This window comes from Streptomyces sp. NPDC033136 (assembly GCF_055578235.1).
In genome coordinates this window covers 55,828-111,919 of the sequence record NZ_JBVIPD010000003.1, presented here as the reverse complement: position 1 = coordinate 111,919, position 56,092 = coordinate 55,828, and the positions used below count along the sequence as shown (strand labels likewise).

Genomic DNA, 56,092 nt, shown 5'->3' with positions numbered 1-56,092 from the left:
CTGCTCGAGTCGGGTCTGTCCGTCTCCCAGCTGGTGTCCACCGCGTGGGCCTCGGCGTCCACCTTCCGCGGCAGCGACAAGCGCGGCGGGGCCAACGGCGCCCGCATCCGCCTGGAGCCGCAGCGCGGCTGGGAGGTCAACGAGCCCGACGAGCTGGCCCAGGTCCTGCGCGTCCTGGAAGGCATCCAGCAGGAGTTCAACTCCGGCGCCGGTGCCAAGAAGGTCTCGCTGGCCGACCTGATCGTCCTCGGTGGCTCCGCCGCCGTCGAGAAGGCCGCCAAGGAAGCCGGCTTCCAGGTGGAGGTTCCCTTCGCCGCGGGCCGTGTGGACGCCACGCAGGAGCAGACCGACGCCGAGTCGTTCGAGGCGCTCGAGCCGACCGCCGACGGCTTCCGCAACTACCTCGGCAAGGGCAACCGCCTGCCGGCCGAGTACCTGCTGCTCGACAAGGCGAACCTGCTCACCCTGAGCGCCCCCGAGATGACCGTCCTGGTCGGCGGCCTGCGGGTGCTGGGCGCCAACCACCAGCAGACCCAGCTCGGTGCCCTCACCACGACGCCCGGCTCGCTGACGAACGACTTCTTCGTCAACCTGCTCGACCTGGGCATCACGTGGAAGTCGACGTCCGAGGACCAGACCGCGTTCGAGGGCCGCGACGCCGCCACGGGCGAGGTCAAGTGGGCCGGTTCTCGTGCCGACCTGGTCTTCGGCTCGAACTCCGAGCTGCGCGCGCTCGCCGAGGTCTACGCGAGCGACGACGCGAAGGAGAAGTTCGTGAACGACTTCGTCGCGGCGTGGGTCAAGGTCATGAACCTTGACCGGTTCGACCTGGTCTGATCACCTCCGCACGACGGGACGCCCCGGGCCGGCCGGCCCGGGGCGTCCCGCGTCGTTCCTGAGGGATCGTCAAGGACCGTTCAAGGTAAGAACATCACTTGCCCAACTCTCACCATGAAACGGCAAGGACCGCGGCAAGGCCGGAATCCGGGCGTACGTTCGCACCGTGAACACAGATTCCGCTGCCCACAGAGGCGCCGGCCGTGCACCGCACCCCTTCGCCGGTCCACGGCCGACCACCGGCGGTACCGTCCGCCGCACACTCCTGCGCACCGCGCTGACCGGGGCCGCGGCCCTCGGCGCCGGCCTCGGCGCCGCCCGGCCGGCCACCGCCGCTGCCCCCACGCGCGGCACACCCCCTCGGCCCGGCACCCCGGCGGAGGCTCTCAGGGAACTGGCCGCGGGAAACCGCCGCTGGCGTGCCTTCCGAGAGCGACACCCGCACGAGAACGCCGAGATCCGGCGGACGCTGACCACCGCCCAGCACCCCTTCGCGGTCGTGCTCGGCTGCATCGACTCGCGCGTGCCCCCGGAGCTGGTCTTCGACCAGGGCCTGGGCGACCTGATGACGGTCCGCACCGCCGGTGAGGTCCTCGACGAGGCAGTCCTCGGCAGCGTCGCCTTCGGCGTCCTGGAACTCGGCATACCGCTGGTCGTGGTCCTCGGACACCAGTCGTGCGGCGCGGTCAGTGCCGCCGTCGAGGCGGAGAAGTCCGGCACCCGGCTGCCCGCCCACATGCAGTACCTGGTCGACCAGATCAGCCCGGTCATCGACCACGGCAAGGAGGGCGACGCGCGGATCGACGCGACCGTGGACGCCAACGTCCGGCTCGTACGCTCCCGGCTGGCCGCGGAGCCCGACCTCGCCGCCAAGGCCCGCGCCGGCCGGCTGGCGATCGTCGGCGCCCGCTACGAACTGACCAGCCAGGCGGTCCACCGCATCGCCTGACCACCCGCCCGGTCCGCTGGACACGCCAGCGGACCGGGCCGCACGGTCACACCCGCAGCGGGTTGTACCGCAGCGCCGCCATCAGGTACCAGGCTGTCGCCCCCGTGTGCCGATACGGGTAGTAGCCGAAGCTGAATCCCGTGTCCAGCGGGCTGCTCGCGGACACCACCCCGCAGCCCTCGAGCAGCGCCTTACCGCCGGCGGTCCGACCGCCGCCCAGCCGAGCCTGGGCCTTCTCCGTCGACGCGATCAGACGCCGCGCACGCGCCTCGTCACCGTGCAGGGGCAGGACGGCGAACGGCGCGTGGATCACTCCTCCGGCGGTGAGCCGCACACGATCTCGTCACGCGGCGTGTAGTGCGTGCGGTACGGCTCCCGTTTCACTTCCCGGCCGTCGTCGTAGAAGACCCGCTCCACGGTGACGTCGAACCCTTCGAGCGGTGTCTGCGGCACGCACTCCTTGTCGTCGCTCACCGTCTTCTTCGGCTTCTTCACCTCGGTGCGCGGCCCCGTGACCGACTTGATCTCGTCGTACCCGCGGGTGCCGAGGAACGAGACGGTCACGGACGTGTCGGTGGACTCGGCCTGGATGTAGAGGGCCTTGCCGGAGTCGTTGGCGAATCGCAGGTCCAGGCTGCCCCAGGCGACCGTCGCCTCGCGGCCCTCCGGGTAGCGCTCGATGTAGAAGGAGTGCGCGCCGTGTTCCACGGGCTTGACCCCGGCGAAGAACAGCGCGTTGTACACGGTCGTCGCGACGGCCGACACCCCGCCGCCGGAGGCCTTCGTGAACTTGTCGTCGAGGATGATGATCCCCTCGACGAATCCGTTGGCCTCGGTGCGCTCGCCGACGGTCCGGTTGAAGCTCCACGTCTCGCCCGGCCGGACGAGGGAGCCGTTGATGAGCTCCACGGCCCGGCCGATGTTCCTCGTGCGGTACTCGGCCGGTTCGAACTGGACGGTGAAGGAGGACATCTTCTCCGTCAGCCCCAGCTCCGCGGCGTTCTCACGGGTCACCTCGGGCTGAATCCTGCGCACCTGGACCTCGCCTTCGCGGGCGCTGCCCGACCGGGTCAGCAGCGGCAGCACCGCCTTGCCGAGCGCCTTGGCGGTGACCTCCTGGCCGACCGTGGCGTCCCGGGCCACCACGGCCCTGTCGCCCTCCGGACGCAGCTCGGCGTTCTCGGCGGTCGTGGTGACAGCGTCCAGGGGATCGGCCACGGCGGGGTCGGCGCGCAGCTTCTCCGCGTCGAGCTCCGGTTTCAGTCTGCCGCTGCCGTCCGGCCGCATGGCCAGGTGCTCGCCCAGCACCTTCTGGCCGACCGTGAACCGCTTGCCGCCCGCGGTGAGGGTGACGGGCGCCGACATGGCCGGCTCAGCGAAGGCGCGCACCGCCCGCCGTACCTCCTCGGACGTGACCTCGGGCCGGGTCTCACGGGTGGGCAGGGGAGTGACCGCGTCGGCGTCGCCGCGCAGGAAGGAGGCGCGCAGGGACTCGATCGCACGGTTGACGTCCAGCGCGTAGCCGGTGCGGGCCGAGACCTCCTTCACCCGCCCGTCGTCGAAGGCGACGGAACCGTCACGGACCTTCTGGTCGAGGCCTTTCGCCAACTGCCCCAGAGCGGCCCGGGCCTTGCCCTCGTCGAGGCGTACGACCGGCTCGATGGCACCTCCCGAGCGGAAGAGCCCCTCGAACACGCTGAACGGATCGCTGCCGGTCCGTGCCGCCCGGTCGACGGTCTCCCGGACGTCGTAGGAGAGCCCGGCCCGCTGCGGATCGACCGTGCCCGTGCGGTCACCGACCTTCACGGACAGGTCCCGCGCGCCGGCCGCGCCCAGGTGCCGCTCCAGCTTCCGCACCGCCTCCGCGCGGCTCAGTCCCCCGATCTCCACACCGCGCACGCTCGTGCCGGAGTCGATCTCGCCGCCCGTGAGCAGCAGCCCGCCGAGGTAGAGACCACCGACACCCACGGCCAGCGCGCCGCCCGCCAGGGCGAGGGGCGGGAGGGAGGTGATGCGCGGGGAGGAGGCTATTCGGGGGCGCATGGGTCTCCAGAAGATCGGCACGAGGGGGCACCCGATGACGCGACGCTGCTGCGGGCAAGCACCCCAACCTATCCACACATGGGCGGAAAAACGGTAGGGCCCAGGCCACTTATGTCCGATATCACGCCGGAATCGTCGGGCTCGGACCTGCCTGCCGGGCCTGGCCACAGAGCGGTAACAGCGAACAACCGTCCGATGGCCGACTCGGTCTAGGCCACTATGAAGATCTCTTTCCTCATCCACAACGCCTACGGGATCGGAGGCACGATCACCACCACGTTCAACCTGGCCGCGGCCCTCTCCGAACGGCACGATGTCGAGATCGTCTCCGCGTTACGCCACCGGGAACACCCCAACCTCACCCCACACCCCCGGGTGCGGCTGCGCGCACTGGTCGACCAGCGCACGGAAGCGGACCATCCGCTGCACCGGAGACCGGCGAAGGTCTTCCCGGCCGCCGAGTACCGCCACCGCCAGTACAGCGAGCTGACCGACCAGCGCATCGGCGAGTACCTCGAGGCGCTCGACGCGGACGTCGTCATCGGCACCCGCCCCGGCCTCAACGTGCACATCGCCCGCCAGGCCCCGCAGCGCGTCCTGCGCGTCGGCCAGGAGCACCTCACCCTCGACAACCACTCGCCACAGTTGCGCAGCGCCCTGCGCCGCGCCTACCGCCGCCTCGACGTGATCACCACCGTCACGGAAGCGGACGCCGCCGCCTACCGGCGCAAGATGTGGCTGCCCGGCGTCCAGGTGGAGGCCCTCCCGAACAGCGTCCCCGACCTCGCCCTGCCGCCCGCGGACAGCACCGCCAAGATCGTGATCGCCGCCGGCCGGCTGGTCCCGGTGAAACGCTACGACCTCCTCATCGAGGCGTTCGCCCAGGTCGCCGCCGCGCACCCGGACTGGCAGCTGCGCATCTACGGCAAGGGCGAGGAGCAGCCCCGGCTGCGGGAGCTCATCGAGCGGCTGGGCCTGTGGAACAACGTCTTTCTGATGGGCGCGGCCACCCCCATGGAGGCGGAGTGGACCAAGGCCTCGATCGGGGCGGCCGCCTCGAACTTCGAGCCGTTCGGCATGACGATCGTCGAGGCGATGCGCAGCGGACTGCCCGTCGTCAGCACCGACTGCCCCTACGGCCCCGGCGAGATCATCCGGGACGGGACCGACGGCCGGCTCGTACCGGTCGGGGACCGTGACGCCTTGGCCGCGGCCCTGCTGGAACTCGTCGGCGACGACGAACGCCGCCGCCGCATGAGCGGCGCCGCCCTGGAGAACGCGCGCCGTTTCGCGCCGGGCCCTGTCGTCGCCCAGGCCGAACGCCTCCTGGAGACCGCCGCCGCGGCCAGAAACACGGGTACGCGGACCGCTCCGCGGGACCACCGGACTCACAGCGCCCTGGCCGTCCGGGGACACGCGGCCCGCGACGCGGCCCACGCCGCTGGCGCCGCCGTACTGCGCTTGCTGCGGAAGGGACGCCGATGAGCACGCAGGATGGCGGCACGACAGGTTCCACCACGAGCACACCGGAAGGCACGATGACCGGCACCCCGGCAAGCAGCAGGACGGGCACGCCGGAAGGCGCGGCGACGGGCGTGCGGCGCGACACCCACCCCCGCGCCGACTGCGCGAGCGACACGGACGGCCGGCTCACCTTCCGCCTCCCGCCGAGCGCGGCCACGCGCCCCCGGCTGCTCCTGCGGCTGCGCCCCAAGAAGGGCCGGCCCGAGACGACCCGCCGCCTCCTCGACCTGGAGCCCGACGGGTTCGGCGGGCACCTGCGGGCCGTACTGGAACCGGATCCGGCCCTCGCCGAGGGCCGCTGGGACGTGTACCTGCTGCCCGAACCCGAAGCCGAACGACAGCGGCTGCGCCCCGGCCTGCGAGACCTGCGCACCCTCGTCGACGGCCACCTGCGCGACCGCCCCTCGCCGGTCGCCGTCAGGATCCCGTACGTCACGAAGGACGGCTTCCTCGCGGTCAGGGCCTGGCTGCGCACGGCCCACGCGGAGGTCCGCACCGTCGGCATCACGGACCGGGTGATGACCGTCACGGCCCGCCTGCACGGCGCAGGTCTCCACGACGACGCCACCGTGCGGCTGCGTCTGCGCGGCACCGACACCGTACGGAGCCTGCGCCCCGGTATCGGCGACGACGGCAGGGGCTTCTCCTTCACGGCAGGCCCCGAGGAGCTGACGGACGACGGCGGGGGAGCGGACCGCATCTGGGACGTCTTCGTCCGGCCCACCGCCGGCGCACCGCCGGTGAGGGTCGGCCGGCTGTTCGACGACGTGGCCGACCGCAAGCACGTATACGTCTATCCGGCGATGACCGCGGACGGATGTGCTCTGCGCCCCTACTACACCGTCGACAACGACCTCTCGATCGAGGTGACGTCGAGCTGATTCGCCGATATGCCCGAAATGAAAAACCACGGAGTTCCGGAGGGTTATCTCGGTAGCGCGCGAGGGCGGCGATGTGTGGATTCTGTGGAAAGCGGCGGTAAAAGAGGTGAGGCGCTCGGCTCTCAACAGCCGCAAAACGGAAGGGGACTTGCGGCAATATCCAAACTGAAGTACCTAGGTGAATCATGAACCTGTTCAACCGCGTCGTGTCGTCCCGCCGCCAGGCGCCGACCGTCCCCCCACAGCGCCCCGGCGGCGCGGCATCCACTGCCGTGCTGCCGGACCCCCACCTGGCGAATCTCACCGGTGAATGGGTCGTCGACCCCGCGCACAGCAGGATCGGCTTCTCCGTCCGGCATGCCATGGTCACCACCGTGCGCGGCTGCTTCCTCCAGTACGAAAGCCGCCTCTACTTCGACGCGCACGACCCCACCCGGTCGCGGGCCGACATCACCCTGTTCACCTCCAGCGTCGACACCGGGGTGGAACAACGCGACGCCCACCTGGTCGGCCGGGACTTCCTCGACGCCGCGGCCTATCCGCGGATGCGCTTCACCAGCACAGCGGTGGAACAGGCGGGCAGCGACCTCTTCCGCATGTCGGGCGAACTGGCCATCAAAGGCATTTCCCGGCCCGTCGTACTGGACATGACCTATATCGGGAATGTCACCGACCCCTTCGGCTACGACCGGGTCGGCTTCGACGGCACCACCACCATCAACCGCTCGGACTGGGGCCTGACCTACAACAGCCGGCTGGCCGAGGGAGGCGCGATGGTGAGCGAGAAGGTGCGCCTGCAGCTCGACATCGCGGCCATCCGCACGGCGCCGTCGGCCGGCTGACCGCCCCGGGGAGCCTACGAAGCAGTGCCGGCCCCGGTCACGACCTGGAACGTGGCCGGGCCGACCGTGAGGACCCCGTCGCTCAGCGGCATACACCGCACACCGCCCCGTCCGCGCAGGGCGCGCTGGGTGCCGGGGCCGATGGTCACGTCCATCCAGGCACAGGGCCGGGCGTGGCGCTTCACGGCGAACACCACCGGCCCGGTGCCGCAGTCGAGGGAGATCGTCGCACCGACACAGGAGTCGATGTCGACGCCTCGGAGCAGGACGTTCCGCCGGGTGTGCCGGAGGTCGGCGTCCGCCGGGAGGTTTTCCGCGGCCATGAGGGTCACCGCCGCGTTCCGGTGGGCGGGCCGGGCGTAGTAGCGGTCGCCGACCAGTCCCAGCTCACGGCGTACCTCCACCCGGGTGACGCGCTCGTCCGAGGAGCCGGGGGAGGGCCCGTCCGACGGCCGTCCGGCCAGCCGGTGGGAGGGCGAAACCAGCAGCTGCACCACCTCTGCCTCGGTCATGCCGCCCAGCCTATGCCCCGGCATCCGACCTGCCTTGGGACGCGGGGAACCCGCCGTCCTCCACTGGTGTCCGGCCGTCCGCCGACTCGCCCGCCGTGAGGTGCTCCAGGACCTCCACCAGCTCCTGGCACGCGCGCTCCACGGAACGCCGGGTATGGATCTGCTCGCTGATCACGGCCGACAAAATCAGGGCTGTCAGCGCCATCGCCCCGTTGAAGGCCTGCAGCTTGATCATCACCTCCACCCGGGTCAGCCGTTCGAACGGCCCGGCCCGGTCGGTCGCCGCCACGGTGGCCATGACCGAGGCGAAGAGGGCGCACATCATGCTGCCCGCCAGCTGGAACCGCAGAGCCGCCCAGATCAGCAGGGGATAGACGAGGAACATCAGGCTGACCGGGCTGTGCGCGGCCAGCGGCACGAGGCACAAGGCGACGACCGCCAGCCCCGTGGCCTCCTTCCAGCGCGACAGGGACAGCGGCAGACGCAGGCGGGCCAGCAGGAGCAGCACCGGCGTGACGATCAGCACACCCATCGCGTCACCCACCCACCAGGCCAGCCACACCGCCCAGAAGCCCGGCCATTCGAGCCTGCCCGTGGCGATCAGAAGGCCGGCGCCGGTGGTCGAGCTGATCAGCATGGCGGTGAACGCGCCCAGGGACACCAGGGCGAGACCGTCCCGCAGCCGCGCGAGATCGGTGCGGAAGCCTGCCCGCCGCAGCAGCAGGTACCCGGCGACGGGCGCGGCCGTGTTGCCCGCCAGGACGCCGAGAGCCGACGGTGTCAGGGAGGTGAGGGACAGGATGACGAAAAGGGCCCCCAGGGCGATCCCCGGCCAGCAGCGCAGCCCGAAGAGCAGCAGGCAGGCGACCGAGACGCCGGTGGGAGGCCAGATGGGAGTGACGACCGAGCCCTCGACGACCAGTTCGCGCAGCAGCCCCAGCTGCCCCGACGCGTAGTAGCAGGCGGCGACGGCCAGCGTCTGCAGAGCGATGACGACCGGCGTGCGCAGATCATGGCTACCCAACACAGCAGCCATGAGACACCGAGGCCGCCGCGGCAGCGAGGTGGGAGGGAGCGCCGTGCCGCCCTATGGCTGAGCGTCCGGCCCGTCGAGCCCGACCACCAGTACGGCGGCGTCGTCGTCGTGCCCCACCCGCTCGGCACCCTTGATCACCGCGGCCGCGAGCGCGTCCACGTCCGTGCCCGCCACCGCCGCGATGCCGGCGAGCCGCGTCACCTGGTCGAGGCCCTCCTCCAGCGGCATCGACGGCCCCTCCACGACCCCGTCCGTCAGCAGCACGAAGACACCGCCCGTGGTGAGCTCGTGCCGGGTCACCGGATACGGCATCCCCGCCTGGACCCCGAGCGGCGGCCCGCCCTCGTCCTCGGCGAGACCGGCCTTCCCGTCCGCCGTGGCCCAGACGTACGGCAGATGCCCCGCCCGCGCGCTCTCCAGCACGCCGGCGCTTGGATCGATCCGCATGAAGGTGCAGGTGGCGAACAGGTCGGAGCCCAGCGACAGCAGCAGGTCGTTGGTCCGGGCCAGCAGTTCACCCGGCTCGCTGGTGACGGACGCCAGGGCCCGCAGCCCGGCCCGCACCTGCCCCATGAAGGCGGCCGCCTCGATGTTGTGGCCCTGGACGTCACCGATGGACAGCCCGACACGGCCGTCGCCCAGTGTGAACGCGTCGTACCAGTCGCCTCCCACGTTGAGGCCCTGGCATGCGGGGGTGTACCGCACCGCCAGATGCAGCCGCCGGGCGGCGGGCAGGTCCCGCGGCAGCATGCCCCGCTGCAGCGCGATCGCGAGCTCGACGCGGGAACGCTGCATCTCTGCCTGGGCGCGCGCCTGGGCCGTCAGGGCCCCGAGCCGGGTCAGCAGCTCGTCGCCGTCGTCCGTCGTGCCGGTGCGGGACATTGATCACTCCGGCGAGGATGGCCACGGTCGGTGACACTGTCGAGGACAATTCAGCCGATTTACGTCCATAGGATGATACTCAGTACCGGGCCCCCCGACGACTCCGCGCTCCTCGCTCTTCGCTCCGCGCGGGCCCTCGCCGCACCGGCCGGTCCCCCTCGGACTCCTGACGCCGCCCCACCGCTGCCAGGGCGTGTCTGTGTCCAGGCGAGCCCGAGCAGCCGGCGAACCGGTGCGGTCAGGGGGCCGGCGATGCTTGCGGGAATCATGGTGCCCTGGAGGACGGCCCGATGCGCCTACCGGTTGCAGCGCACCTCCCCGGCCGGCGCCGGATCGCCCCCGTGGCCCCGCGCGTCCGCCACAGCATGCCGCAACAGCGCGGACAGCCGCTGATCGGCGTCGGACGCCTCGCACAACACCCGAAGGGCATGTTCGAGGTGCCGCCGCCCCGGCCCTCGCCACCACAGCAGATCGGCGACCCGGCCCGGCAGACCGCCGGTACGGGCACGACCCAGCCTCTCGGCCCTCCGGTGACAGGCGCGGCCATGCCGCGTGAGCCTCCTGGAGGCGGGCCGCACCTCCCTGGCCGCTGCCACGGCCATGCCGACGAGCAGGGGCGCGTAGGCCCGGGTGCCGGGACGGGCATCGGCGAGGTCGGCGGCCAGCGGCCAGATGTCGTGCCGGGTGTCGTCACCGACGCTGTCGTTGACCGCACGGGCCAGGGCCGCGAGCGCGGGATGCGTCCCGGGTGGGCTGTCGGTGAAGCGGCCGGAGCCCAGCAGGGCGGCGGCCTCCATCAGGCAGGCACCGTCGTCGGGGTGCAGATGCGCGAAACGTCCGGGCAGCGGAAGACCCCCCGGGGCCCCGGCTGCTCGGGGCGCCGCGGACGGCCGGCGGACAGGGAAGGCGCTCATGGACGGCCTCCGGCTGGGTTCACAGACCGGTGACGGAGTGCAGAAGGAGGTAGAGGGCGGCGGCCGGAACCCCGGCGCCGGGGAACGTGAGGAGCCAGGCGGTACCGATGGAACGGGCCACCTGCCAGCGTACGTCCGAAGCGCGCCGGGTGGCACCGGCTCCCAGGATGGCCGCTGTGATCGTCTGCGTGGTGGAGATCGGTGCCTTCACCAGGAACGCGGTGGTGTAGAGGACGGCCGCGGCGGCGGTCTCGGCGGCGAACCCGCGCGGCGGATCGAGGTGCACGATCCGCCGCCCGAGCGTCGTGATGATGCGACGTCCACCGCTGTACGTACCGGCCGCCATGGCGGCCGCCACGGCGGCGATCACCCACACCGGCACGGAGAAGTCGTTCTGCCAGCCGGCCGTGACCAGGGCCAGCACGATGACCCCCATGGTCTTCTGCGCGTCCTGCAGCCCGTGCCCCAGCCCCATCGCCGCGGCCGAGACGGTCTGCGCCATACGGAACCGCCGAGTGGTGCGCCGGGGCGTCGAACGACGGAACAGCCACAGGATGGCCGCGTGCAGCACGTACCCCAGAGCCACACCGACCAGCGGGGACAGCAGCATCGGCAGGACGACCTTGTCCAGGATGCCGGACCAGTGCACCGTCGCGGACGCGGCGAGCGCGGCACCGACCAGCCCGCCGATCAGGGCGTGCGAGGAGGACGTCGGCAGCCCCCGCCACCAGGTGAACACGTTCCACCCGATGGCCCCGAGGAGCGCGCACATCACCAGCAGCAGACCTGAGACGTCCGCGGGCGCCCCGATGATGCCGCTCCCGACGGTCTGGGCGACCTCGGTGCCGAGGAAGGCGCCGCAGAAGTTCATCACCGCGGCCATGGTCAGCGCCACGCGCGGCGTCAGGGCCCTGGTGGAGATCGACGTGGCGATCGCGTTCGCGGCGTCGTGGAAGCCGTTGGTGAAGTCGAACGTCAGTCCCACGATGATGATCAGCACCACGAGAGTGAGCTCCATGCCCGATCACCTTTCGCTGCCCGGCCACGCGTTCCATCGTGCGCCCCACAGGCGGAGCGGGCCGCACGACTACGCCACGCGGGGCCCACCCGACTCGCGGGAACCCGGCGACCCGATTACCCCGTTCTACGGTGTCTTGATGCGATCTGTGCCTACGTGGGCTCTGCTGTCATCGGGGTGTGCGCCGGTGGTCCTGATCCTGGGCTGGCTGGTGGCGGCGTCGTTGCAGGGCGCGGCCTACGACCCCGCCGCACACACCATCAGCGTCCTGGCGGCCCCCGGAAGGTCGGGCTCCTGGGTCATGACCGCCGCGTTCATCGCACTGGGCATCTGTCACCTGCTGACCGCATGGGGACTGCGCCCCGCCGCGGCCGCCGGCCGGGTCGCACTGGCGGGCGGAGGCGTCGCGGCACTGGTGGTGGCTCTGGTCCCGGCACCGAGCAGTGGCGGCTCCCTGCGCCACGGTACGGTCGTCGCCGTCGGCTTCATCTCCCTGGCGTCCTGGCCCGTCCTGGCGGCAAGGACCGGAGGAGCCACCCCCTGGGCGCTCCGGCCGATGCCCTCCGTCGGGGCGACCGCGGTCATGGCGGCAGGCGCGGCATGGTTCCTCCTGGAGCTGCACCACAAGGGCGTCGCGGGTGCAGCCGAGCGCGCCGTGACGACGCTCCAGTCGGTCTGGCCCCTCATCGTCGTCCTCTCCTGCCTCCGCCCGGCCTCCCGCGTGCCTCCGCCGCGGCGAACTCCGGGCTGAGAGCTCCGGGCTGAGAGCTCCGGGCGGGCGGGGAGGCGGCCGATATGCCTGGACGTCCCTGCGTCCGGGCCGGAATGGTGGACGGAACGCAGCGGGATGACATCTGGGACGCCGACACCGCCCGCTGCTATGACACGCCCGGCACCGGCTTGTTCGTCCCCGAGGCAGTCGAGCCGGCCGTGGACCGCCTCGCCGGACTCGCCGGTGGGGGAGCGGCACTGGAAAGGCGTACGCGTTCGCCTTCGACGACGTGGGCCACCACGAGTCACTCGTACACGACGGCAACCCGGGTCAGGCCCATCTCACCCTCGATCCCTTCAGCTGATCCGGACGTCCCTCCCCCTCCCCATGGCCACCGGCGCCGCGACCGACTCGTGGTGTCGGCCTTCAACTCAACCCGCCAGTAACAGAGTTGGCCCTCCATCTGTTCTGGAATCAAATACAACTTTGCCTCTTCTTGGTGTAGCTGGGCAGTCGAGTACGTGAGCCTCGTTGGCACCACCCAGTGACCGAAGGCCCTGCCGCAACGGGGCCAACCGTGGACACTGTCCCCCCCCCCACGCTCTGGTGAGAGGCACCAACGATGACGATGACCCGCACACTGCGGTACGGCGCACGCGCGATGGCTTCGACCGCGACCGTGACGGCGCTCGGGGTGTTCGCGGCGGCCGGACCGGCCGCGGCCGAGGAACAGCCCACCGCGGAGCGGATCCTGGCCGACTGCGCTTCCGGCGAAGGCAAGTGCACCTTCAACTCCCCGCAGATCGGTGAGACTTACCTCGGCGAACCCCGCCAGGTGTCCGAACTGCTCTTCAACTGCACCGCCTCACCCGCCTCCCAGTCCATGTCATGGGCCGACACGGTGGGCTCTTCCCACTCGGTGGGCGGCTCGGTGACCGTGGGCGGCGGCATCGAGGGCATCATCTCGGCCAGTGTGACCGCGACGTACAACTACACGTGGCAGAGCTCACGCACCGAGACCAGCAACTTCACGGTGACCGTCCAGCCGGGTGAGGTGGGCTGGATCTCCCGCGCTCAGGTGATGCAGCGGATATCCGGCACGTGGCAGACCCACTACGAGGACCGCACGTGGGGTCACTACTACTGGTTCGTCCCTGACGTGGTCACCGGCCCCGCCCCCAACGGCACGGACGGCAAGCACAACGCGGTCGTGGTGAAGTCCCGCAAGATGACGGCGGACGAGAAGAAGCTGTGCGACGACGGTGCCACCGAGAACAAGGTGTTCACCCGCAGCGCCTGACGCCCTGAGCGCCTGATCCGCCCTCCTTCCGCCGTTCCTTGACCGCCCGGGAGACCGGGTCGCCGGGACGTGGTCCTCGCGGCCGGGCGGGCACCGCACAGTCGCCGGCCCGCCGCGGCCCCGAGGCGGCGGGCCTGAACCTTCAACAGTTTGACTTTGCTTCCTCTGTGCGATTACCTGCGCGTCTGACCATCACGATCCGGGGGGATCCGAATGAATCGCACCATCCGGGCTGCCGTATGCGCCGTCGCCGTCGCAGGCCTCGCGCTCGGCGTCAGTTCCTGCTCCGAGGCGGTCGACCAGGTCGACAAGGCAGTGAACGAGACATACGAAGTCACCTACGAGGTCACGGGGAAGAACGTCGACTCGATCGAATTCCACGGCGGGGGTGGCAAGGCCACGGAGCCGAAGATCGAGTCGGTGTCCAAGCCCGAGCTGCCTTGGACGAAGACGGTCACGCTGCGCGGCATCATGCCCGCGGCGGTCATGCCGGTCGCCCTCGACCCGGAGGGCGCCCAGGTCGCCTGCAAGATCACGTACAAGGGCAAGGTCCTCGAGGAACAGAGTTCCAAGGGTCTGGTGACCGCCGGCGGCTGCACCGCGGAGTCCCCGGTCACGGGGTGACCCCCGGGGTGCCCCGGGCAGGGTGCCGGGGCGGCGAACTCTCCAACGCCCCGGCCGGCTTTCCACCCGTCAGAGCATGAGCAGCAGCCGCGTGTGGGGCACGAGCTTCCGGTTCACGCTGGTGCTCTGTACGAAGATGGTGAAGTCGTCGTTGTGGTCAGGCTTGACGCGGACCTCCGTGTCCGGCAGGCCGAGAAGGGCTCGGGCCTCCGGTCCCGTGTACACGCGGTCCGTCTTCTTCTCCAGCACGGCGATCTGCTTCTGCGCCTGGATCTTCTCCGACTTGCTCAGCTGGTAGAAGGCGCCACCGGTACGGTAGGTGTGCCCGCATTCGATGACCCAATCCCGTATCGCCGCGTCACGAGCCACCGGGATCAGCTGGTATGCCGAGGGATCCACCGGGATGAGGCCGGCTGCCTTGATGGTGTCCTTGTTGACCGTCTCCGCGCCGGTGGAGAACACCGCCCGCGACCCCCGGATTCCCTGGGAGCGGCCGACCATGAACTTCTCGGTGGCCTGCTGGATGACCTGTCCGGCCTCCTCCAGACCCTGTGTGCTCGTGGCGTCCCAGATGGCGATGTTGTCCTTGGGGAAGCCGCACTGCATGGCCTCGCGCTTTCCCATCTGGTCCGGCACGAGAACGGCCAGCGTCCAGTTGTCCTCCTGGGTGGCGATCATCTGGGCCACGGCCTTGACCTGGTCACGCGGATTCCTGGTGGGGGCATCCGGGCAGCGGTGACTTGCGTTCTCCTGCCCGTCGGTCAGTACGAACGTCAGGAAGCTGTGGTCTCCGTACAGTTGAGCTGTCTGCGCCAGCTCCCGCTGTGACTTCAGCGCCGCCGCCAGCAGAGCCGTCATTCCACCGACGCGGTACAGCTGCTTCAGCGAGGGCATGCGCAGCACGTCCTTGTCGTAGATGACGCACTCCACCTTGTCGGCGAAGACGTACACCGTGACGCGGGTTTCCTGGTCCAGTTCCCTGGAGCGCCGGGCAAGATAGGCGATCTGCTGGTCGGCGACTTCGACGACCTTGCGGCTCAGGTGCGACATGGACGAACTGGCGTCCAGCACAAGAGCAACGTGATTGATGTAATTCTGGGTTCCGGGCATCGCGGCTCCCCCCTCAAGGCGACTTGATGCTCCTACCTTCTCACCCACCACTGACAATCGATCTTGGCTCCGGAGCCGCCGCGGGCTGACGCGGTCCTCCTCGGCCACTCGGGCGTGCCCGCAACGAACGATCATGCCGGCGGTGGTCTCACGACCGGCACAGAGCAAGCTGAGCAGGTCGTCGTGGCCCCCCGGGGCGGGGGATTCCAGCCGCCGGCCGCCCGGCGCGGACCCGGCCGGGAAGGAAGGCTGACGGAACGGCGCCGGATACCCGTGCATGCCGTGGCGGGTGCCCGGTGGGGCGGCCGGTGGCCGGACCAGCCCCAGGTCGGAGGGCATGCTCCTCACATGGGCCGGACAGGGCGGGGCACCCGTGTACTCGCCCACCAGCGCAGGGAGCTGATCATGGTAGTCGCCGTCGTCATAGCCGTATGTGTGGTCCTGGCCGTCCTGGCCTTCCTCGTCCCCCGTCTCTCCCGCCGTCCCGAACGCGGCACGCAGCGCACGCTCGGTGCCGGGGCACGGGCCGGTGGCAAGGCGCCCGGCGCTCTGGGCCGGCTCTTCAGCAAGCCCTTCCACTCCGGTTCGCGCGCGGTGCGCCGCAGCGGTTCGGCGGGTCGCCGCTCACGCGGACGCATGCCCTTCTGACCGACTGAGCGGACCGAGCAGACCGAGCGGGGAGCCTCGTGATGAACGCCGAAGACGCCGACAAGCTGCTGGACGGGCTGACCGTCGACGCCAGCCGGAGCGAGCAGCCGATCGTGCTGGACGAGGACGGGCGTCCCCTGCAGACATGGCGGGAGAACCATCCGTACGACCGCAAGGTGCGCCGTAAGGAGTACGAGCGGACCAAGCGCATCCTGCAGATCGAGATGCTCAAGCTCCAGCGGTGGGTCAAGGACACCGGCGCACGCGTGGTCGTCGTGTGCGAGGGGCGTGACGCGGCGGGCAAGGGCGGCACGATCCAGCGGTTCACAGAGCGGCTCAACCCGCGCGGCGCCCGGGTGGTCGCCCTGGACAAGCCCACCGAACGTGAGACGGGCCAGTGGTACTTCCAGCGGTACATCGCGCACCTGCCGACGGCCGGTGAGATCGTCTTCTTCGACCGCTCCTGGTACAACCGGGCCGGCGTGGAGCGCGTCATGGGGTACTGCTCCAAGGACGAGTACGAGCTGTTCCTCGACCAGTGCCCGGCCTTCGAGCGGATGCTCGTCGACGACGGGGTCCTGCTGGTGAAGTTCTGGTTCTCCGTTTCCCGCTCCGAGCAGCGCACGCGCTTCGCGATCCGGCAGGTCGATCCGGTGCGCCAGTGGAAGCTCTCCCCCACCGACCTGGCCTCGCTGGACCTCTGGGACGACTACACCGAGGCGAAGGTCGACATGTTCCGCGCCACGGACACCGCACACGCTCCCTGGACCGTCGTCAAGAGCAACGACAAGCGGCGCGCCCGGCTGGAGACCATGCGCAGTCTGCTGTCGCGCGTCGACTATGCCAGCAAGGACCGAGAGGCGGTCGGCACACCCGACCCCCTCATCGTCGGCGCCGCCGACACCCTTCTGGAGCCCGGCGAGGAGGACACGACGCTGTCACCGACTCCGCTGTCTCCCGGCGCCGACGGGCCCGGCAAGCACCCCGAGACCGGCTGACGCAACTCCGGGTCCCTCCCGCCCGTCCGGGCCGGTTTCACCGGATGGGGAGGGAGGTGCTCTGCGTCATCGTCGCGACGCGGAGGCGCGGCCTTCCGTGCGGTGGTCGTAGCAGGCCCACGCGGTCACCGCCACCACTGCGGTGAGCCCGACCGTCAGGACCCGCACGGCACCGCTGGTCAGAAAGGCGACCAGACCGGTGAGCCCCGCTCCGCACAGCATGATCACGCGGCTGACGAAGCGGTACTCGGGCGGTTGGGGGTCCTCCCGGTCCTTGAGGTCGTGCACGGCGTCACGAGCCGGATGCGCGGAACCGCGCCGCGCGCGGGTGCGGTATGTCAGCCCGTAGCTGATCAGCGCGTACAGCGCGAGAGCACCCAGGACCCAGAGCCAGACGTAGGGATCGTCACTCGATCCTCGTGCCAGGTACATGACACCTCTCCTCCGAGGCGGCCTGCATCACCCGTGAGCAGGACTCACCTGTTGGCGCCGTCGCCCCGCTGGTCAATGCCGGCATCGGGATCGGCATCGGCGGGACGGAAGCATGCCATCACCGTCTTGCCGTGCCGCTGGCACCTCATCCCCCACTCGTCGGCGAGCTTCCGCACGATGGCCACGCCGCGGCCGGAGACTGCCCCCGGTTCCGGTTCACGCTGGCTGGGCAGCGTCGGGTCCTCGTCATGGACGCTCACATGAAGGCAGTCGCCGTCCCACGTGAGGACCAGGTGTGCGTCGCTGTGCGCGTGGATGTGCGCATTGGTGATCAGCTCGGACACCGCCAGCACGATGGCGTCCACCGTGTCCGGCTCGGCAGCGGCCCAGGACAGGGACTCGAGACGTTCGCGTGTCCAGTCCCTTCCGGCGCGCACACCCTCGGACATGGGGAACGAGTGCGCCCACCCCATCGCCTTCACCGCCACTGCCCCCGGCCTCCTCCTCATCGCACATACAAGCCCGTGGGGAACCGTGTACCCGGCACCCGCCCCGACAGACATGAGGCTGCGGGGTTCGGGCCGCGGGGCTCCGTCTCCGGCGAGCGTGCGGGCGATCGACGTGCCCCGGCTTCGTGGACCGCGCGACCGCGTCGGCCGGTGCGGCCGGCGGGTCCTGGCGTCGTGGTGCGGGCGCCGGCATCACAGAAAGCGGCGCACGGGCACGACGGCGACCTCGCGCGCCCGCTGCAGCACGGAGCGCCGCTTCCACCGGCCTGTGCGGATCAGCGTGGCGGCCTTCAGATCCTCGTCGAAGTGCCGGTCGAGGGTGGCCGTGAACTCCTGGTCCAGCACGGCGAGCATGATCTCCTCGTCGTGGTCGAGTGAGCGGCGGTTGAAGTTGGTGGAGCCGACCAGGGCGGCGACGCCGTCGACGGTGACGACCTTGGAGTGCATCATCGTCGGCTGGTACTGGTGGATCGTCACGCCGCAGGCGATGAGGGCGGCGTAGTGGTGCTGGCCGGCCAGCTGGCAGACCCGCTTGTCGGTGTGCGGGCCGGGCAGCAGGATCTCCACCTCGACGCCCCGCCGGGCCGTGTCACAGAGCAGTTCGGTGAAGTAGGTGTCCGGGGAGAAGTAGGCGGTGGCAAGCCGGAAGCGGTCCTCGGCGGACTCCAGCATCACGCGCATCAGGGTCTGCATGTCCTGCCAGCCGAAGCCGGCCGACCCGCGCACCACCTGCGCCAGCGCCCCGCCCTGCGGCCGGTGCCCGATGAATCGGTCTCGGTCGTCGAAGAGTTCGTCGTGGCACTCGGCCCAGTTCTGCGCGAACGCGGCAGCGATGCCGTCCACGGCCGGCCCGCGCACCTGGACGTGGGTGTCGCGCCACTCATGCTCGTCGCGCGCGTTGCCGCACCACTCCTCGGCGATGCCGACCCCGCCGGTGAAGGCCGTCTGCTCGTCCACGACGAGGACCTTGCGGTGGCAGCGATGATTCTGCTTGAACGGCGAGAGGAGCAGCGGCTTGCGGAACCAGGCCACTTGAACGCCGGCCCGCCCCATCTCCGCCAGCAGCTCCTTCTCGATGAGCCGGCTACCGAACCCGTCCAGCAGCAGCCGCACCCGTACCCCCGCCCGCGCTCGCTGCGCCAGCGCTCGGGCGAACTCCCGGGCGATGTCCCCCTTCCAGTACACGAACGTCATCATGTCCACGGTGTGTTCGGCGGACCGGATGCTCGCCAGCATCGCCGGGAAGATCTCGTCTCCGTTGCGCAGGGGCGTGAGCGCGTTCCCCTCGGTCGCCGCGATGCCGAGCAGCCGTTCCAGCCGGCGGCGTATGCGCGCGACGCGTTCCTGGACGGGTGCCGGGGGCGATGTGCCGGCACCGGGAGATGCCGGATCGGGCTGGTCCTGCGTACTGGTCATGGGTCACCTGGCCGGCGTCTACGGGAAACGAGAGCCGCGCTGCCCGGTCCGGCGCGGGGCGCAGCGAGCAGAACGTACCCCCGCATCACGGCCTGAGACCCGTCGGCAGCGACACCTGGTCGGAACCCTGTCACATCAGGAGTTCTCGGACCCCTGGCGACAGGGTTCGCCGCCGCGCCCGCCTTCTGAGCCGCATCCTGGCCGAGCGCGCCGCGGCCTCGTGCCCGCGTGACCTCCGCCTGCCTTTCAGGGCCCGCCCGGGTGGTCTCCCGAGCCGCCCGGGAAGACCGCCTCCCCGGCGAGGCCCCGCTCATCGCGGACTTTCCCGACCGTCTTGCCGCGCCCGGACGGGGCTTCGCGGGGTGCGATCAGTGCCGCCGTGGACGGTGTGTCAGGGGGCGAGGAGGGGTGGGGGCGGGGTCCATCGGTGTGTGCGCGGGATGCCGCCGGTGACGCCGTAGTCCTTCTTCAGCTGTTCGGGGATGGCGTAGTGCATGACGCGGCCGCGGGTGAGGGAGGACAGCTCGAGGACGGTGGTGAGGTGGCCGAGGCGGTCCAGGGCCCAGGCGCCCAGCGGGGAGCGGTCCTCGACGGACTCCAGCACGCCGAGCAGGCTGGGCAGGACCTTGACCACGCTGTCCCAGGCGGTGCGGGGGGTTCGGAGCCAGTCGGCGCACGTGTCGCCGATCAGGTAGCGGATCAGGGCGGAGACGACGGGGTCGAAGAAGGTGCCGGGCACGACCTCCTCGTACAGGTCGATCAGCTGCCGCGTCAGGTGTGCGCCTTCCTCGGACGGGCCCATGTGGCGCACCATGTAAAGGTCGAGGAACTGCCGGGCTTCCTCCAGTGTCCCGGGGGCGGCGTCCTGGTCGACGCCGAGCATGGCGCCGACCACGCGCCAGGCGTAGAAGTAGGCCTCCGCGCCTTCGACGCTCATGTGGATGCCGAGCCGGTGCAGGCTGTCCAGGACGAGCAGGGAGAAGAACATCTGCCCGCCGATCATGTCTTCCTGGCAGATCGGCGTCCCCAGCGCCTCGGTGTCCCACCGGCCCTCGCGTTCGAGGTGGTGGCGGATCGAGGCGTGCAGCAGGCGCACCTTCTGCGCGGCGGGGATGAAGCGGCTGCCGGCCTCGAAGGCGTCGGGCCGCATCAGGTGGACGGTGAACTGGCCGGTCTCCGCCATCCGCTTGGACGGATAGTCCAGCCCGTGAGTGGCCGACAGCAGCTTCGCCACGTGCGGCACGACGTAGCAGGCGGGCATGGAGGCGAAGGACAGCGCGGTGGAGATGTGCACGTTGTTGTCGATGAAGAACAGCCGCGCCTTCTCCATCTCGGCCCAGTCCACCCAGGCCGGCGGCACGCTGGTGACCTGAAGGTACTCTCGGGCTACTTCCGGCAGTCCGTCGGGCAGGGGAGTGCCGGCGGTGGAGACATGACGCATCAGGGTGTTGAACATGCCGACCTCTCCGCGCTCGAAGAGGGTGGTCACGACAGCGTCGGCGAGTTCGTCACCGGCCGGCCGCAGGGCGTCCATCGATGCTTCGGTGTAGGTCATGGCAGCAGTCCTCGGGTGCGGATCCGGTACGGCAGCGCCCGCCGCCGCGACGGGCGAGTGGTTCAGTGGCGGCGGTCGGTGGCGGTGCTCGCGAGGTGGCGCAACGCCCGCCGGGCGGGCACGGGCACGTCCAGGGCGTCCAGAACGCGAGTGGCTTCCCGCACCCGCGTGCTGATCATGTCCTCGACCTGTTCCGGCGCTCTGAGCGCCACCATCAGCTCCCGTATGTGGCTCAGGTGCGCGTCGCCCAGGTCTCGGCGCCCCAGAATCTCGGTGAGCTGGGCGCGCTGCGCGGGCTGAGCGGCGCGCCACGCTGTGGCCAGCAGAGCGGTGGGACGGTGGCAGCGGATGTCGTCCAGACTCGCCTTGCCCGTCTGCTCCGGTTCGCCGAACAGGCCCAGCAGATCGTCCCGCAACTGGAAGGCCTCGCCCAGCGGCAGCCCGTAGGCGGACAGACCGGTGCGCAGATGCTGCGGGGCTCCGGCGAGCAGACCCCCGATGAGCAGCGGATGCTCGACGGTGTACTTGGCGGTCTTGTAGCGGATCACCTTCAGGGACGCTTCGGCATCCGGGCGTGCGCCGGTGTGCAGGATCTCCAGGCACGCGCCCGCGATCAGCTCCCGGCCCAGGTCCGCCCACAGCGGCCGCGCACGCGCCAGGTAGGCGGCCGGCAGACCGCTCGTGGCGAACAACTGCCCTGCCAGCGCTATCAGGTGGTCGCCGACCAGCAGGGCCAAGTCTCTCGCGGCGGCGCCTGCCCGTGGCCGTCCCGCCAGGCAGTCCTGGAGGGCGACGTGGGCCGTGGGCCGGTTGCGGCGCAGGGCACTGTCGTCGATGAGATCGTCGTGCACGATCGCCGCGGCGTGCACCAGCTCCATGGAAGCGGCGGCCCGCAGCAGGGCGTCGCTGTCCGGTTGTCCGCCCGCGCGCCAGCCCCAGTAGCAGAACGCCGCCCGCAGCCGCTTGCCGCTTCCGGCCGACCGCTGCAACTGCTCCGCCACCGGCCGCAGGGCGTCGTCGATCGCGACCAACTGCTCGGCCTCCTCCGCCAGGAAGACGCCCAGGATGTCGTCGACCCGCGCTTTGAACGCGGCTGACTCCCAGAGGTCAGGCATCGCCACGAAGGGCCGCCCGCCGGGCGAGCACCTGCTGGGCGAGAAGTTCCAGGTGGGCGGGGGCAGTGGCATACCGGTCCATCGCGAGCCGGCCGCGGGCCATCAGATCCTGCTCCGCACCCCGCGCGATTTCGACACCGTCGGAGCGGCGCAGAAGCCCCTGAAGCGTCCCGGCGGCCGAACCGATGGCGCTCACCGCCAGATCGGCCAAGCCCGCCGCCAGCAGCACGGCTTGCTCGTCCAAGCGCTGACTTCCCTGCGAAGGTGACGTCATGCCGTTGCCCCCCCAAGATCACGTACATAAACAGCTACATCGACTTATGTTCTGTCCCGATCATGGGGGCAAGACGGAGCGGGTAAGGCACGGTTACCGCATCGAGTGATGTGGGCGAACGCATGTCCGGGGGTGGGTGGCGTCCCAGGACGACGTGACGTGACGGCCGAGGGGGAGTCCTGCTGGACGCGCTGGTCATGCGCGCGCTCATCTGCCGCCCGCGCGCGGAACGACCCAGCCCTCGTCCACCGGGCCATGGCCGAGGCCATGGACACCGCCCTCGACCGCATCACCGAGGCCCAGCGCGCCGCCCGCGAGGAAGGCGCGACCGGCCGCCCGCGCTGGCCGGTCATCGTGCTGCGCACCCCGAAGGGCTGGACCGGCCCGGCCGAGGTCGACGGCGTGCCGGTGGAGGGCACCTGGCGGGCGCACCAGGTGCCGCTGTCCGGTGTCCGCGACAACCCCGCCCACCTGCGCGCCCTGGAAACGTGGTTGCGCTCCTACCGGCCCGGAGAACTCTTCGACGAGCGCGGCGGCCCCCGCCCGGAGGTGCTGGCCGGCGTCCCGGACGGGGCCCGCCGTCTCGGCGCCACCCAGCACGCCAACGGCGGCCTGCTGCTGCGCGAGCTGCCCCTGCCGCCCCTGGAGAGGTTCGCCGTCCCCGTAGACAAGCCGGGCGCCACGCTGCACGAGCCGACCCGCGTCCTCGGCGACCTGCTCCGGGACGTCATGGCGGGCACGGCCGACCGGCGTGACTTCCGCCTGGTCGGCCCGGACGAGACCGCCTCCAACCGGCTGCAGGCCGTCTACGCCGCAAGCGGCAAGGCATGGCAGGCGGACACCCTGGACGTCGACGAACACCTCGACCGGCACGGGCGGGTGATGGAGATCCTGTCCGAACACCTCTGCCAGGGCTGGCTGGAGGGCTACCTGCTCACCGGCCGGCACGGGCTGTTCTCCTGCTACGAGGCGTTCGTGCACATCGTCGACTCCATGGTCAACCAGCACATCAAGTGGCTGCGCACCTCGCGCAGGCTGCCCTGGCGCGCCCCCATCGCCTCCCTGAACTACCTGCTGACCTCCCACGTGTGGCGGCAGGACCACAACGGCTTCTCCCACCAGGACCCCGGCTTCGTCGACCACGTCCTCAACAAGAGCCCCGAGGTCGTGCGTGTCTACCTCCCGCCGGACGCCAACACCCTGCTGTCCGTGGCCGATCACGTGCTGCGCAGCCGCGACTACGTCAACGTCATCGTGGCCGGCAAGCAGCCCTGTTTCGACTGGCTGTCGATGGACGAGGCCCGGGTGCACTGCGCCCGCGGTGCCGGCATCTGGGAGTGGGCCGGCACCGGGAACGGCTCGCACGAGCCCGACGTCGTGCTGGCCTGCGCGGGAGACGTCCCCACCCAGGAGGTCCTTGCCGCGGCCCAGTTGCTCCGCCACCACCTGCCCGAACTGACCGTGCGGGTCGTCAACGTGGTCGACATCGCCCGGCTGCTGCCGAGCGAGGAACATCCGCACGGGATGAGCGACTTCGAGTACGACGGCCTCTTCACCGCCGACAAGCCGGTGATCTTCGCCTACCACGGCTATCCGTGGCTCATCCACCGCCTCGCCTACCGCCGCACCGGCCACAAGAACCTGCACGTCCGCGGCTACAAGGAGATCGGCACCACCACCACACCGTTCGACATGGTCGTCCGCAACGACATGGACCGCTACCGCCTGGTCATGGACGTCATCGACCGTGTCCCGAGGCTGGCCGTGCGCGCCGCGGCCGTGCGCCAGGGCATGCAGGACGCGCGGCAGCGCCACGACGTATGGATCCGCGAGCACGGCACGGACCTGCCGGAGGTCGCCGACTGGACCTGGGACGGCTGAATCCACCACGGCAGCGCACGACGGCGTGCGCGCTTGCTCACCGTGTGCGCGCGGCGACACCATCGTGATGGGTGTCGGCAAACCAGGGACCAATGGCCCTGGCCTTTGGTCCCAGGGGCAGGGAAGGATCACCATGGGATTCCGTGGGACTCCACCAGACCCCCCAGAGCACATCACGAGGAGTGACTGATGGCGGACAGCGAGCAGGTCGGCACCGGAAGGCCTGTCCGGGTGTTCCTCCTGGACGACCACGAGGTCGTACGGCGGGGCGTGCACGACCTGCTGGACGACGAGCCGGACATCACGGTGGTCGGCGAGGCCGCCACCGTCGAGCAGGCTCTGGTGCGGGTTCCCGCGCTGCGCCCCGACGTGGCGGTCCTCGACGTCCGCCTGCCCGACGGGGACGGCGTGACTGTCTGCCGTGAACTGCGCTCGCTCATGCCCGGCCTCGCCTGCCTGATGCTGACCTCGTTCGACGACGAGGAGGCCCTGCTGGATTCGATCATGGCGGGTGCGTCCGGGTACGTCCTGAAGCAGATCCAGGGCTCCGATCTGGTCTCGGCCGTGCGCACGGTGGCCCGTGGCCAGTCGCTGCTGGACCCGAGCGCCACCGCCAAGGTGATGGCCAGGCTGCGAGGCGGCCGGCAGCAGGAGGAGGAACCGGACGCCCTGCCGGGGCTGACCGAGCGGGAGCGGGAGATCCTGGCGCTGATCGGTGAGGGCCTGACCAACCGGCAGATCGGCCAGCGGCTGTACCTCGCGGAGAAGACGGTGAAGAACCACATCTCCCGGCTGCTGGCCAAGCTGGGCGTGGAGCGGCGCATCCAGGCCGCGGTCATCGCCACGCAGGCCCAGGACCGGCTGCGGCACGAAGGGCGCTGACACGCGCCCCGGGACGGCAGACCGCGACGATCCCTCTCAGAGCCCTTCTGCCGTCCCGCGGGCCCGGACGGCCCACGGCCCGTTCACCCGCCGCACCGGCCGGCACGACGAAGAAGGGGGTTGCACCAACAGGCTGCCCGGTCTCAGGGCGTACGCCGCCGGGCTGCCGTGTGCCCGAACCGCCCCGGTGCGACTGGCCGTGGCGGCGTGATCCCCGTGCCCTCCTCGGGCGCCGACCGATACCGTGGCACATGAGCCGACGGTGGTCGACTCCAGGCGGGAACGGTAGGAGGATCACGTTGGCAAGCTCCGAGGACACTCGGAAAGCTCGGGTGAAGCTGCCCCAGCTCAGGCTGGACGAGTTGCTGGAGGAGCTGCAGGCCCGGGTGGACGCGGCCCGGGGGACGCGGGACCGTGTGCACAGCCTGCTCGAGGCGGTGCTGTCGGTCGGTCGCGAACTCGACCTGGAGCAGGCGCTCTACAGCATCGTGGAGGCCGCGACCACACTGGTGGACGCGCAGTACGGCGCGCTCGGGGTGATCGGCCCGGACGGCAAGCGGCTGTCGGCCTTCCACACTGTGGGCGTCACCCCGGACCAGATCGACCGCATCGGGAACTACCCGGAGGGCCACGGCATCCTGGGCGAGCTGATCCGCCACCCCGAGCCCCTGCGACTGCCGAAGCTCTCCCAGCATCCGGCCTCCTACGGTTTCCCGCCGCACCACCCCCCGATGAACACGTTCCTGGGCGTCCCCATCCGGGTCCGGGGCCAGGTGTTCGGCAACTTGTACCTGACCGAGAAGCACGGCGGAGCCGACTTCGATGATGAGGACGAGTCGGTCCTGTCCACCCTCGCCGTGGCCGCGGGCGTCGCCATCGACAACGCCCGCCTGTACGAGGAGTCCAGGCTGCGCGAGCGGTGGCTGAGGGCGAACGCCGAGATCACGCACACCCTGATGTCCGGAGGCGACCAGGCGGAGGTCCTGCGGCTGATCGCCGAGCGGGCGCGGGAGATCACCGGCGCCGAGCTCGCCCTGGTCGCCGTGCCGATGCAGGACACCGACGCGCTCAACGTGGAACTGGCCATCGGCAGGCAGGCGGAGCTGCACCAGGGGCTGGTGCTGCCCGTCGAGGGAACACTCATCGGGCGGGCCGTCGCCGGCGGCGCACCGGTGACCAGCCCGGACATCTCGCGCGACGACGAGGTCTCGGCCGACCCGCCCCGCTTCGCCGGCCTGGGGCCGGCCGTGGCCGTGCCCGTGGGCACGGGCGACAGGGTCCGCGGTGTCGTCCTGCTGGTGCGCGAGACGGGCGCCGCAGAGTTCGCCGAGAAGGAGATGGAGCCCCTGCGGGGCTTCGCCGGGCAGGCCGCGGTCGCCATGGAACTGGCGGAGCGCCGCCGGGACGCCGAGCAGATCGCCATCCTGGAAGACCGCGACCGGATCGCCCGCGACCTGCACGACCTCGCCATCCAGCGGCTGTTCGCCACCGGGATGACCCTGCAGAGCGCCGGCCGCCTCATCGACAACGAACAGGCCTCGGAGCGGGTGCTGCGGGCCGTGGACGACCTCGACGAGACCATCAAGATCATCCGATCGACGATCTTCGGCCTGCGCACGCACGGCGACGAGCGGGCCCCCGGTCTGCGAGCCCGGTCGGTACGGGTGATCGGCGAGGCCGCGCCCGTCCTGGGCTACGCGCCCAGCGTGCGCATGGAGGGACTGCTCGACACCCACGTCCCGAAGGAGACCGCCGACCACGTCGTGGCCGTGCTGTCCGAGTCGTTGACGAACATCACCCGCCACGCCCACGCCGACCGCGCCGACGTCGTGCTGGAGACCGACGGCAACGACGTACGCCTCACGGTCACGGACAACGGTGTGGGCCTGCCCGCGGGGGGCCGTCGCAGTGGCCTCGCCAACATGGAGGAGCGGGCGCGCAAGCTCGGCGGGGACATGGAACTCCTCGGCCGGGACGGCGGCGGGACGCGACTCGTGTGGCACGCCCCGGTGCGGCAGGCGCGGGAGCCGTCCGAGCAGTGAGGACGCTGGCACCGGGGGAAGCGTCCCCAGGTGCGCGCGAGGCTGTGCGCCACGCCTGGCCAAGCCTCGCGGTCCGTTGGCGAAGGACCTGGCCGGGCCTGATCCTGGAAGGGCGAGCCCGGAGCGGACCCATCGAGCGAAACGGTGTCGTCATGCAAGCTCACCTGGGCGATCAGCTGATCGTCGAAAGCCCGGCCACCGGCACCGCCCGGCGCGACGGCGAGATCGTCGGTCTCCACCACGACGACGGAACGCCTCCCTACGACGTGCGGTGGTCGGACACCGGCCAGATCACGCTCGTCTTCCCCGGGCCGGACGCACATGTCCAGCACCTTCACCACGAGGGGGCGGCGGCCGGCGGGGCACCGGCACCCACGGACTCCGGGCCCGCCGCGGGCCGGCCGGGAGACGTCGGGCGGCGTGTGGCGGCCGCACGGCGCCGCAGTGGCCTCAGCCGGGAGGAGGCGGCTCGCCGCGCCCAGATGGCGCCGGAGTACCTCGCCTACCTCGAGGAGCAGCCGTCCGACCCCAGCCTCGGCACCCTGATGCGGCTGGCCGACGCGCTAGGGATCCGGCTCGTCGACCTCCAAGGCGGCGACCAGGACCTCCCACCGGGGCAGGGGCAGGCGCTGCTGCACCCCCGCCTCCAGGAACTCAGCCCAAAGGAGTGCCGCACCCTGCTGTCCACGCACGGTGTCGGGCGCGTCTCGCTGACCACCGCCGGCGGCCCGGCCGTGCTCCCGGTCAACTACGACGTCGTCGACGACGCCCTCGTGTTCCGCACCTCGGCCGACGCGGCCCCCGCCGCCGCCGTCGGCACCGAGGTCGCCTTCGAGGTGGACCACATCGACGAGGCCATGAGCCAGGGCTGGAGCGTGCTGGCCGTCGGCCTGGCCCGCGCGGTCACGGACCCCGACGAGGTGCGCCGCCTGGAGGAGCGGGCCCACACCGGCCCCTGGGCCGGCGGCCCACGCACCACGTGGGTGGCGATCCGGCCCGCGAGCGTGACGGGGCGTCGCATCATGCCGGCGGACCGGTGAGTGGATCATCTCGCCTCCGACGAGGGGGGCCGTGACCATCGCGGCGTGGCCGGGCCAGCCTCCGGTGCCCGCCGTGGCGCGGTAGCAGCCGCATCCCACCGCACGCCCCGCGTGCTCAACGGCCCTGCTCTCCAGGGCCGTTGGGTCCCACGACTGTGGACCCTCCGGCATCCGGCGCCGACCGCCGCGAGCCAGGAACGTGAACGGTGTCCGGAACCGGCCGGGCCGTCCGCGAAGGGATCACCGTCATGGCCGTGCACGATCACTCACACCGGAGTGCGGGTCTCCACCTGCCGTCGTTCCGAAGGAACCGGCAGTCCACCGCACCCGGAGCCACCGCGTCCGCACTCGACGCCACGCACACCGCGAGGGCGTACATCGTCGGTTCGGTGCGCATCCTCATGGGCTTCGTCTTCCTGTGGGCCTTCCTGGACAAGACGTTCGGCTTCGGTTACGCGACTCCGTCCGGCAACGGCTGGATCGACGGCGGTTCGCCGACCAAGGGATTCCTCGGCTCGGTGGCCGTCGGACCGCTGGAGTCCACGTTCCACGCGTGGGCCGGTGCGGCCTGGGCGGACTGGCTGTTCATGCTGGGCCTCCTGGGCATCGGCCTGGCGCTGGCCTTGGGCATCGGGCTGCGCCTGGCCGCGGTGGCGGGAACCGTGATGATGGCGCTGATGTGGATGGCGGAGTGGCCGCCTGCCCGGCACCTCTCGGACGGTTCGCCGAGCATGTCGACCAACCCCTTCGCCGACTACCACCTCGTCTACGCCGCCGTGCTGATCGCCCTGGCCGCCTTCTCCGCCGGCGACGCTCTCGGCCTCGGCCGGCTCTGGGCCAGGCTCCCCTTCGTCCGCGAGAACGGCTGGCTGCGCTGACCGGAGGAGAACGCGGTGGGCTCCCTCGCGGGCCCACTGCCCGGCCTGTGCGCCTGTGCGAGGGACGGTCGGGTCCCGGCCCGGGACCAGTGGCCCCTGGGGTTCCCGCCGCCCGCGTACGACCCTCGAACCAGAAGCCCTACCCGGAGGTTGAGAAGTATGTCCCGCACCATCACCGCAGGTCTCGACGGCTCGGCCGAGAGCCGGGCCGCCGCCGAATGGGCCGCCCGGGAGGCGAAGCTGCTGGGTTTGCCGCTCAAGCTCGTCCACGTCCGGCAGCCCGTGCCCGAGCCCGTCGCCCAGGCACCGCTCCCGGGAGCCGAGACCCGCCGGCACTGGACCGACAGGGCTCCCCGCGAGGCCGCCGAGGGGCTGCGGCTGCGGCACCCCGGCGTCGAGGTGGGTACGGAACAGCTCTCCGGCAGCCCCGCCGAGGCACTGTGCTCGGTGGCGAAGGACTCCGAACTGCTGGCCCTGGGCTCGCGCGGTATGAGCGGAATCGGTGGCTTCCTGGTCGGCTCCGTCGGCCTGGCCGTCCTGGCGCACGCCGAGCGGCCGGTGGTCCTGGTCCGGGCGGGAGGACAGGCGGCCGACGAGCACGAGATGGACCCCGTCGGCATCCCGTCGGCCGCGGCCCCATACCGGCCGGTCGTGCTCGGCCTGGACACCGCCAGCCCCGACGCGACGCTGATCGAGTTCGCCTTCGAGGCGGCGCGACGCCGTGCCACCTCCCTCCGGGTCGTCCACGGCTGGAACCCGCCGACCTACTACGCCTTCGGCGTGTCCGCCGACCCCGGACTGCACGGCACCCTCGCCCGGAGCGAGTCCACCGCCCTGGCCGAGGCGCTGGGGCCGTGGCGGCAGAAGTTCCCGGACGTCGAGGTGGCGGAGGAGTCGCGCTTCGGCAGCCCCTCCCTGCAACTGATCGAAGCCTCCCGGGCGGCATCCCTCGTCGTCGTGGGCCGGCGCATCCGGCGCAGCCCGCTCGGCGCCCACATCGGCCCCGTCACGCACGCCGTCCTGCACCACGCCGCCGCCCCCGTGGCCGTCGTCCCGCACGCCTGAAACACCCGCCCACAGCACCCTGAGGAGCACCAACACGTAGGCAGCAGTCGTCCGGGCCTTCGGTGGGTGCTCCTCGCCGCCTCGCACGAGGCCGACCTCCTCGTCGTCGGGGCCCGGCGCCGGTCCGGCCACCTCGGGCTCCAGCTCTCCCGCGTCGCCCACACCCTCCTGCACCACTCCGTCTGCCCGGTGGCGGTCGTACCCGGACCGGCGTGAGGTCAGAGGTCCGCCGTGCGGTCCGGGACGTACTTCTGCAGCTCGCGCGGCGGGCGCTGGTACCCGGTCGACGGCGGGCGCTCCGGCAGTTCCAGGACGGGCGGTGCCACCTGCTGGTACGGCACGGAGGCGAGCAGGTGGGCGATCATGTTCAGCCGCGCACGGCGCTTGTCGTCGCTCTCCACGACGTACCACGGTGCCTCGGCGATGTCGGTGTGCACCATCATCTCGTCCTTGGCACGGGAGTAGGCCTCCCAGCGGGTGATCGACTCCAGGTCCATGGGGGACAGCTTCCAGCGCCGCAGGGGGTCCTGGAGCCGGCGCTGGAAGCGGTCCTGCTGCACGGTGTCGCTCACCGAGAACCAGTACTTGCGCAGCAGGATCCCTTCCTCCACCAGCATCCGCTCGAAGATCGGGCACTGGCGCAGGAAGAGCTGGTACTCCCGCTTCGTGCAGAACCCCATGACGTGCTCGACACCCGCGCGGTTGTACCAGGAGCGGTCGAAGAGCACGATCTCGCCGGCGGCCGGCAGGTGCTCCACATAGCGCTGGAAGTACCACTGGGTGCGCTCGCGCTCGGTCGGCTTCGGCAGAGCCGCGATCCGCGCAACGCGGGGATTCAGATGCTCGGCGACCCGTTTGATGGTGCCGCCCTTGCCCGCCGCGTCCCGGCCCTCGAAGACGACGACCAGCCGGACTCCCTCCGCCCGCACCCACTCCTGCAGCCTCGCCAGCTCCGTCTGCAGACGCAGCAGCTCCTTCTCGTACGCCGTGCGCGACAGCTTCGCTGCCTTCTTGCCGGCCATGCCACCCTCCACCGCCCGGTGACCCGGGCATCCACCGCCGGGCCACTCCGTCCAGGTCGAACACCAGAACGCCACCGTACTGAGTGGCGACCGGCCGCGCATCCGGCCGGCACCTTCGGCGGTTCTGGCCGGACGACGCCCCTGCCTTGGGCCGATCGGCCCTCGAATCGGCCCCGGACAGCCCTGGGGCGCGGCGGCGAGCAGCCGGATGCTCGAAGTGTCGAATGGCCTGGAGGAGATCCGAGATGACGGACGACGTGCTCGACCGACCCACCGTCCACGCCGTCGTACGCCGAACCGCAGGCGGCGGCACGGGCGCTGGCCCACGCCGCCCGCCGGACGGCCTGGCTCGCCCGCCCGTCCGGCACCGTCCCGGTTCCCGAGGGAGCCGACACGGCGCGAGCCCGGCGGATCGCCGAGAGCTGTCTGGCCGCGCAGCCGGACGGCGGCTGGCTGGAGCCGCGTACCTGCGCGGAGCTGCTGGCCTGCTACGGCATTCCACAGTCGCCGTGGGACTCGACGGCCGAGTGGCCATGAAGGCCCACTGGCCGGGACTGGTGCACAAGAGCGAGCAGCACGCGGTCCACCTCGACCTGCGCGGCGAGGAGCAGGTCCGGGCCGCCTACCAGGACCTGCGGGCCCGGTTCGCCGGGGTGATGACCGGGGTGGTCGTGCAGCCGCTCGCCCCACGCGGGACCGAACTGTTCGCCGGGGTCGTCCATGACGGCGTCTTCGGACCCCTCGTCCTCTTCGGCCTCGGCGGGACGGCCACGGAGGTGCTCGCCGACCACGCCGCTCGCCTCACCCCGCTCACCGACTACGACGTGCACGACCTCATCACCGCCCCGCGCTGCGCCCCGCTTCTCCTCGGCGCGCACGGCAGCGGTCCCGTGGACCTCGAAGGCCTGGAACAGCTCCTTCTGCGGCTCTCCCGCATGGCGGAGGACCTGCCGCAGCTCGCCGAGGCCGACTTCAACCCCGTCCTCGCGACACCCGGCGGGATCACCGTCCTCGACGCGCGCATCCGCCTCCTGCCGCGCACACCCCATGACCTCCACCTCCGCCGACTCCGCTGAGGAGGGATCGGCATGAAACACGACAAGACCGGTACGTCGACGGCCACCGACGTCGTCCGGTTCGGCCGCGGGACACCGTTCAAGGAGGTGCTGCGGCTGCTGGCCGACCGCGGGATCAGCGGACTGCCCGTGGTCGACGAGGACGGACGGGTCACCGGCGTCCTCTCGGAGACCGACCTGCGACCGGACGCGGCCCGGCTGCCGGTCCGCGTCGAGCCCGGGCGCCGGCTGAGCCTTGCCGCACTGACGCCGTGCGCCAGGGAACGGGCCACGACGGTGCGGACCCGCACGGCCGGCCAGGTGACGAACGGCTCGCGTGTCACCGCACACGCCGGCGACACCATCGGGCAGGCCGCGCGCACGCTTGCCCTGCGACGAGTGGAGCGACTGCCCGTGCTCGACGGGACGGGCCGCATGGTCGGCATCGTCACCCGGCGCGCCCCGCACACGGCATTCCGGAGGCCCGACGAGGAGATCCGCTCGGAAATCGTCGACGAGGTGCTGGGACGCGCCCTGGGACCGGTGCCTCCCTGCGTCACCGTCCTGGTCTCGCACGGTGTCGTCACGCTGCACGGTCACATGGAACGCAGGAGTGACACCGCGGTCGTCGTCTCCCTGGCATGGCGGATCGACGGCGTGGCCGAGGTGATCGACAGACTCACCTACTGGATCGACGACGCGCGGCTCCGTCCCGGCGACCGGTCACAGCACCGGACGGCCGGCGACCGGCCGCGACAACCCTGAAAGGAGGCGAACCACCATGCCGAACAACGTGCTGGTCGCCTACGGGACGACCAACGGCTCCACGGCGGAGATCGCCGAATCCGTCGCGGCGGTCCTGCGCAAGCAGGGGCTGGCGGCGGAGGCGGTGCCCGCGGGAACCGTGACGAGTCTGGCGTCGTACGACGCCGTCGTGGTCGGTGGAGCCCTCTACGCGGGACGCTGGCACCGGGACGCCCGCCGCTTCGTGCGGCGCCACCGCAGGTCCCTGGAAGAGAGCCCGGTGTGGTTCTTCAGCAGCGGGCCGCTCGACGCCTCGGCGTCGGAGCGGGACATCCCGCCCGTGCCCGGCGTCAAGCGCGCGATGGGCAAGCTGGACGTCACCGGGCACGTCACCTTCGGAGGCCGTCTCGAGGAAGGCGCGAAGGGCCGCGTCGCCCGGATGATCCTGCGCTCCGGCAAGGGCGGGGACTTCCGCGACTTCGACGCGATCGAGACCTGGGCCGCGCGGCTGGCCGGCGAACTCATCGGCGACGAAGCCCCCTAGTGGGGCCGGCCCGACGACCGGCCGGGCCTTGTCCTGCCCGCCCTGGTGCCGGGCAGGACAAGGGATCGCCCGACCGCTGCACCGGATGAAGGACGGACTGGCTGATGTACGCGAACGACGGTTTCCGCGAACTGGACCGGCAGGAGTGCCTGCGCCTGCTGGCCACAGTGCCGGTGGGACGTATCGTCCACACCCGTCGTGCCCTTCCCGCCGTGCTGCCTGTCAAGTTCCGCCTGGACGACGACGGCGCGGTGCTGCTGCGCACCTCGGCCGCCTCGGAGCTGGTCCGCGCCATCGACGGCGCGGTGGTCGCCTTCGAGGCCGACGAGGTGGACGCCGCGGCTCACTCGGGCTGGAGCGTCGTCGTCACGGGTTCCGCCTCGGTGGTGACCGATCCGGTCGAGCAGAGGCGCCTCGCCGAGAGCGGCCCCCGCTCCTGGGTGCCGTGGCCCGAGGAGGTGCTGGTGCGCATCGAGCCGGACCTGGTCACCGGGCGGGAGCTCGCCGGCGGACGGACTCTGTACGAAGTGGCCGTGCCTGCGTCGGGCGCTACGCGGATCAGGCGGGGCGGCAGTCCGTCGACGGGCCGCTCATCGGAACGTGAGCCGGGCTGAGGGCATCGGACAGCCGCTCGTACAGCTCGAAGGCGCCGGTCAGGTCCGTGTGGCACAGGAGGCGGCGGAAGGAGACGCTGTCGGTGACCAGCCGCAGCCGGCCGTGCCGGGCTTCGGCCCGCCTGCGCGCCCGGCACAGTGCGCGCAGCCCGGCGCAGTCGATGAAGGACACCGTGCTCAGGTCCACGATCAGGTCCGGCCGCTGCGCGGCGGTCAGGGCGTCGAGCCGAGCGGAGAGCGCGGGCTCGGTGAGGACGTCGATCTCGCCGTGCAACTCCACGACGTTCGTGTCGCCGACGGGGCGTTCGGTGTGGCTCGGCAGGGTGCCGGTGTGCTGGTGCGCCATGGACGGAGTCAAGTCCAGGAGCCGCCCCACGCGGTAGGGCCACGAGGCCCTGTTGCCCGTCACGGACCGGGGCCGTTCGGCCCAAGGGACCCGGCGGGTACCCGCTCAGTGCGGGCTGCGAGTCCCCTGCAGCTCGCGCCCGGAGACCAACTCGCTCGTGATGCGCACGAAGACCGCACGGTGCAGCGGCATCCAGGAACCGGGCGCGGTCCGGGACAGCCGCTCGTGTTCGGCGGGGTCCGTCACTACCCTGGCCCGCCCTGTGACGACCACACTCCACCCGGACCGGGTCGCCGCGGTGAACTCGTCCGCCTCGAAGGCGACGACGACACCGTCGACGGCGCGTACGAGGTCGGAGCCGGCGGAGGTGCACAGGATGACCGAGGCGTCCGTGTCCAGGGAGAAGTTCAGCGGGAGGACCGCGGGCAGGGCCTGCTGGGTATACACCAGGCGGCCCACTGGCACCTTCGCCAGCAGGCGCAGGCACTCCTGCCGGTCGAGGGAGCGAAAGCCGTCGTTCTGCAACATCAGACCATCGTCCGTCCGGGCGCCGCGAGGCAGTAGGGCCGGTCGGCCCTCATCCGGGCCCGCGAAAACCGCCCGCGGCCGGGTGGCAGCCCGGCACCGCCAACGGCGTGCCCCGGACCTGCCGGGGCTGCGCGCCTCGCACCTTGAGGCGAGCGGCCCGCCGCGTCCCCGCGCCGCCGGCCGCGGCGACCCTCTCGGGCCGGTGGAGGGGACCGGCCGGCCCATGCGCCTCCCACCGGTCCGCGCGAAGCTGGAAATGCGGTGCATTCCCGGCATCGCGCCTCTGCCAGGAAAGTGGGAACGCCATGAAGGGCTACGTGTTCCACGGCCCCGGACAGTCCGCCTGGGAGGACGTCCCGGACCCCGCTGTCAAGGAGGCGACCGACGCCATCGTGCGCGTCGACGCCGTCACCATTTGCGGTACCGATCTGCACATCCTCAAAGGCGACGTGCCCGAGGTGCGCCCGGGCACGGTGCTGGGGCACGAGGCGGTCGGTGAGATCGTCGATGTCGGCGGTGACGTGCGCACGGTGCGGCCGGGGGACCGGGTGCTGGTCTCCTGCATCACCGCCTGCGGCCGCTGCCGCTACTGCCGCGAGGGCGTGTACGGCCAGTGCCGGGGCGGCGGTGGCTGGATCCTGGGCCACCTGATCGACGGGACCCAGGCCGAGTACGTCCGCGTGCCGTACGCCGACCTGTCCGTGCACCCGCTGCCAAGCGCCCTGGACAGCGAGGACGCCGTGCTGCTGGCCGACATCTTTCCCACCGCCTACGAGGTCGGTGTCCTCAACGGGCACGTACGGCCCGGGGACACCGTCGCCGTCGTGGGCGCCGGCCCCATCGGACTCGCGGCCATCGCCACGGCGCGGCTGTTCGCACCGGAGCGGATCGTCGCCGTGGACCTCGCCGCCGCGCGGCTGGACGAGGCCAGACGGCTCGGCGCGGGCGCCGTGGCCGACGCCCGGGAAGCCCCCGAGCAGCTGATCTCGGACCTCACCGAAGGGCTGGGCGCGGACGTCGTCGTCGAGGCCGTGGGCGTACCCGAGGCCTTCGAGCTCTGCACCAGGATGGTGCGGCCCGGCGGGAACGTGGCCAACGTGGGTGTGCACGGCAAGCCCGCGACCCTGCACCTGGAAGACCTGTGGATCAAGAACGTGACCATCACCACGGGCCTGGTCGACACGTACTCCACGCCCACCCTGCTCAAGATGGCCGCCGCCGGCCGGCTGCCCACCGGGCAGCTGGTCACGCACACCTTCCCGCTGAACCACATGGAGGAGGCGTACGACGTCTTCGCCCGGGCCGCCGACACCGGCGCACTCAAGATCGTGCTCGGTGGAGACCGGCACCAGGAGGTCGTCCCCGTCGAGGCGGCCTGACGAAGGAGGACTGCCCGGTGACGAGAGGGTGGGAACGATGACGATGGAACTGCCCCTGGTTGTGGGCGTCGACGGATCGGACGGCAGTCTGCAGGCGGTCGACTGGGCGGTGGACGAAGCTGCCCGGCACGGCCTCGCGCTGCGGTTGGTCCATGCCTCCCTGTGGGAGCGGTACGAGGGCATCGTGCCGTCGCTCGGTGCGGACCGCCCGACGGGACAGGTGATGGCCGACCACATCGTTGCCTCCGCCGCGGAGCGTGCCGGCCGGCGCAACCCGGACGTGAAGGTGTCCACCGAGGTCGTCCTGGCCGAGGCGGCGGACGCGCTCCTGCACGAGGGCAACAACGCCACCGCCCTGATCACCGGGTCGCGGGGCCGCGGCGAGCTGAAGGGACTGCTGCTCGGCTCCGTCGGGCTGGCGGTCGCGGCCCGCGCGCACTGTCCGGTCATCGTGGTGCGGGGCGACAAGGCCGGCCTGGCGGGTACCCACGAGCGGATCCTGCTCGGCGCGGGGGAAGCGGCCAGGAGCGGGGAAGCCGTTCGGTTCGCCTTCCGTGAGGCCGAGGCCCGGGGGTGCGTTCTCGATGTGGTCCGGGCCTGGCGCTGCCCCACGCACGAGGGCGACGACACGGGCGCGCTCACCGAGGCGCTCGACCGGCACCACGAGGAGCGCGCCCGCGCCGAGCTCGACGAACTGCTCGGTGACGCGACGGCCGATCACCCGGGTGCCCGGGTGCGCCGTACGCCGGTGGAGGGGCCGGCCCGCAAGGTGCTGGTGCTCCGGTCGGCCGCCGCCGACCTGGTGGTCGTCGGAGCGCGGCGCCGGCAGGGCCACTTCGGGCTCCAGCTCGGCAGGGTGGCCCACACGCTGCTGCACCATGCCCGGTGCCCCGTGGCCGTCGTGCCTCAGCGGGTGTGAGTCCGCCCTGCCGGGGAGCGCGGCGGGCCCCGCGAGGAGAAAAATGGGAGAGCGTCGGGCCTCGCGCCCCTTGCGCAGAGGAGACAGCCTCGTGACGGACCGGACGCGGGAGTACGACGGCAGCCCGGAGCACGACGGAACCTGGGACTACGACGGCAGCCGGGAGCACGACGGAATGTCGGAGCACTACGGCACCTGGGAGTACGACGGTACCTGGGAGTACGACGGGTACCGTCCGTCCGACGAGCGGCTGAGGGAGTCGCTGTGCACGCTGGGCAACGGCTACTTCGCCACCCGCGGGGCGCTGCCCGAGTGCGCCGCGGACGACGTGCACTATCCGGGCACGTACGTAGCCGGCTGCTACAACCGGCTGACCTCCGAGGTCGCCGGACGCCAGGTCGAGAACGAGGACCTGGTCAACGTCCCCAACTGGCTCCCGCTCCGCTTCCGCCTCACGGGCGAGCAGTGGCTCACACCCGACACGGCGACCGTCATGGAACACCGTCAGACCCTCCACCTGGACTCGGGACTGCTGGAACGCCGCACCCGGTACGCCCTCGGCCCGGCACGCGTGCTGTCCGTACGGCAGCAGCGACTGGTGCACATGGCCGACCCCCACCTCGCGGCGCTGCGCACCGAGTTCACCGCCGAGGACTTCTCCGGTGAGCTGGAGGTCGAGGCCGCGCTCGACGGGGACGTCACCAATGCCGGGGTGCCGCGTTACCGGGACCTGGACGGGCGCCACCTGACCCACGTGCAGACCGGCACCGACGTGCCCGGCACGGTGTGGCTGCGCTGCCGGACCCGCACCTCGGACATCCGCATCGGCATGGCCGCCCGGCTCACGGCCCAGGCACCGGTCACGGACGCGCACGAACCGGCGCGCGCGGTCCAGCGCCTCGTGCTGTCCCTGACACCTGGCCGGACCGCCACCGTCGAGAAGACCATCGCCCTGCACACCTCGCACGACCCCGCGATCAGCGACCCGCTTCAGGCAGCCGCCGAGCGGGTGAGCGCGGCACCGGGTTTCGGCGAACTGGTGACGTCCCACCGCACCGCCTGGAACCAGCTGTGGCGCCGGGCCGGGCTCGACGTCCCCGGGGAAGCGGGCCACATCCTGCGCCTGCACCTCTTCCATGTGCTCCAGACCCTCTCCCCGCACACCGCCGACCTGGACGTCGGCGTTCCCGCGCGCGGCCTGCACGGCGAGGCCTACCGCGGGCACGTCTTCTGGGACGAGCTGTTCGTCCTGCCGTATCTGAACCTGCATTTCCCCGAGGTGTCCCGCGCCCTGCTCCACTACCGCCACCGGCGCCTGGACCGGGCCCGCTCCTCGGCCCGGGCCATCGGCCGACGCGGCGCTCTCTACCCGTGGCAGAGTGGCAGCGACGGACGCGAGGAGACACAGCAACTGCACCTCAACCCGCGCTCGGGCCGTTGGCTGCCCGACCACACGCACCTTCAGCACCATGTCGGATCGGCGATCGCCTACAACGTGTGGCAGTACTGCGAGGCCGGCGGCGACGCCGAGTTCCTCCACACCAAGGGCGCCGAGATGCTGCTGCACATCGCGCGCTTCTGGGCCGACTCGGCGACTTGGGACAAGGCCTCGGGGCGGCACCGCATCCGGGGCGTGGTCGGCCCCGACGAGTACCACGAGGCGTACCCCGGCGCGGAGCGGCCCGGCCTGGACGACAACGCGTACACCAATGTCATGGCCGCCTGGGTCCTCACCCGCACCGTGGAGCTGCTGCGCACGTTGCCCGAACCCCGCCGCCGCGAACTCGCCGAGCGCACCGCCCTCGACGAGGGCGAACCGGAGCACTGGGAGGACCTCTCCCGCACGCTCCACATCCCCTTCCACGACGGCGTCATCAGCCAGTTCGAGGGCTACGGCGACCTCACGGAACTCGACTGGGACGACTACCGCAAGCGGTACGACGACATCCGGCGCCTGGACCGGATCCTGGAAGCGGAGGGCGACACCGTCAACCGCTACAAGGCGTCGAAACAGGCCGACGTGCTCATGCTCGGGTACCTCTTCTCACCGGACGAACTCCAGCAGCTCTTCGACCGGTTGGGCTACCGGCTGGACGAGGAGACCTGGCGGCGCACGGTCGACTACTACCTCGCCCGCACCAGCCACGGCTCCACCCTCAGCGGCCTGGTCCACGGCTGGGTCCTGGCCCGGTGCCGACGCGCCGAAGCGTGGACGTTCTGCCAGGAGGCCCTGCGCGGCGACATCGCCGACCTGCAGGGCGGCACCACCGGCGAGGGCATCCACCTGGGCGCCATGGCCGGCACCCTCGACTTCGTCCAGCGGGGGCTCACCGGCCTGGAGACCCGCTCCGGGGCACTGTGGCTGAACCCCGTTCCGCTGCCCGAGCTCTCCTCGTACGGCTTCTCCATCCGCTACCAGGGCCACTGGGGCATCCGGCTGCGGCTGACGAGCGGACGACTGGAGATCGCCGTGCCCCCGTCCTCCCTCATGCCGATCGACATCGAACTGCCCGACCGCGCGGTCAGCGTCCAGCCGGGGGAGACGTGCCGGCTGCTCCTCGCCGAATGACGGCGGTCCGCAAGTGCTCCGGCACTCCCGCGGCGACGGCGGCGTCGCGCACGATGCGGGCGGCTTCGGCGCTCCATCAGCCGGGCTGCGTCCGGGACGGTCTGCTCCGGGTGCACGGTGATCGCGGGATTCGACATCACGTCCGCCGCCAGGACGGCACGGGACGGCTCGGTCTCGGCCCGACGCGCCTGCGCGCGCACGAGGTCGGTGCCGGAGACGACGCCGAGCACCTTGTCGTCGTCGAGCACCGGCACTCCGCTGATCCGGTGCCGGTCGAGCAGGCGGACGACTTCCTTGAACGATGTCGTCCGGCGTACCTCCACGACGTTCCTGGTCATCACTTCACCGACGGTGCGAGTGGGCACGGTGGTCTCTCCCTCACGAGCACGGCGGGGAGGGGGTGTGACGGCCCTGACTCCCCACCAGATCAGCGGGCGCCGGGGGCGCCTATCGCTCCGGACCGCCGCGCCACGGGGGCGGCGGGGCCGTCCTGCGGCTCGCGTCCCCGCGGTGTGCGACACGGTCCGTGCCGCTGCGCAGCCGGTCCTGCAGCCGGTCGGCGAGCTCCCGGGCGCTCGCCTCACGGGCGTGGACGACCACGAGGTCGTTGCCCACCCGGATCTCCGCGCCGGCGGACCAGGGCAGTTCGACGTGATGGGCCGCGGCCCTGGCGACGCGCACGACGCCGTTGGCGGGCGGAAGCCCGGGACGGTCCAGAGCGGCGCCGACCTTCTCCCGGACGTAGGCGAGGGACTCCTCGTCGACGTCGCCCTCGGCGCGCACGCGGACGGTGGCGCCGAGGCCACGGTTACCGAAGTCCTTGGCAGTCATGTGCTCCACTCCTCGTGATCGTCGCGACACGCCTCCAGGCTGTCGCGGGCCGTCTCCCGCCCCCCAGAGGCGGACGGCCCCGGAACCGGGGCCGGGAGTCCCGCTCACCTGCTGTCGCTCACATCTGCCCCCTTCAGTGCGGCCCGCCCGGCCTCCAGCCGTGCCACCGGCACCCGGAAGGGGGAGCAGGAGACGTAGTCGAGGCCGGCGGTGTGGAAGAAGTGCACCGAGTCGGGATCCCCGCCGTGTTCGCCGCAGACACCGATCTTCAGGTCCGGCCTCGTGGCGCGGCCTTCCGCGACGGCCATCCCGACCAGCCGGCCCACCCCGTCCCGGTCGAGCGTCTCGAACGGGGAGGTCGCGAAGACACCCTTGTCCAGGTAGGCGGAGAAGAACTCGGCCTCGACGTCGTCGCGGGAAAAGCCCCAGGTGGTCTGGGTCAGGTCGTTGGTGCCGAAGGAGAAGAACTCCGCCTCCTCGGCGATCCGGCCGGCCGTCAGAGCCGCCCGGGGCAGCTCGATCATGGTGCCGACCGGGCACGCGACCGGCACGCCCGACGTCGTGGACACCTCGGCCAGGACCCGCTCCACCTCCTCCCGGACGATCCGCAGTTCGCGGACGTCCCCGACGAGCGGGACCATGATCTCCGCCCGGGGAGTGCCACCGGCCAGAAGGCGCTGCGCGACGGCCTCACCGATCGCCCGGACCTGCATGCCGACCAGGCCGGGAACCACCAGGCCGAGGCGCACGCCCCGCAGCCCGAGCATCGGGTTCTCCTCGTGCATCCGGTTCACCGCGCTCAGCAGCTCCACGTCGTGCGCGGCAGGCACCTCCCCCCGGGCCTCGGCGGTGGCGATCCGCACCGCCAGTTCGGTGAGGTCCGGCAGGAACTCGTGCAGCGGCGGGTCCAGCAGGCGGATGGTGACCGGCAGGCCGTCCATCGCCTCGAGGATGCCCGTGAAGTCTTCCCTCTGGAGCGGGAGCAGGGCTGCCAGCGCCCGGTCCCGCTGTGCGTCCGTGCCGGCCAGGATCATCTCCTCGACCAGCTTGCGGCGGTCGCCGAGGAACATGTGCTCCGTACGGCACAGGCCGATGCCCTGGGCGCCGAACCGGCGCGCGCGGACGGCGTCCTCCGGGGTGTCGGCGTTGGCCCGCACCTCCATCCGCCGCACGATGTCGGCCCGGGCCAGGGCACGGGCCACGGAGTCGACCAGACCGTCCGTTCCCTGTTCGGTCGCACCGGCTTCCAGGAAGCGGAGGACCGCTGAGTCCACCAGCGGCACGGAGCCCGCGTACACGGCACCCACGGAGCCGTCCACGGACAGGACCGTGCCCTCCTCGACGACGGTGCCGCCCGGTGCGGTGAAGCGCCGCGCCTGAAGGTCCACGGAGAGTTCCTCGGCACCGCAGACGCAGACCTTGCCCATCCCGCGCGCCACGACGGCCGCATGGCTCGTCTTGCCGCCCCGGCTGGTGAGCACCGCCTGGGCGGCGATCATTCCGGGCAGGTCGTCGGGGGTGGTCTCCTGCCGTACGAGGACCACCTTCTCGCCGGCCGCGGCACGCCGCACCGCCTCGGCGGAGTCGAAGACCGCGACACCGACCGCGGCACCGGGCGAGGCCGGCAGGCCGTGGGCGAGCGGCTCACCGGTCGCCGAGGCGTCGAAACGCGGGAACATCAGCCGTGCGAGCCCCTCACCACTCACCCGGGCGAGGCCCTCGTCCGGAGTGATGAGCCCCTCGTCGGCGAGTCCGGCGGCGAGAGTGAAGGCCGCCTCGGCGGTGCGTTTGCCGACCCGCGTCTGCAGCATCCACAAGGTGCCGCGCTCGATCGTGAACTCGATGTCGCACAGGTCCCGGTAGTGCCGCTCCAGGGTCCTCAGGTGCTCACGCAGCTGTGCGTACGAGCGCGGGTCCAGGCGTTCCAGCTCGGTTAGCGGCACGGTGTTGCGCGTCCCGGCGACGACGTCCTCGCCCTGCGCGTTGGGCAGGTAGTCGCCGTACAGGCCGGGGCGCCCGGTCGCCGGGTCCCGGGTGAAGGCGACACCGCTGCCGGAGTCGGGCCCGAGGTTGCCGAACACCATGCGCTGAACGTTGACGGCGGTGCCGAGGTTGTCGGCGATGTGCTCACGCCGCCGGTACAGCCGGGCCCGTTCGCCGTTCCAGGACCCGAAGACGGCCAGGACCGCCCGGCGCAGCTGCTCGGCGGGGGACTGCGGGAAGTACGCGCCGGTCTCCAGGTGGATGACGTTCTTGTACGTCTCCACCAGCTGGGCCAGGTCGGCGGCCTCCAGGTGCACGTCGTCCGGGACGCCGCGCAGGTCCTTGAGCAGGGCGATGGCCCGCTCGAACAGCGCCGGGTCGACGCCCATGACCGTGCTGCCGAACATCTGGATCAGCCGGCGGTAGGAGTCCCAGGCGAAGCGCTCGCTGCCGGAGACCTCGGCCAGCCCGAGGACGGACTCGTCGTTGAGCCCGATGTCGAGGATCGTCTCCATCATGCCGGGCATGGAGAACCTGGCGCCGGAGCGGACGGACAGCAACAGCGGGTTGTCCGGCTGCCCGAGCAATCGGCCCGCGGCGGCCTCGACGGCCGTCAGGTGCTCGGAGATCTCAGCCCACATGCCCGCAGGCTCCCCACCGCCGTCCAGAAAGGCCCGGCAGGCCTCGGTGGTGACGGTGAAGCCCGGCGGCACCGGCAGTCCGAGCCGGGTCATCTCGGCCAGGTTCGAGCCCTTGCCACCGAGCAGGCCGGCCATGTCACGGCCGCCCTCGGTGAAGTCGTACACGTAACGGGCCATGACGCTGCGCTCCTCAGCTGTGGGGCGTGGTTCTTCCAGCGTCGAACGCCGACGTGCTCCGCGCGAGGTACCGGCAGTCCCGACCGGGGGGCCGGTCGGCCCCGATGCCGCCCGCCGCCCCGCAGGGCCCAAAGGACTCGTGGCAGGGCAGTACGGCCCCTGGGTCTCCGCCCGCGCCGGGAGGAAGCCCGAAGACGAAGGCATCCGGAACCGAAGCCCTTCGCCTCTGCTGGACGGCTTCCTAACGGCCACCGGCATGCACACTCTCACGAACACTGCCGGAAACCGGCAATGTGCTGCGAGGGGTGCATCGGGCAGCATGGCTCGTGGGGAGCACGGCGGATGGTCTTGATGCCGGACACCGGCAGGTGCCCGGCACCAAGGACCGCGATGACCGTGCCCTGTCGGAGTCGGTCGAGGCGCGCCACGGGGGAGAGGGGGGGTCAGGACATGCACACCCTCCTGACAGCGGCCACGGGCCTGCCCACGATCGTGCTGACCGCGGCGCTCGTCGTCATCGCCTGCTTCTGGCTCCTGACAGCCGTGGGTGTCACCGAGGCCGGCAGCTTCGACGCGGATGTGGATCTTCGGGCCTGGCACATGGGCGGGGTGCCCGTGACGGTGGCCTTCTCACTGCTGACGACGCTCGCCTGGTCCCTGAGTGTCGGAGCGACGGTTCTGCTCGACATGTCAGCCCTCACAGGCCCGTTCGCCGCGCTGCTGCGCCTGGTCGTCCCCGTGGGGGCCCTGCTCGTGGCCTGGGGCGCCACCTGCCTGATCGTGGGTCCGCTGAACCCTCTCCTCCCGGACGAACCCGGGCCGTCGGCGCCGGTCGAGGTCCGCGACGGTGCCGCTGGACCATCGGAGGCCGACCGCCGGCATCGCCGTACGGGCTTCTCGCGCGACGGCACGCTCCACTCCCGGGACCGCGCCGCCTGACCGCGGCGCCGTCGGGGCCCGGTGACGGCCCTTTCTCTCTCGCTTGCAACTCTCCAACCCCGAAGGGCGTATGCCATGGTTCCCGTGATCGTGGGCATCGGCGTGCTCGTCGCCGTCTGCCTGCTCGTCGTACTCGTCGTCGCCCGGCTGTTCCGCAAGGTGGAGCAGGGCAAGGCCCTGATCGTCTCCAAGATGCGCAGGGTGGACGTGACCTTCACCGGGCAGGTCGTACTGCCCGTGCTGCACAAGGCCGAGGTCATGGACATCTCGGTGAAGACCATCGAGATCACGCGGGCCGGAAAGGAAGGGCTGATCTGCCGCGACAACATCCGCGCGGACATCCGGATCTCGTTCTTCGTGAAGGTCAACAAGACCGTCGAGGACGTCATCAAGGTCGCCCAGGCCGTCGGTACCACACGGGCCAGTGACCGGGACACGCTCCAGGAGCTGTTCCACGCGAAGTTCTCCGAGGCGCTGAAGACCGTCGGCAAGCAACTGGACTTCACCGACCTGTACACCAAGCGCGAGGAACTGCGGTACCGGATCATCGAGGTCATCGGCGTCGACCTCAACGGCTACCACCTGGAGGACGCGGCGATCGACTACCTGGAGCAGACGCCGCTGACCCAGCTCGACCCGGCCAACGTGCTCGACGCGCAGGGCATCCGGAAGATCACCGAGCTGACAGCCGTGGAGCACGTGCGCACCAACGAGTTCCAGCGCCACGAGGAGAAGGAGATCACCCGGCAGAACGTCGACGCCCGGGAGGCCATCCTGGAGCTGGAGCGCCGTCAGGCGGACGCCGAGATCAAGCAGCGCCGGGAGATCGAGACCGTACGGGCCCGGGAGGAGGCCGAGACGGCGCGGGTGGTGGAGGAGGAGCGGCTGCGTGCGCAGGGCGCGTTCCTCAAGACCGAGGAGCAGCTCGGCGTGCAGCGCGAGAACCAGGCTCGTGAGGTCGCCGTCGCGGCGAAGAACCGTGAGCGTGTCATCGCCATCGAGAACGAGCGCATCGAGAAGGACCGGCAGCTCGAGGTCATCGCGCGGGAGCGGGAGACGCAACTGACGCAGATCGCCGCCGAGAAGGAGGTCGAGGCGGAGAAGCGGGAGATCGCCGAGGTCATCCGGGAACGGGTCGCCGTGGACCGTACGGTCGCCGAGCAGGAGGAGGCCATCAAGAAGCTGCGGGCCGTGGAGGAGGCCGAGCGCGACCGGCAGACCGTGATCATCGCCGCCGAGGCCGAGGCGCAGGAGAGGCTGGTCAAGGACATCAAGGCCGCCGAGGCCGCCGAACAGGCCGCCGTCCACCGCGCCGCCGAGGAACTCACCCTCGCCGAGGCCCGGTTGAAGAGCGCCGACCTCGACGCACAGGCCAAACTCCGGCTCGCCGAGGGCGTCCAGGCCGAGTCCGCCGCCGAGGGACTCGCGGCCGTCCAGGTCCGCGACAAGGAAGCCGAGGTCATCGAGAAGGCCGGCCGCGCCGAGGCGGAGGCCACCCAGGCGCGGCTGCGCGCCGAGGCCGACGGGGCGCGGGCCAAGGCGCTGGCCGAGGCCGAGGGCATCGGCGGGAAGCTGAAGGCCGAGGCCGCCGGCCTCACCGAGAAGGCCGCCGCGATGGCCGCCCTGGACGACGCCTCCCGCGGCCACGAGGAGTACCGGCTGCGCCTGGAGGCGGAGAAGGACATCCGGCTCGCCGGGCTGGACGTGCAGCGACAGGTCGCCGAGGCCCAGGCCACGGTGCTCGCCACCGGACTGGAGAACGCCGACATCAACATCGTCGGCGGCGAGTCGGTCTTCTTCGACCGGCTGGTGTCCTCGATCGCGCTCGGCAAGGGCGTCGACGGCTTCGTCCAGCACTCCGAGACGGCGCAGGCCCTCGCGAAGCCCTGGCTGGACGGCACCTCCAGCTTTACCGACGACGTCAGCCGCGTCCTCGGCTCGGTCTCGACGGCCGACGTGCAGAACCTGACCGTCTCCGCACTGCTGATGAAGCTCATGCAGCAAGGCGGCGGGAACGCCGGGCAGTTCCAGCAGCTCCTGGACAAGGCGGGCGAGCTGGGCCTCGCCGACACCTCACTGTCGGCGCTCAACGGCAGCGCCAGGGCCTGACCGCCGCCGGGCCCGGCCGGCCTGCCAGGGCCTCACCCGGCCCGTGGTCCGGAGCTGCCGCACAGGGGACGGCAGCTCCGGACCACGTTCTCCGACTTCCGAAAGGGACCTCATGACCACCGGTCTGGACACCGGCACGTACGAGGTGCTGCGCGACCGGCTCACCGCGCAGGCCACCGAGCTCGCCCGGCGCGCCGAGGCGCTCAACGCCCGCCGGACCGAGGAGTTCGGCTCCACCCGCCTGGAGCTGACGAGCACCGAGCGGCTGCGCACCGAGCACAACTGCGTGCCCCGCGACATCGTCTCCGTCGGCGGCACGCTGCTCTTCGGTCACAACGTCTTCCTCGGTCTCAAGCCGGAGACGACGGTGGGTGACGTCTTCGCGCTGTACGACCGAGACCTGAACCGGCTGCCCGAGGACGCCGTGCCGGGCCTGCTCGACGATCCCGCCTTCGTCCGCGAGTTCGCCGCCCTCTACCGCTACTACCGGCAGGCCCACCTCCTGCAACTCCGGCGTGTCGAGGGCAAGGTGCTGGCCGTCTTCCAGACGGGGGAGAAGGCCGGCGACATCCGTGTCCTGCGCTGGGCGGCGACCGACGACGGCCGGGTGTCCTTCCTGGACGCGCGGGGCGAGCGCGACCACGTCTTCCCGCCCTCCCACGACTTCGCGTGGACCAGGACGACCCGTGAGCACCATGTCCTCGGCCGCCACCCGCATGTCTCCATCGAGGGCGAGGTCTTCGTCGAGACGTCCGGCGGCACCCTGACCGTCAAGATCGAGGACAACACCGAGACGGGGGAGGGGGTGTACGCCGAGCCGGTCGTCGAGCCGCTGCAGTCCCTCGCCGACGCCGGCATCGCCTACGCGCGCGTGGGCGCCCTCATCCTGCTGGACGTCCTGCCGTACAAGGAGGACACCCACCGGTACCTGGTCTTCAACACGCTCACGAAGAGCGTCGTCCGCCTCGACGGCGTCGGCCGGGCCTGCCGGACGCTGCCCGAGGACCAGGGGATCGTCTTCCCCGGCGGCTACTGCCTGGCGACGGGGGCGTACAAGACGTTCGACGGCATCGACACCACCGACCTGGAGTTCGAGCGCGTAGTCCGCTCCCCGAACGGCGAGGACGTGCTGTTCGCCTTCCACGCCCGCGCGGAAGGCCGCAGTCTGCTGCTGCCGTACAACATGATCCGCAAGGAGATCGCCACCCCGCTGTCCTGCCACGGCTGGGCCCTCTTCGACGACGGCACGCTGACGGTGCTGCGTGCGGACAGCGACGAACCGCAGCGCGTGCACCCCGTCCAGCTGTGGGACTCCCCGTACGTCTCCGACACGCACGCCGCCGAGCGGCCCGTCGGCGCCGGCCCGCTCGGCCGCGTCGGCAACGCCGACCTCGTACGCGGCATCTCCGACTGTCTGTCCGTCACGCGCGCCGCCACCGAGACGACGCCGACGAGCGAGGTCTACGAGGCACTGGCCGCCGCCTGCGTCCGGGCCGCCGACTCCTACCACTGGCTCAGCGAGCCCGGACTGGGCGACCTGCACACGCCGCTCACGCAGGTCCGGATCACCGCCGAGCAGGTGCTGGCCGAGTTCGAGACCGTCCAGGCCCTCACCCGCCAGGCGGCCGACGCGCTGACCGAAGCCGCCGCACGGGTGGCGGCCGTCGTACGACGCCTGCGAGGCGAGAGTCCGCGCAGCGCCGGAGGCTGGGTGGCCGGGCTGACCGAACTCCGCCACGCGCACGGACACCTGCTCACCCTCAAGGACATGCGGTACGCCGACAGCACCCGTGTCGACGAGCTCGCCGCCGAGGCCGAGGCCGACCTCGCCACGTTCGGCCGGCGGGCCGTCGAGCACCTCGCCCGCGAGGACGCCTTCGCCGACCAGCAGGGCGACATCGAGCAACTGGCAGCCGACGCCGGGGCGATCGCCACCGTCGCCGAGGCCGCCCCGCTCGCCGCCCGCGTGGAGGAACTCACCGACGGGCTGCGCACGGTCACCGAGGTGGTCGCCGGGCTGGACATCGGCGACGCGACCGTCCGTACGTCCATCCTGGAACGGATCGCCGAGGTCCTCGGCGGCGTCAACCGTGCCCGTGCCACGCTCGACGGCCGCCGCCGCGCGCTCCTCGACCGTGAGGGACGGGCCGAGTTCGCCGCCGAGTTCGCCCTGCTGGGCCAGGCCGTCATCGGCGCGCTCGCGGCCGCCGACACGCCGGAGGCGTGCGACGAGCAACTGGCCCGCACGCTGGTGCGGGTGGAGACCCTGGAGTCCCGATTCGCCGAGTCCGACGACTTCCTCGGCGAGCTGGCGGACAAGCGCGACGAGGTCCACGAGGCCTTCTCCGCCCGCAAGCAGACCCTGGCCGACACACGCGCCCGCCGCGCCGAACGCCTCGCCGACTCGGCGGCCCGCGTCCTGCGGACGGTCACCCGCCGCGCCGCCACGCTCTCCGGCACGGACGCGATCACCACGTACTTCACCTCCGACCCGATGCCCGCCAAGGTCCGCCGCATCGCCGGCGAGCTGCGCGAACTCGGCGACCAGGTGCGGGCCGAGGAACTCGACGGCCGTCTGAAGGCCGCCCGCCAGGAGGCACTGCGCGCCCTGCGCGACCGCACCGACCTGTACGCCGACGACGGCCGCACCCTCCGCCTGGGCGCCCACCACTTCGCCGTCAACACCCAGCCTCTCGACCTCACCCTGGTTCCGCACGGCGACAGCCTCGCTCTCGCCCTCACCGGCACCGACTACCGCGCGCCGGTCACGGACCCCGACTTCGCCGCCACCCGCCCCTACTGGGACCGCCCCCTGTCGTCCGAGTCGCCCGAGGTCTACCGCGCCGAGCACCTCGCCGCCCGCCTGCTCGACGAGCACGGCCCGGTGGCGCTCGCGCAGGCCGACCTGCCCGCTCTCGTCCGGGAGGCGGCGCAGGCGGCGTACGACGAGGGCTACCAGCGCGGCGTCCACGACCGTGACGCGACCGCGATCCTCGCCGCGCTGGTGCGCCTGTACGAGGGCGCCGGACCGCTCCGCCACGAGCCCGCCGCCCGCGCCGCCGCCCAGCTGTTCTGGGCGCACGGCACGACCGCCGGGGAACGCGAGAGCTGGACCCGGCGGGCCGTCTCGCTGGCGCGGGCCCGGGACACGTTCGGGCTCGTGCCGGCCATGGCCGACCTGCGGGCCGAGCTGGCGAAGGCGATCGGCACCCAGGCGGCGGCCGACTACCTCTTCGAGGAGCTGACGAGTGGCCCCGACGGCTTCGTCATCAGCGCCGGCACCCGCACGCTCCTCGACAAGTTCCGCCGTACGGTCGGCACCTCGGCCTACGACGACGACCTCGCCGTCCTCACCGACCCGGCCGCCCGCAGACAACTCGTCGAGGCGTGGCTGACGTCGTACGCCACCGCGACCGGCACGGAGATCACCCCCGGCGACCTGGCCGAGGCGGTGGCCGCCGAGCTCTGCCCCGACCTGCCCCGCTACGAGTGCGACGCGCCGCTGACCGAGACGGTCCAGGGACTGCTCGGCACCCACCCGCGTGTCAGCGGCGGCACCCTCACCGTCCGCGTCGACGAACTCCTCGCGCGGACCAGCAACTTCCGCGCCCACGACGTCCCCGCCCACCGCGCCTGCCAGCGCCGCCGTGCCGCACTCCTGACCGCCGAGCGCACCCGCCTCCGCCTGGACGAGTACCGCCCGACGGTGATGTCCGCGTTCGTGCGCAGCAAGCTGATCGACGAGGTCTACCTCCCGCTGCTCGGCGACAGCCTCGCCAAGCAGCTCGGCACGACGGGCGACACCAAGCGCACCGACACCGGCGGCCTGCTTCTGCTCCTCTCCCCGCCCGGCTACGGCAAGACGACCCTCATCGAGTACGTCGCCGACCGCCTCGGCCTGATGGTGGTGAAGGTCAACGGCCCCGCACTCGGCCACGCCGTCACCTCCCTCGACCCGGCCGAGGCCCCGAACGCCACCGCCCGCCAGGAGATCGAGAAGATCAACTTCGCGCTGGAGGCGGGCAACAACACCCTCCTCTACCTCGACGACATCCAGCACACATCGCCCGAACTGCTGCAGAGGTTCATCCCGCTGTGCGACGCCACCCGCCGCATCCAGGGCGTGCGCGACGGCGAGCCGCGCACCTACGACCTGCGGGGCAAGCGGTTCGCGGTGTGCATGGCGGGCAACCCCTACACCGAGTCGGGCAGCCGCTTCCGCGTCCCCGACATGCTCGCCAACCGCGCCGACGTGTGGAACCTCGGCGACGTCCTCACCGGCAAGGAACACGCCTTCGCGCTCAGCTTCATCGAGAACGCCCTGACGGCGAACCCGGTCCTCGCCCCGCTCGCCGGCCGCGAGCGCACCGACCTGGAACTGCTGCTCCGCTTGGCCGAGGACGACCCCACCGCCCGCGCGGACCGGCTGGCCCACCCGTACGCCCCCGCCGAGCTGGAGCGCGTGCTGGCCGTTCTGCGGCACCTGCTCACGGCTCGCGAGACGGTGCTGGCGGTGAACGCCGCGTACATCGCCTCGGCCGCCCAGGCCGACGCCACCCGCTCCGAGCCGCCCTTCCAGCTCCAGGGCTCCTACCGCAACATGAACAAGATCGCGCAACGCGTCCAGCCGGTCATGAACGCCGGCGAGCTGACCGCGCTGATCGACGACCACTACACGGCCGAGGCCCAGACCCTCACCACCGGCGCCGAGTCCAACCTGCTGAAACTGGCGGAGTTGCGCGGCACCATGACAGACGAACAGGAGCTGCGCTGGAGCGAGCTGAAGTCGGCGTACGTACGCACCAGGACGCTGGGCGGACCGGACGCCGACCCCCTCGTCCGCGCCGTGGCCACGCTCGGGCTGCTCGCCGACCGGATCGCGGCCGTGGAGACGGCGATCAACCGCGCGGCCGACCCGCCCCACCGCGTGGCCGGCCCCGCTGCCCGCCACGCGGCCCGCCCGGCCTCGGCGCCCGGGGAACACTGAGGTGCCACGCGGGCAGGCGGCCCCGCTGCCCCGGGAACCACCCGGCGTCGGCTGGCGCCTTAGGCGCGGTGCCAGGCCGCGCGATCCGGGCGGGCATAGTGAGAGGACCCCTTGAGCGCGTGCGTCGTGGCGGTGCCGGAGCTCCCTGCGGCCGGCTGACCGGACGTCGGCCGAGGCCGGACCGCGTCAGGCCGATGCCCTGGGAGTGGGTGACTCGCTCGGCAGCGTCATGGTCGAGGACGGCACGGTGGCGGCCGCCGGCGGGAGAGGGGTCGCGGTGGGCAGCTCACTGGGGGCTTCCTCCAGCTGCTGCACGGTGGTGTCCACCGGCGTGCCGCCCGGCGTGCCGGCGCGGGTGGAGAGCATGGACCACGCACCGAGGGCCAGGGCGATCGCGGTGGAGGTGGCGACGACACGGCCGACGCGCCGGCGCCTGGCGTGACGGTCCAGGTCCCGCCACCCCGGGCCGGCCCACGGATCCTCCGGGTGCCAGAGATCACCCACCGCGTCAGTCCCGCCACGGACCGGCTCGCCCTCCGGACGCCGCTTCAGCCGCTCCCGCCTGTCCGTGGCCGGGGGAAGGGCATGCCACGCCTGCGCCCGTTCCCGCGCCGAAGGTTCCCTGGGGGCGGACCTGCGTATGGCCCGCTCGCTGTCCGTGAGGAACTTCGCCCACAGTTCCTCGGCGTCCGGCGTCGGCTTGTCCGGCTCTTCGGGCGTTCCCCCGCGGCCGGGCCCCTGGGTGCTCATGGTCGTCCCCCTAGCCTCTTCCTTCACCTGTCACGGCCGACGGGATTCTGAATCCTTGCATGGTGCAAAATCAAAAGGCCAGTCCCTCATGGTGACGTTTGGATATCTCTTCACGTCCTGGCTCCGGCCGTGTGCCGCGCGCCCGCCCGTCTGCTCCCGCGGGGGGATGCCGCACCGGAACCGGGAGCGGCGTGGTGCGGTGCTCCTGCGCGTCAAAGCCGCCATCCCTCCGTCCGTGAACGCCGGACCCCGGCTTCGATCGGGTAAAGGGCCGGGCTGGGCGTCGCCTGATCCGAGGAACCTTTGCATAGTCTAAAGGTGGGGGAGGCGCGCCTGCGCGGGCAAGGGGCGGCTCTCGTCGAGCGCCTCGATACCGCTGGAGTACGTCATGACCGACAACAGGCCGCCATGGAGCTGGACGGTGCTGTCCTCGATGCCGATCGTGGTGATGGCGGTGGTCGCGGTCATGGACCTGGTGGCGGGGCCGGGCGTGGGGTTCCTCCCGCTGGTGTCGCTCGGGCCCGCCTTCTCCGGGCTGGTCGGAGGATGGCGTCGCACGGTGGTGATCGGATTCGTGGCGCTGGTGCTGTGCGTGGGACTGGGCCTGTACGACGGGCTCTTCGAGGAGCGCCGGGGCTTCACCGCGATGGCGTCGGTGGCCGGCGTCACCGGAGTGGGGGTCGCGGCGGCCGTGATGCGCTCGCGCCGGGAGGGTGAACTGGCCAGTGTGCGGTCCATCGCCGAGGTCGCCCAGCGGGTGCTGCTGCGGCCGGTGCCGTTGACGGCCGGTCCGGTGCAGGCGGCGGTGTCGTATACCTCGGCGGTCGCCGAGGCGCGCATCGGCGGCGACCTGTACGAGGTGGTGGCCTCACCGCACGGCATCCGGGTGATCGTGGGCGACGTGCAGGGCAAGGGGCTGGCCGCGGTGGAGACGGCGGCGGTCGTCCTGGGCGCCTTCCGGGAGGCGGCACACGACGAGCCGGACCTGGTGGGGCTCGGCGAGCGTCTGGAGCGGAGCGTGGGCCGGGACCTGGCCGGCGAGAAGTTCGTCACCGCGATCCTGGCCGAGATCGGCACGGACAACGAGGCCGTCTTCCTCGCCTACGGCCATCCGGCCCCGATGGTCGTACGCCGGGACGGCACGGTCGACTTCCCCGAGCCGCCCTCTTACGCCCTTCCTCTGGGGCTGGGCGCCCACGGGAGCGACGATCCGAAGCCCTACCGGGTGGACTTCGCTCCCGGCGACCAACTCCTGCTGTACACCGACGGCGTGACCGAAGCCCGGGACGACGGTGGCCGCTTCTATCCCCTCGGCGAACGGGCGCATCTGCTCAGGGACCTTGACGCGCACCGTGCCCTGGAGGCGCTGCGTGCGGACCTCGCCCGGCACGCCGGCGGGCCGCCCCACGACGACGCAGCGATGCTCCTGCTCCGCTACCGCGGGCGCGGGGAGGGAAAACCGCTCCCGCCGGGTGAGTGAGCAGAGGCTTCGACACGGTAAAAAGGAAACATGCCGGAGCGCGAGCCCCACGCGGGTGCCATGGACGATGTCGACGCGGTGACCCGTGCGGTGCTGACCGCGTCCCGGCTGCTGGTGGCGGTCTCCGCCCGCTCCCTCGCCGAGGTCGAGGAGCGGGTGACCCTCCCGCAGTTCCGCATGCTGGTCGTGCTGTCCACGCGCGGCGCCACCAAGCTGGTCGCGCTCGCCGACCTGCTCCAAGTGGCACCGTCCACGGCGATGCGCATGGTGGACCGGCTGATCGCGGCCGGGCTCGCGGACCGGCGCCTCAACCCGGGCAACCGTCGTGAGACCCTGCTGCGACTCACCGAGGAAGGCCGGCGGACGGTCGAGGACGTCACCGCCCGACGCCGCGCCGAGATCGCCGCCATTGTCCAACGGCTCACGCCGGCCCAGCGCCTGGGACTCATCGAGGCCCTCGCCGCCTTCAACGAAGCCGGGGGAGAGCCCCTCGCCCCGGGGCTGGACGACGCGGAGCCGCACCCGCTGGGCTGGGAGGCCGACGTCCCGGTGACCCGCGACGCCTGATCGGCGCGGGCGGCCCCGTCGGATCCGGCCCGCCCTTCTCCGCCCCTGGGGTGTTTTGCATAATGCAAGGGAGTCGTGCGGGCACCGCCATGCTGCCGGATCCCGGCAACACGGTCCGTAGGCGCGTGTCCGGCCGAAGGCACTGCCGACCACCCGCCCGCCGCACCAGGATGAGAGGCCATGGACGGACGCGGATGGACGCGGGGAAGGGGGAGGCGCATGTTCCGGAGCCGTCGATCCCTGCCCCCGCCGGAGGCGCACCTGATGGCCCACCTGCGGAGCACGGTGTGGGGGCCGGCCGAGTTCGTCGGCCTGCCGCCGTGGTGGCTGGCCGTGGAGGGACTGGTCGCCGGCGCTGTGGGGGTGGGGGCGATCGTCGGCACCGCGATCGCCGGCGCCTGGTACGGGGTTCCCGGGCTGTCGGACGGCGAGGGCGGCCTGGTGTGTGCCGCCGGGCTCGCTCTCTACCTCTGCGTGGTCCGGGCAGGACGAGCACTGATCGGCATGGTCGCGGTGCTCGGCGTCTGCCTAGCCTTGCAGGCGCCCCAGGCCGCCGCGGGCTTGGTGCTGGCGGAGCGGGGGCGCGTGGAGTCCGTGGTGGTGACCTCGGTCGAGGGGGGACCGGGAGCGATCTCCGGACGTGGCCGTTACCTCTGCTCGGTGGCCGACCGCGACGGCGAACCTCTGCACGTCCGTATCTGGCGGGGGTGCGGCAAGGCCACCCGGCCGGGAGACGCTCTCACCGTCGTCTACGACTCGGAAGGGCGGGTGCCCCCGCGCGGGGTGGACGGCGTGATGTCTCCGTCGGGGTCTCTTCGCGCGCTGGGCGGCTGGGCCGGGGCGCTTGCCGCGGGGTGCGTGGTCGCCGTCGTACGCTCCTTCCGGCTGTCCGCCACGGCAACCGGCCATCCCGACTCACCGGGTTCCGCGGCGGACGGGTGACATCGGGCCGGAGTGCCCCCGGCCCTGTCCGCCGTGGCGCCGGGTCGCGGGTCCCGGGTGCCGGTGCGGCGTCCGGAGCAAGGCGTGACCGCTGGCACGACTGCCAGGAGAGCCCGCCCCCTTCCGGCGACTGAGACCCTCAGTGGCTGGACACTTCGTCGGTCCCGTCCCGGGACGGCCCTGCCGGCCCGGGACGGACGGAACGAGTCCTCCGGCCCAGGAGCTCGGCCAGGCCCTGGCGGGTGGCGGCGAGGACGACCCGGTCCCGGGCTCGCAGGACGTACCCGGAGTGGAGATCCCAGACGAGACCGGCGGGCCGGTCCGCGCCGTCGTGCGGCGGGGTGGCGGCCAGGTCGGGAAGCCGGTCTTCCGGTTCTGCGGTGTCGAGTGCGAGGACGCGCCACGCCCCGGCCCGGAACGACTCGGCGATGGTGCGCCCTTCGAGGAGCGGGTGTCCGGCGACATTGAGGGCGGCGAAGAGCAGCACACGGCGTTCGACCGGGATGGCACCCAGGATCTGACGGCCCATCATGGCCCCGGCGAAGGCGGGCGCGGCCAGGGTGGAGACGCTGCGGCTGCGGGTCAGGGCGCGCGGGTGGGCCGCGCGCAGGGTGCGGTGCACGGCGGTGGCGAAGTCGTCGTCGTACAGCCGCAGCGCGACCCGCACGTCGGGCTTGACGGAACGGGCGTACAGGGAGGCCTCGAGGTTGGTGGTGTCGTTGCTGGTGAGGGCGAGCAGGGCGTGCGCACGGTGGATCTTGGCGGCCTCCAGGACGCCTTCCTGGGTGACGTCTCCGATGACCGTGGGCACGCGCAGGCGGCGGACCAGGGGAATGCCGCGCGCCTCGGGGTCCTCCTCCACGCAGACCACGGGGATGCCGAGTTCCCTCAGCCGGGCCAGCACACGGGTGCCGATCTTGCCGAGACCGAGCAGGACGACATGGCCGGACAGACCGCGGGGCGGGCGGCGCAGCGCGGAGGCGGTGCGGAAGGTGCCGAGGGCCTCCAGGACGGCCGCGAGCAGCACGGGAAGGAACAGTAACCCGG

General features: G+C 71.7%; 47 protein-coding genes and 7 pseudogenes (2 of these 54 running past the window's edge). 32 read left to right on the top strand and 22 right to left on the bottom strand.

What is annotated here, in order from left to right:
• Positions 1-837 carry the 3' end of a catalase/peroxidase HPI gene (gene katG, locus ACZ5TL_RS06190; protein WP_468588202.1) on the top strand. Its footprint begins 1,389 nt before the window's first position, so the window shows 837 of its 2,226 coding nt (coding positions 1,390-2,226); the start codon falls outside the window, past its left edge; its stop codon occupies positions 835-837.
• Positions 838-1,003: 166 nt separating this feature from the next.
• A complete protein-coding gene (locus tag ACZ5TL_RS06185) occupies positions 1,004-1,786 on the top strand; it encodes a carbonic anhydrase (protein ID WP_468588201.1) in 783 nt (260 codons plus the stop codon).
• 46 nt (positions 1,787-1,832) lie between these two features.
• Here the strand turns inward: ACZ5TL_RS06185 and ACZ5TL_RS06180 are convergent.
• Both ACZ5TL_RS06180 and ACZ5TL_RS06175 read right to left on the bottom strand, forming a co-directional pair.
• Positions 1,833-2,063 (bottom strand): annotated as a pseudogene (locus ACZ5TL_RS06180) (Tat pathway signal sequence domain protein); the annotation flags it as partial.
• A 32-nt stretch (positions 2,064-2,095) separates the two neighbouring features.
• On the bottom strand, positions 2,096-3,829 hold the full coding sequence (locus ACZ5TL_RS06175) for a VanW family protein (protein ID WP_468588200.1): 1,734 nt from the start codon (positions 3,827-3,829) through the stop codon (positions 2,096-2,098).
• 219 nt (positions 3,830-4,048) lie between these two features.
• Between ACZ5TL_RS06175 and ACZ5TL_RS06170 the strand changes: the two genes are divergently transcribed.
• The 3 genes from ACZ5TL_RS06170 (at position 4,049) to ACZ5TL_RS06160 (ending at position 7,076) form a co-directional block, all read left to right on the top strand.
• The gene (locus ACZ5TL_RS06170; protein WP_468588199.1) at positions 4,049-5,314 is read left to right on the top strand and encodes a glycosyltransferase family 4 protein; all 1,266 of its coding nucleotides are present in this window, start codon (positions 4,049-4,051) and stop codon (positions 5,312-5,314) included.
• On the top strand, positions 5,311-6,234 hold the full coding sequence (locus ACZ5TL_RS06165) for a transferase (RefSeq protein WP_468588198.1): 924 nt from the start codon (positions 5,311-5,313) through the stop codon (positions 6,232-6,234). Before ACZ5TL_RS06170 ends, ACZ5TL_RS06165 begins: the two co-directional genes overlap by 4 nt.
• A gap of 185 nt (positions 6,235-6,419) precedes the next feature.
• Positions 6,420-7,076, top strand: coding sequence for a YceI family protein (locus tag ACZ5TL_RS06160; protein WP_468588197.1), 657 nt, complete (start codon positions 6,420-6,422; stop codon positions 7,074-7,076).
• 14 nt (positions 7,077-7,090) lie between these two features.
• On the opposite strand, the gene ACZ5TL_RS06155 is transcribed toward ACZ5TL_RS06160, so the two are convergent.
• The 5 genes from ACZ5TL_RS06155 to ACZ5TL_RS06135 form a co-directional block, all read right to left on the bottom strand.
• Positions 7,091-7,588 (bottom strand): molybdenum cofactor biosysynthesis protein, encoded by a 498-nt coding sequence (locus ACZ5TL_RS06155; protein ID WP_468588196.1) that lies wholly within the window; start codon positions 7,586-7,588, stop codon positions 7,091-7,093.
• 10 nt (positions 7,589-7,598) lie between these two features.
• The gene (locus ACZ5TL_RS06150; protein ID WP_468588195.1) at positions 7,599-8,624 is read right to left on the bottom strand and encodes an MASE1 domain-containing protein; all 1,026 of its coding nucleotides are present in this window, start codon (positions 8,622-8,624) and stop codon (positions 7,599-7,601) included.
• Between the two features lie 51 nt (positions 8,625-8,675).
• Positions 8,676-9,506: a PP2C family protein-serine/threonine phosphatase gene (locus tag ACZ5TL_RS06145; protein WP_468588194.1), complete on the bottom strand. Its 831-nt coding sequence runs from the start codon at positions 9,504-9,506 to the stop codon at positions 8,676-8,678.
• A 296-nt stretch (positions 9,507-9,802) separates the two neighbouring features.
• On the bottom strand, positions 9,803-10,420 hold the full coding sequence (locus ACZ5TL_RS06140; RefSeq protein ID WP_468588193.1) for a hypothetical protein: 618 nt from the start codon (positions 10,418-10,420) through the stop codon (positions 9,803-9,805).
• A 19-nt stretch (positions 10,421-10,439) separates the two neighbouring features.
• Positions 10,440-11,438 carry an inorganic phosphate transporter gene (locus ACZ5TL_RS06135; protein WP_468588192.1) on the bottom strand — a complete coding sequence of 333 codons (999 nt, stop codon included), beginning with the start codon at positions 11,436-11,438 and terminating at the stop codon, positions 10,440-10,442.
• A gap of 139 nt (positions 11,439-11,577) precedes the next feature.
• Between ACZ5TL_RS06135 and ACZ5TL_RS06130 the strand changes: the two genes are divergently transcribed.
• The 5 genes and pseudogenes from ACZ5TL_RS06130 to ACZ5TL_RS06110 all read left to right on the top strand — a co-directional run bounded on the left by ACZ5TL_RS06130 (position 11,578) and on the right by ACZ5TL_RS06110 (position 14,074).
• Complete coding sequence (locus ACZ5TL_RS06130) at positions 11,578-12,189, top strand: DUF998 domain-containing protein (RefSeq protein WP_468588191.1); 612 nt, start codon at positions 11,578-11,580, stop codon at positions 12,187-12,189.
• A 74-nt stretch (positions 12,190-12,263) separates the two neighbouring features.
• Positions 12,264-12,413, top strand: a pseudogene (locus ACZ5TL_RS06125) (SAM-dependent methyltransferase); the annotation flags it as partial.
• A pseudogene (locus tag ACZ5TL_RS06120) lies at positions 12,410-12,514 on the top strand (beta-1,3-glucanase family protein); the annotation flags it as partial. The pseudogenes ACZ5TL_RS06125 and ACZ5TL_RS06120, both read left to right, overlap by 4 nt.
• A gap of 264 nt (positions 12,515-12,778) precedes the next feature.
• On the top strand, positions 12,779-13,450 hold the full coding sequence (locus ACZ5TL_RS06115) for a hypothetical protein (protein ID WP_468588190.1): 672 nt from the start codon (positions 12,779-12,781) through the stop codon (positions 13,448-13,450).
• Positions 13,451-13,663: 213 nt separating this feature from the next.
• Entirely contained in the window at positions 13,664-14,074 is a 411-nt protein-coding gene (locus tag ACZ5TL_RS06110) for an MmpS family transport accessory protein (protein WP_468588188.1), read from the top strand.
• A 69-nt stretch (positions 14,075-14,143) separates the two neighbouring features.
• Here ACZ5TL_RS06110 and ACZ5TL_RS06105 read toward each other — a convergent pair whose 3' ends face one another.
• Positions 14,144-15,184 (bottom strand): vWA domain-containing protein, encoded by a 1,041-nt coding sequence (locus ACZ5TL_RS06105; RefSeq protein ID WP_468588186.1) that lies wholly within the window; start codon positions 15,182-15,184, stop codon positions 14,144-14,146.
• A gap of 405 nt (positions 15,185-15,589) precedes the next feature.
• Here ACZ5TL_RS06105 and ACZ5TL_RS06100 point away from each other — a divergent pair, with 405 nt between their 5' ends.
• Together ACZ5TL_RS06100 and ppk2 (ACZ5TL_RS06095) are read left to right on the top strand one after the other, a co-directional pair.
• A complete protein-coding gene (locus ACZ5TL_RS06100; RefSeq protein ID WP_468588570.1) occupies positions 15,590-15,832 on the top strand; it encodes a DUF6411 family protein in 243 nt (80 codons plus the stop codon).
• 41 nt (positions 15,833-15,873) lie between these two features.
• On the top strand, positions 15,874-16,830 hold the full coding sequence (gene ppk2, locus ACZ5TL_RS06095) for a polyphosphate kinase 2 (RefSeq protein WP_468588184.1): 957 nt from the start codon (positions 15,874-15,876) through the stop codon (positions 16,828-16,830).
• A 66-nt stretch (positions 16,831-16,896) separates the two neighbouring features.
• On the opposite strand, the gene ACZ5TL_RS06090 is transcribed toward ppk2 (ACZ5TL_RS06095), so the two are convergent.
• From ACZ5TL_RS06090 to ACZ5TL_RS06065, 6 genes are all read right to left on the bottom strand, one after another.
• Positions 16,897-17,262, bottom strand: coding sequence for a hypothetical protein (locus tag ACZ5TL_RS06090; protein ID WP_468588182.1), 366 nt, complete (start codon positions 17,260-17,262; stop codon positions 16,897-16,899).
• 44 nt (positions 17,263-17,306) lie between these two features.
• Complete coding sequence (locus tag ACZ5TL_RS06085) at positions 17,307-17,750, bottom strand: ATP-binding protein (protein ID WP_468588180.1); 444 nt, start codon at positions 17,748-17,750, stop codon at positions 17,307-17,309.
• A 213-nt stretch (positions 17,751-17,963) separates the two neighbouring features.
• Positions 17,964-19,187, bottom strand: coding sequence for a phospholipase D-like domain-containing protein (locus ACZ5TL_RS06080; RefSeq protein ID WP_468588178.1), 1,224 nt, complete (start codon positions 19,185-19,187; stop codon positions 17,964-17,966).
• A gap of 391 nt (positions 19,188-19,578) precedes the next feature.
• On the bottom strand, positions 19,579-20,742 hold the full coding sequence (locus tag ACZ5TL_RS06075) for an oxygenase MpaB family protein (RefSeq protein ID WP_468588176.1): 1,164 nt from the start codon (positions 20,740-20,742) through the stop codon (positions 19,579-19,581).
• A 62-nt stretch (positions 20,743-20,804) separates the two neighbouring features.
• On the bottom strand, positions 20,805-21,857 hold the full coding sequence (locus ACZ5TL_RS06070) for a polyprenyl synthetase family protein (protein WP_468588174.1): 1,053 nt from the start codon (positions 21,855-21,857) through the stop codon (positions 20,805-20,807).
• Entirely contained in the window at positions 21,850-22,131 is a 282-nt protein-coding gene (locus tag ACZ5TL_RS06065; protein WP_468588172.1) for a polyprenyl synthetase, read from the bottom strand. Before ACZ5TL_RS06065 ends, ACZ5TL_RS06070 begins: the two co-directional genes overlap by 8 nt.
• A 228-nt stretch (positions 22,132-22,359) precedes the next feature.
• Here ACZ5TL_RS06065 and ACZ5TL_RS06060 point away from each other — a divergent pair.
• The 7 genes and pseudogenes from ACZ5TL_RS06060 to ACZ5TL_RS06030 all read left to right on the top strand — a co-directional run.
• Positions 22,360-24,012, top strand: a pseudogene (locus tag ACZ5TL_RS06060) (phosphoketolase family protein); the annotation flags it as partial.
• Positions 24,013-24,201: 189 nt separating this feature from the next.
• Entirely contained in the window at positions 24,202-24,894 is a 693-nt protein-coding gene (locus ACZ5TL_RS06055) for a response regulator (protein ID WP_468588170.1), read from the top strand.
• Between the two features lie 251 nt (positions 24,895-25,145).
• Positions 25,146-26,936 (top strand): sensor histidine kinase, encoded by a 1,791-nt coding sequence (locus tag ACZ5TL_RS06050; protein WP_468588168.1) that lies wholly within the window; start codon positions 25,146-25,148, stop codon positions 26,934-26,936.
• Positions 26,937-27,088: 152 nt separating this feature from the next.
• Positions 27,089-27,976: a pyridoxamine 5'-phosphate oxidase family protein gene (locus tag ACZ5TL_RS06045; protein ID WP_468588166.1), complete on the top strand. Its 888-nt coding sequence runs from the start codon at positions 27,089-27,091 to the stop codon at positions 27,974-27,976.
• Between the two features lie 248 nt (positions 27,977-28,224).
• Positions 28,225-28,854, top strand: a complete 630-nt coding sequence (locus tag ACZ5TL_RS06040) for a hypothetical protein (protein ID WP_468588569.1) — start codon at positions 28,225-28,227, stop codon at positions 28,852-28,854.
• A 159-nt stretch (positions 28,855-29,013) separates the two neighbouring features.
• Positions 29,014-29,919 carry a universal stress protein gene (locus ACZ5TL_RS06035; protein WP_468588164.1) on the top strand — a complete coding sequence of 302 codons (906 nt, stop codon included), beginning with the start codon at positions 29,014-29,016 and terminating at the stop codon, positions 29,917-29,919.
• Between the two features lie 63 nt (positions 29,920-29,982).
• Positions 29,983-30,135 (top strand): annotated as a pseudogene (locus ACZ5TL_RS06030) (universal stress protein); the annotation flags it as partial.
• Positions 30,136-30,137: 2 nt separating this feature from the next.
• Here the strand turns inward: ACZ5TL_RS06030 and ppk2 (ACZ5TL_RS06025) are convergent.
• The gene (gene ppk2, locus ACZ5TL_RS06025; protein ID WP_468588162.1) at positions 30,138-30,941 is read right to left on the bottom strand and encodes a polyphosphate kinase 2; all 804 of its coding nucleotides are present in this window, start codon (positions 30,939-30,941) and stop codon (positions 30,138-30,140) included.
• Positions 30,942-31,217: 276 nt separating this feature from the next.
• Between ppk2 (ACZ5TL_RS06025) and ACZ5TL_RS06020 the strand changes: the two are divergent.
• The 4 genes and pseudogenes from ACZ5TL_RS06020 to ACZ5TL_RS06005 form a co-directional block, all read left to right on the top strand.
• Positions 31,218-32,017: pseudogene (locus ACZ5TL_RS06020) on the top strand (acetate--CoA ligase family protein); the annotation flags it as partial.
• Between the two features lie 12 nt (positions 32,018-32,029).
• Positions 32,030-32,761 carry a CBS domain-containing protein gene (locus ACZ5TL_RS06015; RefSeq protein ID WP_468588160.1) on the top strand — a complete coding sequence of 244 codons (732 nt, stop codon included), beginning with the start codon at positions 32,030-32,032 and terminating at the stop codon, positions 32,759-32,761.
• A 16-nt stretch (positions 32,762-32,777) separates the two neighbouring features.
• Positions 32,778-33,284: a flavodoxin domain-containing protein gene (locus ACZ5TL_RS06010; RefSeq protein WP_468588158.1), complete on the top strand. Its 507-nt coding sequence runs from the start codon at positions 32,778-32,780 to the stop codon at positions 33,282-33,284.
• A 104-nt stretch (positions 33,285-33,388) separates the two neighbouring features.
• Positions 33,389-33,898, top strand: a complete 510-nt coding sequence (locus ACZ5TL_RS06005; RefSeq protein WP_468588156.1) for a pyridoxamine 5'-phosphate oxidase family protein — start codon at positions 33,389-33,391, stop codon at positions 33,896-33,898.
• Here the strand turns inward: ACZ5TL_RS06005 and ACZ5TL_RS06000 are convergent.
• On the bottom strand, positions 33,843-34,244 hold the full coding sequence (locus ACZ5TL_RS06000) for an STAS domain-containing protein (protein WP_468588154.1): 402 nt from the start codon (positions 34,242-34,244) through the stop codon (positions 33,843-33,845). The genes ACZ5TL_RS06005 and ACZ5TL_RS06000 overlap by 56 nt on opposite strands.
• A gap of 105 nt (positions 34,245-34,349) precedes the next feature.
• Positions 34,350-34,772, bottom strand: coding sequence for a pyridoxamine 5'-phosphate oxidase family protein (locus ACZ5TL_RS05995; RefSeq protein ID WP_468588152.1), 423 nt, complete (start codon positions 34,770-34,772; stop codon positions 34,350-34,352).
• A 305-nt stretch (positions 34,773-35,077) separates the two neighbouring features.
• Between ACZ5TL_RS05995 and ACZ5TL_RS05990 the strand changes: the two genes are divergently transcribed.
• From ACZ5TL_RS05990 to ACZ5TL_RS05980, 3 genes are all read left to right on the top strand, one after another.
• Positions 35,078-36,151 (top strand): zinc-dependent alcohol dehydrogenase family protein, encoded by a 1,074-nt coding sequence (locus ACZ5TL_RS05990; protein WP_468588150.1) that lies wholly within the window; start codon positions 35,078-35,080, stop codon positions 36,149-36,151.
• 43 nt (positions 36,152-36,194) lie between these two features.
• The gene (locus tag ACZ5TL_RS05985) at positions 36,195-37,070 is read left to right on the top strand and encodes a universal stress protein (protein WP_468588568.1); all 876 of its coding nucleotides are present in this window, start codon (positions 36,195-36,197) and stop codon (positions 37,068-37,070) included.
• Positions 37,071-37,245: 175 nt separating this feature from the next.
• Positions 37,246-39,639 (top strand): glycoside hydrolase family 65 protein, encoded by a 2,394-nt coding sequence (locus tag ACZ5TL_RS05980; protein ID WP_468588567.1) that lies wholly within the window; start codon positions 37,246-37,248, stop codon positions 39,637-39,639.
• A 65-nt stretch (positions 39,640-39,704) separates the two neighbouring features.
• On the opposite strand, the pseudogene ACZ5TL_RS05975 reads toward ACZ5TL_RS05980, so the two are convergent.
• The 3 genes and pseudogenes from ACZ5TL_RS05975 to ppdK form a co-directional block, all read right to left on the bottom strand.
• Positions 39,705-39,977, bottom strand: a pseudogene (locus tag ACZ5TL_RS05975) (CBS domain-containing protein); the annotation flags it as partial.
• A gap of 109 nt (positions 39,978-40,086) precedes the next feature.
• Positions 40,087-40,470, bottom strand: a complete 384-nt coding sequence (locus tag ACZ5TL_RS05970; protein ID WP_468588148.1) for a hypothetical protein — start codon at positions 40,468-40,470, stop codon at positions 40,087-40,089.
• A 104-nt stretch (positions 40,471-40,574) separates the two neighbouring features.
• Positions 40,575-43,271, bottom strand: coding sequence for a pyruvate, phosphate dikinase (gene ppdK, locus ACZ5TL_RS05965; RefSeq protein ID WP_468588146.1), 2,697 nt, complete (start codon positions 43,269-43,271; stop codon positions 40,575-40,577).
• 450 nt (positions 43,272-43,721) lie between these two features.
• Between ppdK and ACZ5TL_RS05960 the strand changes: the two genes are divergently transcribed.
• From ACZ5TL_RS05960 to ACZ5TL_RS05950, 3 genes are all read left to right on the top strand, one after another.
• Positions 43,722-44,210, top strand: a complete 489-nt coding sequence (locus tag ACZ5TL_RS05960) for a hypothetical protein (protein WP_468588144.1) — start codon at positions 43,722-43,724, stop codon at positions 44,208-44,210.
• Positions 44,211-44,285: 75 nt separating this feature from the next.
• Positions 44,286-46,319 carry a flotillin family protein gene (locus tag ACZ5TL_RS05955; protein ID WP_468588142.1) on the top strand — a complete coding sequence of 678 codons (2,034 nt, stop codon included), beginning with the start codon at positions 44,286-44,288 and terminating at the stop codon, positions 46,317-46,319.
• Positions 46,320-46,431: 112 nt separating this feature from the next.
• Positions 46,432-51,306, top strand: coding sequence for a DNA repair ATPase (locus tag ACZ5TL_RS05950; RefSeq protein WP_468588140.1), 4,875 nt, complete (start codon positions 46,432-46,434; stop codon positions 51,304-51,306).
• A gap of 186 nt (positions 51,307-51,492) precedes the next feature.
• On the opposite strand, the gene ACZ5TL_RS05945 is transcribed toward ACZ5TL_RS05950, so the two are convergent.
• Positions 51,493-52,056: a hypothetical protein gene (locus ACZ5TL_RS05945; RefSeq protein WP_468588138.1), complete on the bottom strand. Its 564-nt coding sequence runs from the start codon at positions 52,054-52,056 to the stop codon at positions 51,493-51,495.
• Positions 52,057-52,444: 388 nt separating this feature from the next.
• Between ACZ5TL_RS05945 and ACZ5TL_RS05940 the strand changes: the two genes are divergently transcribed.
• From ACZ5TL_RS05940 to ACZ5TL_RS05930, 3 genes are all read left to right on the top strand, one after another.
• Positions 52,445-53,536, top strand: a complete 1,092-nt coding sequence (locus ACZ5TL_RS05940; RefSeq protein WP_468588136.1) for a PP2C family protein-serine/threonine phosphatase — start codon at positions 52,445-52,447, stop codon at positions 53,534-53,536.
• A gap of 30 nt (positions 53,537-53,566) precedes the next feature.
• A complete protein-coding gene (locus ACZ5TL_RS05935; RefSeq protein ID WP_468588134.1) occupies positions 53,567-54,103 on the top strand; it encodes a MarR family winged helix-turn-helix transcriptional regulator in 537 nt (178 codons plus the stop codon).
• A gap of 219 nt (positions 54,104-54,322) precedes the next feature.
• On the top strand, positions 54,323-55,045 hold the full coding sequence (locus ACZ5TL_RS05930; protein ID WP_468588132.1) for a hypothetical protein: 723 nt from the start codon (positions 54,323-54,325) through the stop codon (positions 55,043-55,045).
• A gap of 139 nt (positions 55,046-55,184) precedes the next feature.
• On the opposite strand, the gene ACZ5TL_RS05925 is transcribed toward ACZ5TL_RS05930, so the two are convergent.
• Positions 55,185-56,092 carry the 3' end of an NAD-binding protein gene (locus ACZ5TL_RS05925; protein ID WP_468588130.1) on the bottom strand. Its footprint extends 1,081 nt past the window's final position, so 908 of the gene's 1,989 nt are visible here — the last part of the coding sequence; its start codon lies off the right edge, out of view; it ends in the stop codon at positions 55,185-55,187.

Coding starts and splice junctions, on each gene's coding strand:
- ACZ5TL_RS06175 (WP_468588200.1), bottom strand. CDS start 3,829: ATGCGCCCCCGAATAGCCTCCTCCCCGCGCATCACCTCCCTCCCGCCC.
- ACZ5TL_RS06170 (WP_468588199.1), top strand. CDS start 4,049: ATGAAGATCTCTTTCCTCATCCACAACGCCTACGGGATCGGAGGCACG.
- ACZ5TL_RS06165 (WP_468588198.1), top strand. CDS start 5,311: ATGAGCACGCAGGATGGCGGCACGACAGGTTCCACCACGAGCACACCG.
- ACZ5TL_RS06160 (WP_468588197.1), top strand. CDS start 6,420: ATGAACCTGTTCAACCGCGTCGTGTCGTCCCGCCGCCAGGCGCCGACC.
- ACZ5TL_RS06155 (WP_468588196.1), bottom strand. CDS start 7,588: ATGACCGAGGCAGAGGTGGTGCAGCTGCTGGTTTCGCCCTCCCACCGG.
- ACZ5TL_RS06150 (WP_468588195.1), bottom strand. CDS start 8,624: ATGGCTGCTGTGTTGGGTAGCCATGATCTGCGCACGCCGGTCGTCATC.
- ACZ5TL_RS06145 (WP_468588194.1), bottom strand. CDS start 9,506: ATGTCCCGCACCGGCACGACGGACGACGGCGACGAGCTGCTGACCCGG.
- ACZ5TL_RS06140 (WP_468588193.1), bottom strand. CDS start 10,420: ATGAGCGCCTTCCCTGTCCGCCGGCCGTCCGCGGCGCCCCGAGCAGCC.
- ACZ5TL_RS06135 (WP_468588192.1), bottom strand. CDS start 11,438: ATGGAGCTCACTCTCGTGGTGCTGATCATCATCGTGGGACTGACGTTC.
- ACZ5TL_RS06130 (WP_468588191.1), top strand. CDS start 11,578: ATGCGATCTGTGCCTACGTGGGCTCTGCTGTCATCGGGGTGTGCGCCG.
- ACZ5TL_RS06115 (WP_468588190.1), top strand. CDS start 12,779: ATGACCCGCACACTGCGGTACGGCGCACGCGCGATGGCTTCGACCGCG.
- ACZ5TL_RS06110 (WP_468588188.1), top strand. CDS start 13,664: ATGAATCGCACCATCCGGGCTGCCGTATGCGCCGTCGCCGTCGCAGGC.
- ACZ5TL_RS06105 (WP_468588186.1), bottom strand. CDS start 15,184: ATGCCCGGAACCCAGAATTACATCAATCACGTTGCTCTTGTGCTGGAC.
- ACZ5TL_RS06100 (WP_468588570.1), top strand. CDS start 15,590: ATGGTAGTCGCCGTCGTCATAGCCGTATGTGTGGTCCTGGCCGTCCTG.
- ppk2 (WP_468588184.1), top strand. CDS start 15,874: ATGAACGCCGAAGACGCCGACAAGCTGCTGGACGGGCTGACCGTCGAC.
- ACZ5TL_RS06090 (WP_468588182.1), bottom strand. CDS start 17,262: ATGTACCTGGCACGAGGATCGAGTGACGATCCCTACGTCTGGCTCTGG.
- ACZ5TL_RS06080 (WP_468588178.1), bottom strand. CDS start 19,187: ATGACCAGTACGCAGGACCAGCCCGATCCGGCATCTCCCGGTGCCGGC.
- ACZ5TL_RS06075 (WP_468588176.1), bottom strand. CDS start 20,742: ATGACCTACACCGAAGCATCGATGGACGCCCTGCGGCCGGCCGGTGAC.
- ACZ5TL_RS06070 (WP_468588174.1), bottom strand. CDS start 21,857: ATGCCTGACCTCTGGGAGTCAGCCGCGTTCAAAGCGCGGGTCGACGAC.
- ACZ5TL_RS06065 (WP_468588172.1), bottom strand. CDS start 22,131: ATGACGTCACCTTCGCAGGGAAGTCAGCGCTTGGACGAGCAAGCCGTG.
- ACZ5TL_RS06055 (WP_468588170.1), top strand. CDS start 24,202: ATGGCGGACAGCGAGCAGGTCGGCACCGGAAGGCCTGTCCGGGTGTTC.
- ACZ5TL_RS06050 (WP_468588168.1), top strand. CDS start 25,146: ATGAGCCGACGGTGGTCGACTCCAGGCGGGAACGGTAGGAGGATCACG.
- ACZ5TL_RS06045 (WP_468588166.1), top strand. CDS start 27,089: ATGCAAGCTCACCTGGGCGATCAGCTGATCGTCGAAAGCCCGGCCACC.
- ACZ5TL_RS06040 (WP_468588569.1), top strand. CDS start 28,225: ATGGCCGTGCACGATCACTCACACCGGAGTGCGGGTCTCCACCTGCCG.
- ACZ5TL_RS06035 (WP_468588164.1), top strand. CDS start 29,014: ATGTCCCGCACCATCACCGCAGGTCTCGACGGCTCGGCCGAGAGCCGG.
- ppk2 (WP_468588162.1), bottom strand. CDS start 30,941: ATGGCCGGCAAGAAGGCAGCGAAGCTGTCGCGCACGGCGTACGAGAAG.
- ACZ5TL_RS06015 (WP_468588160.1), top strand. CDS start 32,030: ATGAAACACGACAAGACCGGTACGTCGACGGCCACCGACGTCGTCCGG.
- ACZ5TL_RS06010 (WP_468588158.1), top strand. CDS start 32,778: ATGCCGAACAACGTGCTGGTCGCCTACGGGACGACCAACGGCTCCACG.
- ACZ5TL_RS06005 (WP_468588156.1), top strand. CDS start 33,389: ATGTACGCGAACGACGGTTTCCGCGAACTGGACCGGCAGGAGTGCCTG.
- ACZ5TL_RS06000 (WP_468588154.1), bottom strand. CDS start 34,244: ATGGCGCACCAGCACACCGGCACCCTGCCGAGCCACACCGAACGCCCC.
- ACZ5TL_RS05995 (WP_468588152.1), bottom strand. CDS start 34,772: ATGTTGCAGAACGACGGCTTTCGCTCCCTCGACCGGCAGGAGTGCCTG.
- ACZ5TL_RS05990 (WP_468588150.1), top strand. CDS start 35,078: ATGAAGGGCTACGTGTTCCACGGCCCCGGACAGTCCGCCTGGGAGGAC.
- ACZ5TL_RS05985 (WP_468588568.1), top strand. CDS start 36,195: ATGGAACTGCCCCTGGTTGTGGGCGTCGACGGATCGGACGGCAGTCTG.
- ACZ5TL_RS05980 (WP_468588567.1), top strand. CDS start 37,246: ATGTCGGAGCACTACGGCACCTGGGAGTACGACGGTACCTGGGAGTAC.
- ACZ5TL_RS05970 (WP_468588148.1), bottom strand. CDS start 40,470: ATGACTGCCAAGGACTTCGGTAACCGTGGCCTCGGCGCCACCGTCCGC.
- ppdK (WP_468588146.1), bottom strand. CDS start 43,271: ATGGCCCGTTACGTGTACGACTTCACCGAGGGCGGCCGTGACATGGCC.
- ACZ5TL_RS05960 (WP_468588144.1), top strand. CDS start 43,722: ATGCACACCCTCCTGACAGCGGCCACGGGCCTGCCCACGATCGTGCTG.
- ACZ5TL_RS05955 (WP_468588142.1), top strand. CDS start 44,286: ATGGTTCCCGTGATCGTGGGCATCGGCGTGCTCGTCGCCGTCTGCCTG.
- ACZ5TL_RS05950 (WP_468588140.1), top strand. CDS start 46,432: ATGACCACCGGTCTGGACACCGGCACGTACGAGGTGCTGCGCGACCGG.
- ACZ5TL_RS05945 (WP_468588138.1), bottom strand. CDS start 52,056: ATGAGCACCCAGGGGCCCGGCCGCGGGGGAACGCCCGAAGAGCCGGAC.
- ACZ5TL_RS05940 (WP_468588136.1), top strand. CDS start 52,445: ATGACCGACAACAGGCCGCCATGGAGCTGGACGGTGCTGTCCTCGATG.
- ACZ5TL_RS05935 (WP_468588134.1), top strand. CDS start 53,567: ATGCCGGAGCGCGAGCCCCACGCGGGTGCCATGGACGATGTCGACGCG.
- ACZ5TL_RS05930 (WP_468588132.1), top strand. CDS start 54,323: ATGTTCCGGAGCCGTCGATCCCTGCCCCCGCCGGAGGCGCACCTGATG.